Origin of the sequence: Rickettsia endosymbiont of Rhinocyllus conicus, assembly GCF_964026465.1 — a bacterium.
In the GTDB taxonomy this organism is placed as follows: domain Bacteria; phylum Pseudomonadota; class Alphaproteobacteria; order Rickettsiales; family Rickettsiaceae; genus Rickettsia.
In genome coordinates this window covers 1671707-1729377 of record NZ_OZ032155.1, presented here as the reverse complement: position 1 = coordinate 1729377, position 57671 = coordinate 1671707, and the positions used below count along the sequence as shown (strand labels likewise).

Here is a 57671-nt window from a genome sequence, read left to right as displayed (position 1 = left end):
GATAAGCTATCCTCTTTCTTTGCTACTATATAATTACCAAGCCTAAATTGTACTTTTATTCTATTGATTTCTTGCTCGCTAATGCCTATGAATTTTAAAACAGTACCGCCAATTTGAAGGCCTGTTTCATAACTTTCAGGGATAATCGTGGTTGCTCCTAAATCATAGAACTCTCTGGAATTTTTAAGGCTTTTTAGCTTCACGATAACTTGCATATCAGGATAGTTAGCGGTAATTGTTTTAAGCGATATCTTTATAGTTACTTGATTATTCATAGTAAGTATGATAGCAAGAGCCCTATCTGTACCAAGGGCTTTTAGAGTATCTGCCTGTGATACATCACCTTTAAAAACTGGAAAACCGTCTGTTAACCCTTCCTTAACTCTATCTTCGTCTAAATCTAATATTACATAGCTTGTTCCTTCAGCTTCTAAAACCCTTGCGACCATTTTACCGATATTACCAAGCCCCGCAATAATAATATGATTTGTTAAATCTCTTGTACCAAGCTCTATAATTTGCGTTGGGGTCTTGCCGAGACCTTTATCGACTTTTTCAGCAATTTTTCGTCCTAATGCTGCAAGTAGCGGTGTAAGTGCCATAGTAAAGGTAACAACAAGCAATAATATGTTAGCACTACTTTCTTCTAAAACACCACTTTCTTTACCTAAGCTAAATAATATGAAAGCAAATTCTCCGCCCTGCGATAATAAAAGCCCTGAATAAAAAGCAACACCTTTATTAAACCCAAATAAAATACAAAAAGCTGTTATTATTAAGGTTTTGATACCTATTAAAGCAATAGATAAAGTAAGGATAAGAGATAGTTTTTCATACATTTCAAGTGTGTCGATATTCATACCGACAGTCATGAAGAATAGCCCTAAGAACAGACTCTTGAAAGGGTAAATACTTTCTTCAGCTTGTAGTCTAAATTCAGTTTCAGCAACTAATACTCCAGCAACAAAAGCTCCAAGTGCTAGCGATAAGCCGAAAGTTTCAGTAGCCCAAGCAGCAGAAAGCACTATTAACAAAGTCATTGAAATAGGTAGCTCATTAGCACTATTACTTTCGGAAGATATGAATGAAAATATTGGACGAAGTAAAACACGACCCGCAACAAATATAGTAAGTAAAGCAGCAATGGCTTTTAAAAACGCAATACCAAGTGCTGTCGCAAGAGAAGCCTGACTATTACCGCTAAGCAGTGGTACTATTACAAGTAATGGTACTACAGCCAAATCTTGAAGTAGCAGAATTGCTAAAGAAATTCTACCGATTTGTGTTGATTGGCTACGGTTTTCCTCAATGACCTGCATAACAAGGGCTGTAGATGAAAGTGCAAGTCCGCCTCCGGTAATAATAGCAGCACTACTATTGCCGTCTATAAGCACCATCGCACCGGCAATTACTATGGCGGTTGTTAGAACTTGTAAAGTACCAAGCCCAAAAACATACCGTCTCATAGCTTTTAATCGCTCGAAAGATAGCTCAAGCCCTATCGCAAATAATAGAAATACTACACCAAGTTCGCCAAGTAACTTAGTCTGGTCATATGTTACAATTTTTAAACCATGATCACCAATTGCAGCTCCAGCAATTAGATAGCCAAGTACCGGACTTAACTTAAATCGCTTAAGTATAGCCACGATAAAGACTGCAGTACCAAGTAAAATTATAACATTAATAAGTATGTGATCGTTCATTTAAAAATATTTATTTTTTCCAAATTTCTTCAAGTTTAAAATGTGTTCTTGCTTCAGGGTAAAAGATATTAACCAAAATAGTACCTGCATCTATTAGTACCCACTCTGATTTACCAAGCCCCTCTATATTAGTGCTTATACCGGCTTTATTTTTTAACTCTAATGCCACATATTCAGCTATTGCTCCAACATTCTTAGTTGACCTGCCGTTAGCAAATATAATATAATCAGTTATCTTATTTTTACCACTCAAGTCAATTACATCGATATCTTCTGCTTTCTTTTCATTTAGACATTCTAAAATAAATAATTTTAGTTCTTCGCTTTCTTTTTTCATGTTACTGTAATATATTATTTTAGTATTAATTATATTCGCAAGAATCATTATTATCAATAGAACTCTATAGATAATATAGTAATTAATAACGTATATATTATATAGGAATTAATAAAATAATGGCAATATCTGCAGAAGAATTAGAAAAAATACTTAAAAAATCTTTTCCAAATGGTGTAATTAAAATTACCGATTTAGTAGGTGATCAAGACCATTATGCATTAGAATTATCAGATATACAGTTTAAAGGACTTACTTTAATTAATCAACATAAACTAGTAAAAAATGCTCTATCTGAGGTATTAAATAAAAAACTCCATGCAATTACGATAAAAACCATTGCAATTTAATAATCAGTACTAAGAGGATTTTGTGGTGCTACTAGGGGGAATTGAACCCCCGACCTCTTCATTACCAATGAAGTGCTCTACCCCTGAGCTATAGTAGCTTAAGCTTTATAAATCTTTTTAGAAATGTTTATAGAGCTTAGAATTTTATTCCAAACTCTTTTTGCCACATATTTATTATTAAATCAAGAGAAATTTGGAATTTGTTATATTATTCCTCTACTATCCAAAGGCTTTACCACACATATCAACCTCTTTAAAAATATAGAATTCTTCAAAGTGAATAGCAGCATCTTCTGAATTTTTACTGTCCAAGATAGGCTTGTAAAAGATTATTTAGCCAATTTTTCAAATAAAACGAGTATATTTATGTACGGTTTTTGTAAAAGAATAATGCTATCAATGCAAGAATGCAGCTTAAGATGATATAATAAACTGCAGAAGTAACTTGACCTGTTTTTTGTACTAGATACTCAAAAACAAGTGGAGTAGTGCCACCAAATAATAGTTGTAGCGGTGTTATATGAAAGCGAGAGTGCAGTGTTACGTATTTCGGTAGGATAAAATTCTGCCTGCAAAGCTGGCTCAGGACCAATATAGCTAGCAGCAAGCACTGCGAGTATAAATTATGAAATAATTACGCCGGTGAAATTACCTGTTTCAAAATTATTAAGTAAAAATGGAGTTGCTATAATAATCACTACAAGGTTAATTACAAAAATTTTCCTGCGACCTATAACATCGGATAAATAACCGCTAAGTAATGTTATAGCTATCATAATTACATAACATACGCTTGCTAGGCTGTTTACTTCATTTTCAATAAAGTTACGACTGATTTTTAAAAATGACACTAAATAAATTGCATGCAAATAGAATATTATCGAACCTGGAGCATTGATAAAAATCGAAATTAATATATCAAACCAATGCTTAGTAATAACTTTTTTTAGCGGCGAATTCTGTATCTTTTTCTGTTCTTTTAAATTTTTAAAATTTGGCGTTTCATGCGTATGGTTCTTAATATAAAAAGCTGCAAAAAGAATAAAGAAACCAAGTAAAAAAGGTATCCTCCAGCCGAAACTATCAAACTGTTCAGCGTTTAAGATATTCTTGACGATATAAGAAACAAAAGAACCAAGCAGTAAACCAGCACATATGCTAGACATTGAAATACTGCCAGTAAAACCTCGATGCTTTGGATAAGTATGCTCAATAACAAACGAGATAGAACCAGTTAAAGCTCCGCCCATTGACAGCCCTTGTAAGATTCTAACAACAATCATTGAAATAGTGGCAGTGATACCGATAGTATGGTAGGTCGGTAATATTCCAATTAATACAGTTGGGGCAGACATGCAGAATAAAGCACCAGTTAAGGCTGCTTTTCTGCCAAATTTGTCACCAATAACACCGAAAAATATGCCTCCAAGTGGTCTTGCCAAATACCCTATAGCAAAGACTAAAAAAGCCTGCAATAAAGAAGTATTAGCATCATCATTTGGGAAAAACTTAGTTCCGATTATCGGTGCAAAGTAACTGAATAGTACATAATCATACCATTCAAAAGTGTTGGCTATGCCGCTTGAAAATACTATTTTTTTTCGATTCATATTTTTTTGCTCATGGCTTTTTTTTCAGAATATATTATAAATAAAGTTGCTGGAATTATGATTACTGCCCCGTGCAATGTACTTTTGTCTGGAAACTCGTTAAATATGAAATATGCTGCTATTGCCGAAATCACAAGCTCTAAATATCTATAAGGAGCGGTAGCGGTAGCATCTACCATAGAAAAAGCTTTAAGTAGCAAAAATAATATTAAACTCCCGCTACTGCCTAAGATAAATAACAACGCTAATTCAAAAAGAGTTGGAGTAAGCCAGTAGTTAGCTGCAGCAGGTATCGATACCACAGCAGTTACTATTGCTGAGTAAAATAGCATACTAATCATTGACTCTTTTACCACAAATTTTTTGTTTATAATATCAAGCATAGCAAATGAAATAGCTGCTAAAACAAAATAGAGCATTTCGGGGTTAAAATCCTCGGCATGAGGTTTAAGCGTAATTACTAACCCAACGAATCCTACTATTGTCACTACCCATCTTTGCCAAATGATATTTTCATTAAGAAAAAATACGGCAAGTATTAAAGTAAATAGGGGGATAGAAAAACTTATAACAGTCGCAGTAGTAACAGGTGCAATACTTAAGCCGTAAGTCCACGAAGTCATACCAAAAAATAATAATAATCCCCTTAAAATATGAACAAAAGGACGACTTGTTTTTAAGGTATTTTTACCATAATAAGCAACGAAAGGTAATAAAACTATGCTACTGAAGAAAAAACGGAAAAAAGCTACTTCAAAACTGTGCAATCTAGTTCCTAAATATTTAGACATTACATCGTTAGCACTACTACTTACTAAACTAAGTAAGAACCAACCTATACCTATTGAATATGTTTTTAATGCATCATTCATTAATATACTCCAGTAATTTCTATAATTTTATTTAAATTTCTTGACTTTTGATATGAAAGAATCTTATCTTCTAAAAAATATAAATACATAACGATGAAAAGCTTATGTTATAATATAATAATGAATTTTAAGCAATTAAAGGATTGTAACTATGATAAGAATGTCTAAAAGGTTAGGAGTAATTTTGTTTGTATCATGCATAAGCATTAATAGCTTTGCTAAAAGCATGGAAGCTGATGTAAATGCTGTACCGGAATATAATTATGATGATATTCCATATTATGAAAATGAAGGAAGTTTACTCGTTAAAATGCGTCTAAACGGAGTTTTTGCACATGCTAAGCAAAAAAACTTACCCGCTCCTACAGTTCCTCAGCCTCTTCCAATAGGTGAGTTTGTAAAAAATGGTTATGGTGGTGATATATCTACTACTATATTCTTCAACAATTATTTTGCTACTGAATTATCTTTAGGTTTTAATGTTTTACGTACTAAAAATTCAGTGCTTAGTAATGTATCCTATAACTATGGCGTTGGAGCAACACCTGGTAAAAGCAAGCCTCTTTACATGATCCCAGCAACAATTACAGGACAATTTCATATGGCACCTTTCGGTGGCATTAGACCTTATGTAGGGCTAGGTTATCATGGTTCATATATGATCACTCAATCTAGCGGTATTAAGATAAGAAACGGAAATGGTTTTGTAGGACAAATAGGTCTGGATTTCTATGCTAAAGATGATACAGTAATAAATTTAGACATAAAACAATATTATTTAAATCCTAAAATTGTATATAAGCCAAGTTTAGTAGGAAATAAAAATGTTACCTCTAGAACTAAGCTTAATCCTTTAGTAGTTTCTATAGGTATAGGATTTAGTTTTTAGTATAATCGTCATTGCGAGCGACTTATAAGGAGCGTGGCAATCCAGAAAAAATAATAAAAAATGCTAATTTATAGCATTTTTTATACTTCCTTGCTTCGTCAATTACTTTGTAATTTCCTTAGCTCAGACGGAAAAACTGATCCACGCAGCAATGCCGCCACGGGATGACAGAGGATATAATTTACGCAAACATATAAATAAAACATATTAACCTATGTCCTTACAGATTATCCAATTATTATATCTCATAGCTGCTATTTGCTTTATTCTATCGCTCAAGTTTTTGTCATCACAGAAACAAGCACGTTTAGGCAGTACTATAGGTATTTTGGGGATGACAATAGCAGTCGGTGTTACTTTCTTTCTGCCTGATTTTGCCCATAAATTACCTATTATAGCTACTATATTAGTTGGGGGCATAATAGGCGGGGTAATTGCTCTTAAAATTTCTATGACGGCAATGCCGCAATTAGTTGCAGGCTTTCACTCTTTTGTTGGTCTTGCTGCGGTATTTGTATCTTATGCTACTGTACTTGCTCCTGAAAATTTTGCTATAGGTATTGCAGGAAGCTTGCCTATCAGTTCTTTGATAGAGATATCACTAGGTGTATCTATAGGTGCTTTAACTTTTAGCGGTTCAATTATTGCTTTTTTAAAGCTACAAGGCTTAATGAAAAGCAGCCCATTAAAATTTTATGGTCAGCAATATGTATGTTTAGTGACTACAATATTATTAGTCGCATTAATAGTGTTGTTTATTCGCTCAGAAAATATATTTCTATTTAACCTAATAATATTACTATCTTTGCTAATTGGGGTATTGCTTATAATACCGGTAGGCGGTGCTGATATGCCGGTGATAGTATCGATGTTAAATTCCTATTCAGGTTTTGCAGCTGCCGGTATAGGTTTTACCCTTAGTAATAGTTTGTTGATTATTACTGGAGCTTTAGTTGGTAGTAGCGGTGCTATACTTAGCTATATAATGTGTAAGGCAATGAATCGCTCCTTAATCAAAGTTATTTTTGGTGCATTTTTACCAGCTCCTAGTGGTGCTAGTAAAAATATAAATGATGATAAGGTAGCAAAAGCAAGCTGCCCTGAAGATGCAGCAAATTTATTGCGTAATGCATCATCTGTTATAATTGTTCCTGGTTATGGTATGGCAGTAGCTCAGTCTCAGCATATTATAAAAGAAATGGTCGATATATTAGAAGGGTTAGACATTAACGTACGTTTTGCTGTACATCCTGTAGCAGGTAGAATGCCAGGGCATATGAATGTGCTACTTGCTGAAGCTAATATTGATTATGAGAAAGTTTTAGAGCTTGAAGAGATTAATAGAGATTTTGCTACTACCGATATAGTTTTAGTTATTGGAGCAAACGACGTAACTAATCCAGCTGCTAAAAATGATCCAGATAGCCCGATTTATGGTATGCCTGTTTTAGATGTCGAAAAAGCTCGTAGCGTTTTGTTTATTAAACGTTCTATGGCTTCAGGATATGCTGGTATAGAAAATGAGTTATTTTATCACGACAATACCTTTATGTTATTTGGTGATGCTAAGAAAGTAGTTGAAGAAATTGTCAAGTTTCTAAATGAAGACTAGAATGTGTTACATAGATCGAAAAACGTCCTCGTGTCATCTAGTTGCTTGTCCACGAGATGACATAAATGAAGATTGACTTAAATAGCACCATTTGTTATAACCTTTCTTATTAAGCTAAAAAACAAATATCATGAATTCCCAAAAAATATTACCGCTACTTCCAAAAGCTACGGCTATGTGGTTAATTGAAAACACCTCATTAACTTTTAAGCAGATTGCTGATTTTTGTGGTATTCATGAACTTGAAATAAAAGGTATGGCAGATGGTGAAGTAGCACAATCTATTAAAGGGCTTGACCCGATTGCAAATGGTCAGCTAACTCTGGAGGAAATTGATCGTTGTAGCAAAGACCCTAAAAATGTCCTACAAATTTCTCATAGCCCTGCCTATGAATTAATGAAGAATCAGAAAAAACAGCGTGCTAAATATACACCAATTGCAAGACGCCAAGATAAACCTGATGCTATATACTGGTTACTACGTAATTATCCAGATATTCAAGATAATCAAGTAGTTAAGCTTATTGGTACTACTAAAACTACCATCGATGCTATTAGAACCCGCAGCCATTGGAATATGAAATCTATTCATCCACGTGACCCTGTATTACTTGGACTTTGTAGCCAAGTAGAACTAAATAAGGCAGTAGCGATGCTAGAATCCGCATCAAGCCAAAACAAAGAAACTAAAGACTCTTAAGACAAAAAACATCATTGTGAGAAGAAACTGAAAGTTCGACTAATTAATCTCAGGAATTCCACTTTATGAGATTGCCAAGTCGATTCTACGAATCTCCTCGGAATAAGGCATTGTCGCATGGATCGGCTAAAAAATACTAATAATATTAGTATTTTTTATTATTTTTTCTGGATTGCCACGCTCATTTCATTCGCGTAGCTCAGACGATTTGGTATCCACGCAACAATGCCTCGCAATGATGACTCTTGATCCACACGAGAAATGCCATCACACGACATCGAGCGTTTTTTCTAATCATCCACATCGGAAAATGCATCATTATCATTAAGCTCATCATCTAATTCTTGAGAAGATTGGTTATTTTCATCATTAGATTTGAAATTACCTAAATCTTTACTGTTTAAGGTTTTAACTGATTTTAAAGTCTCAACAGGGATAATAACTATTATGTTTTTATTTAATTCATCAAAATATTCTGTAGTTAAAGAATCTTTAAGCACTCCTGAATATTTATTGCTTTTGCTGCTTGCTATGAAATCCTCTAAAGATTTACTTTTATAATAATTTTCAGATGTAAAAATCATTGTTATAAAAAATATCACGGCTGAAATAGCAGCTCCTACTGCAAAACCGGCTAATAATCCCAAAAATCGATCAATGAAACCATTCCTCATAAATGAAATTATTGCTAGGAATTTATAGACGATAAAAATGCATAAGATTAAAGAAATAATATAGGATATAACCCCGCTACTTATATTACTCTTACAACCTCATTATGTACGTATTTGCTTATTATTTGCGAAATATGTGGATATAAGAAATATGTTAACATTATCGAGGTAATAAAACCGAGTATTCTTGTCGAAAAACCTATTATCCCTTGGTATAATCCAAAAAACGAAAAAAGTGTGATAATAGAAAAAATAGTAATATCAAAAAATGTGATCATTATTGTTAACTTCTATTGAATAATTGAATTTAAATCTTATATACTTAATAAATAACTATTATAATACTAGTTTTATTATGAATGATAAGATCTTTTATAACCTATCCGGTAAAACACTAGTTTCAACACCTTATGTAATTACAAAAGGTATCTACCATAAATCCTTGATTTATATGTTATCACATACAGAAGAAGGTGCAATAGGATTAATGTTTAATCGTTTAGTAAATCATATAGATTTAAAATCATTTTTTAAAATAAAAAATGATGAAATAGTAAATCCTGTTATGGTGCCTATATATCTTGGCGGACCTGTAGAGCATGAAAAAGGATTCTTTTTACATTCCACAGATTATAATAAAAACTTATTATTAGATTTTCATAATGATTTAGCAGTAAGCTCTAATTTAGAAATTTCAGAAGATATAGCTTTCGGTAAAGGACCTAAAAACAGCTTATTAATTGTAGGATATACTGGGTGGAAAGCAGGGCAGCTTGAAAAAGAGCTAGAAGAAAATCTATGGCTAGTTATGGATTGTGATAAAGAATTTATTTTTGCTGATAATCCTGAAAATAAATGGCATAATGCATTAAAGCATTTAGGCATTGATGAGGCACATTTCTCTTCCCAAGTAGGAAGTGCTTAAGTCAGTGTTATTGCATGGATAACGAATCGTCATTGCGAGCGATTGAAAAATACTTTTCGATCCATATAACAAAAAAGTTACAGGATCACAGATCATAAGTATAACAACGCATTTTAGAATAAACATAAACAAAAAATGATTTCGATATTTAGCAAATTAAAGCAAGGTTTATCTAAGACCTCAGGTAAAATATCAGCAGGTATTGATAAGATATTTTATAAGAAAAAACTAGATGCAGAAACATTAGAGGAGCTGGAAGAGCTATTAATTTCAACTGACATGGGAAGTTTGGTAGCAGCTAAAATTATCGAAGATTTTAAATCGCTCAAATTCGATAAAGAAGTTGAAACTACCGAAATAAAAGAAACTCTAGCAAATCTTATTGAACAGCAATTATTAGAATCAGAAATTCCTTTCACTTTAAATGAAAATAAACTAAACGTGGTTTTAGTATGTGGTGTTAATGGTGCAGGTAAAACAACCACTATCGGTAAGCTTGCTGCAATGTATGGAATGCAGGGTAAAAAAGTAGCAGTTGCCGCATGTGATACGTTCAGAGCCGCCGCCGTAAATCAGTTAGATAGTTGGGTAACCAGAGCAAAAGCTTTGCTTATTACCGGCGAAGAGGCAGCAGATCCCGCAAGCGTTGCTTACAGAGCAGTAGAAGAGTCAATTAAGCAAAATATCGATATACTTTTTATTGACACAGCAGGCAGACTTCACAATAAAAAGAACTTGATGGATGAGCTTACTAAGATTGTGAAAGTTATCAAGAAAGTAGACGAGGACCTCCCTACTCATAGCGTTTTAGTGATAGATGCTATTACTGGACAAAATACCTATAACCAAGTGGAGCATTTTAACGAGGCTACTAATTTAACCGGTCTTATTGTAACCAAGCTTGACGGTAGTGCTAAAGCTGGCGTGATTGTCGGGATAGTGCAGAAATTTAATTTACCGATATATTTTATTGGTATAGGCGAACAGATAGAAGATTTGAAAATATTTAACCGACACGATTTTGCAAAAAGCTTAGTGGGGTTATGAGTTTAGGTGTCATCTAGTTGCTTGTCCACGGATCCAAAAAATAATAAAAAATACTAATTTTATTAGTGTTTTTAACTGGATCCCGCTACAAGCTCGCGGGGATGACAACTGGAAAACTGATTCACGCAACAAAGCCGCCACGGGATGACAAAAGCTAATCCATGCAGACAATGCCTCCTCGCAATGACGAAAACCTTTACCTATCATTTTTAGGTAAGCCTAAGCAATAATGTTTAAGAAACTTTCCATCGCTACTAATTAAATATACAAAATTAGAGTGTTTTAGTTCATATTTACCGGTTTCTGTATCAAATGTTTTTGGCTCATAAAATACTTTGAATTCATTAGCAACCTGCGTAATATCATCTATTGTACCGGTTAAACCTATAAAATTATTATCTATATTTTCAAGATATTTTTTGAGTACTTCGCTTGTATCATTTATTGTCCCAAATTTGGGAGAAAAACCCCGCACTTGCAGTGCGTCGTTTTAACATATAGAATGTAGAGATGCAGTATTACAAGAAGATAAGCCACACAGTTTACGATTGCACTTATCATATAGTATGGGTGACTAAATATCGATATAATATATTGGTTGGTGATATTGGTAGGAGAGTCAAGGACCTAACCCAAGAGATATGTAAGGATAATGGAGTAGAGATATTAAGAGGGAAGATAGCTTCAAATCACGTACATATCTATGTATCTGTGCCACCTTATCAAAGTATTAGTAAGGTGGTACAGTATCTAAAAGGAAAGAGTTCAAGGAAGATTCAGCAGGAATTTCCAGAATTACGGAAACAGTATTGGGGTAAACACTTATGGGCTGTTGGATATTTTGTCAGAACCACAGGCAATGTGACTGACCAAATGATCAAGGATTATATTGATAAACATGAATCGAGAGATGATAAGTTTGGAAACTTTCAAGTTGAAAACTAGCTATAGCTAAGGCATTGATGCCATAATCTTAAGCCCTGCATTTGCAATGCAGGGTGGTTAACTGGATCTAGAGTAATAAATACTGTCTGCACTACGATATTTTCTTTTTATAAAATCTTTATAATATCCTCTATCTTTTTCAATGCATTCTCATCATCTAACGAGTAAGTAACGCCAAAGTAAATTAGGCTTAGATGTCCTTTTAAATCTTTATCATTAAAAACTTTCCCTTTTTGATCCTTAAGAGCGAATTTGATGGCTTGAGAATTATTTTTATTGCTAACTTTCGTATTAATATAAATCTGAGATGGTTCAAACGAAGAGTAAAATAAATATAGATATATTATGCCAGTGATTACAGCTAAGGCTATGAAGATTTTTATTAGGTACATTTGGTTTTTATGTTTTTTCATACCCTGCCGAAATTAGTTAACGAAAATATATTATTAAAATTTATACATAATTAGAAATAACTACAATTATAAAGCTTATTAGTCTAGTAAATAAAGTAAAAATAATCATACATGCGTATAAATATTGCAATATTTGTTTAGTGTTATTTTTATCACATCAAATCTTTTTAGTTAAGATTTATTAATTAATTTATCTAAATTATTAAGCTAATCTAAAAGTTTAGATTTAATTAGAAAAAACAACTAAGTAATAGGTTAATTATGATCAATCATCCTAAACACCCTAAACATCCTAGATATATTAGAGAGAAACAAATAAGCTCTACAAATAGCTCATCCCAAGAGTCAATTACCAGTAATAAAAATGAAACTCAAACAAAACAAGTAGAAGAAAGCACTAAAACTGTGGTGAAACTAGGCATAGAAAAAGAAATAGAAAATATATTCGAGAGTGAAAATTTTATTAACTTAGTTAATAAATATAGTGATGAATCTATTTTTAGTAAAAATAAGAAAGTCCTAATTATACTAGGACAAGAACAACAAGATCTAAATATTATAGTTAATTTTTTTAAAGATAATAAATTAAGTTTGGAACGTAATACGCACAAAGATTGGTATTTTTCAAAAAAAAATCCTGTAGATAATCCAGAAATTTTAGACAGTTTTAGAGGCTATGTAACATATAAAAGTCCTTATTTAAATAGTGAAGCTTCAACACAAGAACTTACCTTAGATAAATTCTTATTGCCAAAAATTTTGAGTACTGCTCCTACTAAATTTATATTGGCAGTAAAAAATATTGATACAACAAAAAATGCAGAAGAGGGTATAAAAAACATCGCTCAGATATTTAAAAAATTTACTCAATTACTTGGCAATGTTGATATAAATGAAGGGAATGTGGCTATAGTGGTAACTGACAGCAAACCAAGCGATGATAAAGAACGTATTTCTAATATTTTCCATGATGCTATTGAGCTTTGTAATTTTAATGATAAACAAAAATCTTTTATTAATAAAATACAAGACTCTATATATTTATTGCCCCAAGCTAGTGAACAAGCAAAGGATTATAAAGCTTTACCAAGTTTTAAGTCTGGCAATTATATAACTCAAAATGAAAATAATAAAATAACCATCGATGAAAAACTTATTCCATATTTTATAATACAGACCGTTAAGAACAATATAACAAATGAGGTCAGCAAATTTAAAGAATTAGTATATGCAAAATGGGAGAAAGAAAAGAGTTTAGTCTTTAAATTTAAAGTTTCTAATAATACTGATAAGTTACAAAAATTAGTAGAAACCATAAAAAATTATAAAGCTACAGATAATAGTAATAAAACTATAGGAAGTTTTTTAGAAGTTGTTAAGGAATTAAATCAGATTTTAGAAACTCCAAACTCTAAATTGGAAAGCTTCTTAAATTATTTAAAACATTTTTCTGACACTAAATTAAGTGATCAACATGATTTAGACATAATTGATGTTAAAGATTGGTTTAGCACTTTATTTGCTTCTTTTAATAAAATAGATTTAGAAGCAGAATTAATAGAGTCTTTTAAAACTGTATTAAAAAGTGATGAGTTTTCATTCGTTGGTAAGCTAAATGATGCTATTAAAGACTTTTATCAAGATATAAAAAATAGTAAGATTTTAGATATAAATCAAATAAATAACATAGAAAATCTAAAAGCTTTTTTAAAATCTATTAAAGATGCTAAGATTCAAAATTTAAAGGATATTACAGATACATTAACAAACAATATTCATTGTATATCTTTTAAATCTTTAGATATGTCTAAGATCATACTTGATAGTATAAGTAACTTTAAAAAATTAGTAAGTTCGATTAGTGAGCAACAAGCTAAATCTCTTTGGACTTGTATTACAGCATTTAAATCTATTGATGAAAAAAGTTTTACTGAAGTAATATATAGTAAGCTACTACATAGCCAAATAGCACCTATGCAAGAACAGAGTGCTTATAATTCGTTAGGGGAGTTATTAATAGCAACGCATGGATCTATCGCTTTTCATAATAAACAAGATGAATTGTACAAAAATCAATTAGCTGAAATTTATTGTCAGCATGCACAAGTTGTAAGTATACCTTCTGCAATAGATTTATATAAAAAAGCTGCTGCACTAGATTCTGTTAAAGCAAATACAAAACTCGGTAACATATATTTACAGCAAAGAGAATATGCAAAAGCATTAGAATATTTAAGAAAAACTAAATGTATTGATGATGAGGAAAAAGCATTTAATGGATTAATCGATGATATGATGCATAACTCTCAGATAAATAATAGGAATTTAGCAGATGAGTATTTATTGCAGGCAGGATATTATAAAAAACACAGCAGAATAGATGATGCAACAAAAGCTTATCTTATTGCTATAGGTAAAATGGAAGGAATAGTTGAGCCTAAGGATTACTTAAAATTATCTGATATATATAGAAATCTAGCAAATACAGTTTTACCGAATAATAATAATAAAACAGAATATTTTATGCAAGCTACAGGATATAAGGAATTAGCAGAAAAATTTGATATTCCTCAAAATATAGAGCAAGATACATCTGTAGATTTCTCACGCCCTATTTACGATCCTAAGGATGTTTTACTAAGTGGTGACGATTCTGATTATTACTCAGACTCAGGTAATTAAAATATCTTAATATAATTTTTATAGACAAGTAAAAATGAGGTGATAGTATAAAATAAATATATTTAATTACAAATTAGATATGACTCAAGATTATCCAGCTGATGATACAAAAAAAATTGCTGAGCAAATAAAAGATGCTTTAATGGGTATTAGCGACTCGCTTGTACTTGAAAGCACAGAAGTAGAAGAGCTTTTTGAGGAGTTGAGCCAAAATGAAGATTTTGAATATGAGATAGAGCAGATACTTGCTATCTTAAATGAACAAACTATGGATTTAACTCAACTCCAATCACAAATTATTTTATTGATCCGCAAATATTTAGGTAAAACTAAAAATCTAAAGCTTAAAATGCTGAAGATGGATGAAAAACTTATCAGTAAAAATATTTCCGAAGTCAGTAACTATTTAATGCATCAACATTCCAAAATTGTTAGAGATGCTAATAAAAACCTTGCAAACCCGAAAGATAAATTACAAGGCTTAACTAAGCAGGCAAGAATAGACCTAAAGCGTTTGATCAAAAGTTTTGCTGTTTATCAGATTTATATGTTTATGAATCCGAAAAGGATAGCCGGTGAGACAAAATTAATGAACTTTGCCTATAATTTTATTAGAGGTGGAATGAAATTAGCCCAAAAATATGAGGGTGGAAAGCCAAGAGATATCAAATCATATTCCCCTAAACTTATTAAAAAGCTTGAAAGAGCTCGTGCCGGTTTTAAAAAAAGCGGCGGTATTTCAATTTAAATATTGTCTTCTTCTACAAAAGCCTTATAACGCCAGTTTAGGATAAGGAGGTCTGAGGATAAGCAAGTAGTGTTAGAAATTTTTTAGATTTATTGAAATTAAAAGCATTTACGCAAGAAAGTATATGAACTAAGAAATTAATAGGGGAGCGATGTCTTGAATGTTCAAGGTTCATGCTGTTTTTTAGTACATTAAATACTGATTCAATTATTGATCTGCTTTTTAAGAGTATTTTATCTTCTATATCTAATAAATGATTTTTCATATCCTTGCGAATCCCAGTAAATAACCGTAGCCCACGACTAAATAATTTAGCGGACATTTCCTTAGAAATATAAGCCTTGTCTCCAAATAATTTACCCCATAATCCTTTGGTAATTGAGTCTACAGCAGATAAATCACTAGCATTACCCTTTGTTATTTTAATTGCCATAATCTGACCTTTATTATTAATTACAATATGTAATTTAAATCCCATAAACCATCCGTAACTACTCATACCTATTTTAGCAATGCCACTAAACACTTTATTATTATTTGTACGTTTTGCATGACATATCGATAATTTGGTTGAATCAACAAAATATATACCAGTCTCATCTCCTGTAAATAATTGTAACATTATAGTTAAAGGTAATACTAATCTTGGCCACAACTGGATTATCCGACTGTAACTAGGAAGACTAAAATATCCTCTATATTTACATGATAGATGATATAAATAATAATTCTTAAAATCTTTGCATGGAGATATATAAAAATATAATACTATAGTTATATAGTTCTGAAAGCCTTAAACTCCCTGATCTCCTACGCTTCCTAACGCTGGGTATTAATTTGCTTTCTTCCCATTCTTCGTAAACTTTACAATAATTATCTATTAACCCACCAATTAAATACCTGACATAATAGTTGCAAATACTAAAATATAATGTTAGAATGAAATAATGCTAAAAAAAGAAGATTTTAGGACATTATCAACGAGTGCACAAGCAGCTTTAAGAAAAGTTGCATTAAGAGCAATTGATAAAGGAGAAAAACAATCAGATGTATCAAATCTTATAGGAGTAACACGTCAGACTATTAGTAACTGGGTTAACAAAAGAAGAAGAGGTGATAAATATGCAATAACTGGCAAGTCTAGAGGAAGAAAGACAGGAGAGAAAAGAATAATAAATGAAATGCTGGGTAAAAAAATACAAGATTATATAAATCACTCTAGACCAGAAGATCACAATATCAAATCTGCACTATGGTCAAGAAAAGCTATTAATGCCCTGATTAAAAAATGCTGTGGTTTCTTTTTGCCATTAAGTACGATTGGAGAATATTTAAGAAGATGGGGATATACTGCACAAAAACCAAAGAAATTAGCTTATGAGCAACAGCCAAAACAAGTTCAAGTATGGCTAGATGAAGAATATCCCGCAATAGTAAAACAAGCACAAATGGAACAAGCTGAAATACACTGGTGTGATGAAGTGGGTATAAAATCAGAATGTCAGGTGTTACAGAGCTATTCTTTAAAAGGCAAAACACCCGTAGTTATTCATAAATCAAAACGATTTACTATAAATATGATATCAACTGTTACGAACAATGGTAAACTAAGGTTCATGTTATATGAAGATACACTAAAAACAGATATATTTATAGAATTTCTAAGAAGATTAGTGAAATCTGCAAGAAGGAAGATCTTTTTAATATTAGACAATTTAAAAGTACATCATAGTAAAAAAGTATACAGCTGGACAAATAAGCATAAAGATAAAATTTCTTTGTTTTTTTTGCCTCCTTATACTCCACAACATAATCCAGATGAATACTTAAATAATGACTTAAAAAGAAATGTAAATAGAAAACATATACCTCTTACAAAAGATGAGTTAAAATACAATCTTAAATCTTATTTACGTTGCTTACAGAACAATCCTAAACATATACAAAAATTGTTCCAAGCCGATGATGTTAAATATGCCTCTTAAGTCAGGTATTTAATTGGTGGGTTAATATTATACAAAATAGAGTTATGATACATCTTTTCATTGTTGAGTGCATATTTTTTTGATTCAAAATCTATGTAACTCAACACTCCTCTCTTGTAAATACCCTGCTTTATTATCTTTATTCCTTACACTCTTATCCTAAACTGGCGTTTATAGTTTAATAAAATTAATTCAATTATTATGGAGAAAGCACTTTCAACTTAAATCATTCATGCGAACGTAATATTGAAAAATTAATAACTTGGATACATCTTGGTTGCGGCTCTGAAGAAAAACACCATGCTCAAGCTGTAGAAATTAATATAAAACTAATTTTCGCTACTCCTCCACTAGCTACTCAAACTGATAATATCGATGATACCATTTGCTATGCAGAAACTGTAAGACTGATACAAAAGATTTGTCAGGAGAATCGCTTTAATCTTATCGAATATTTAGCAGCCCGAATATATGATATTATTTATCATGATCTTATCAAAACTAAATCAGAAAAAGTTTTTTTAAAGGTAACTGTTACTAAATTAAAATCACCAGTTTCAGGAGTACATGGCGGGGTCTCTTTTTCTTACTCAGGGAAAAATAGTATATGATTTATATTTCTATAGGCAGTAATTCAGGCAACAGATTTTTAAATATTATGAAGAGCTCTAAATTTACTCAAAAGCTATGGTTTTGTACTACTTAGGCAATCTATTATTTTTGAGACGCAAGCTATTCTACCACCTAACGCAGATAGTAGTTGGGATAAGCCATATTTTAACATGGTGGTACAAGGTACTACTGCTTTATTGCCCAATGCATTGCTAACTGTGCTTAAAAAGATTGAACAGCAAATAGGCAGAAAAGACAATTATGATAAATGGTGTCCACGAGTTATTGATCTAGATATTTTACTTTGGGATAATTATTATATAGATTTACCAGATTTAAAAATACCTCATTCCCAATTATTAAATAGACCGTTTCTTATTCATCTTATTGCAAGCTTGAGCATAGAATGCCGTTATATTTGCCCTGATAATAACCTCTATAACGATAAAACTTTTGCAGAAATAGCCCATTTAATCGAAAATCAAGGGGTTATACGCTCACTTATTTTAAATCCTCAATTTGTTGGTATTTTAAATATTACTCCTGATTCTTTTTCTGATGGAGGTTTGAGTTTTCATAAGGAAGATGCCGTTAAGAATTTTGTACATTTAATGGATGCAGGATCTAGTATGATCGATCTTGGTGCTCAGTCAACACGTCCCTCTGCTTTTATGATTAGTGAGGATGAAGAATATACTAGGCTTGATAGTGTTCTTGAAGAGCTAAAAGGAGTTATAGAAAAAACAGAAGCCCTTATTAGTATCGATAGTTTTTCACCTGAAGTGATAAAACGAATTCTAAAAAAATATCCCGTTCATTGTATTAACTTAGTTAAAACTAATTTAGATAATGATACATTACGATTAATTGCAGATTATAATTGTAAAATTGTTATTATGCATTCGCTAACCGTTCCGCCACAAAAACAGCAATGTCTTGATTTTGATAAATCTCCGATTATTAGCTTAAATATATGGGCAGAGCAAGAAATAGTAAAATTAGAAAAATGTGGATTTGATAGAAAAGATATAATTTTTGATCCTGGTATAGGTTTTGGAAAGTCTGTTTACCAAAATTTACATATACTACAAAATATTCAAGAATTTAAAAAATTAGGATGTGAGATATTAGTTGGTCACTCAAGAAAATCTTATATTTCTGCTTTCTATAATTCTATCGCAAAAGAAAGAGATTTAGAAACAATAGCAATATCAAAATATTTAGCTGAAAATGTGGTCAACTATTTACGAGTGCATAATGTTGAAGATCATCAAAGATTTTTCGCAGCAAAGCAAATAGTTAAAACGTCAGTATAGGATAAAATTTTTTAAAGTCTTATCCTAAATTTAATTTGGAGGTTCTTATTATAAAAATTACCGGCATAATGGCATGCGATCCTACCGGAATAATAGGTCTGAAAGGTCAAATGCCTTGGTCTTACCCTAAAGAATTTGAGTATTTTTATCAAATAGTGAAAAATAATATTATAGTCATGGGGCATAAAACCTTTGACTCATTGCCTTCTAAAATCTTGCAAAACTGTATTTGTATTGTCTTTTCAAAAAATATACCTACTCAATTTTTCGATAATGGCGTGTTTTTTGTGAAATCTTTGGATGAGTTTTGGGAAGTGATAAAGCTTTTTAGCGATAAAAAAATTTTTATGGTTGGAGGTGCAGAAATAGCTACTTTTTTTCTAAAACAAAATCTTATCGATGAGTTTCTACTAACAAAGATAAATAAAGACTACGAAGGTGATACTTTTTTCCCTCTTGATCTTTTAGAACGCCAGTTTAGGATAAGAGTGTAAGGAATAAAGATAATAAAGCAGGGTATTTACAAGAGAGGAGTGTTGAGTTACATAGATTTTGAATCAAAAAAATATGCACTCAACAATGAAAAGATGTATCATAACTCTATTTTGTATAATAGATAATTATTGTAAAGTTTACGAAGAATGGGAAGAAAGCAAATTAATACCCAGCGTTAGGAAGCGTAGGAGATCAGGGAGTTTAAGGCTTTCAGAACTATATAACTATAGTATTATATTTTTATATATCTCCATGCAAAGATTTTAAGAATTATTATTTATATCATCTATCATGTAAATATAGAGGATATTTTAGTCTTCCTAGTTACAGTCGGATAATCCAGTTGTGGCCAAGATTAGTATTACCTTTAACTATAATGTTACAATTATTTACAGGAGATGAGACTGGTATATATTTTGTTGATTCAACCAAATTATCGATATGTCATGCAAAACGTACAAATAATAATAAAGTGTTTAGTGGCATTGCTAAAATAGGTATGAGTAGTTACGGATGGTTTATGGGATTTAAATTACATATTGTAATTAATAATAAAGGTCAGATTATGGCAATTAAAATAACAAAGGGTAATGCTAGTGATTTATCTGCTGTAGACTCAATTACCAAAGGATTATGGGGTAAATTATTTGGAGACAAGGCTTATATTTCTAAGGAAATGTCCGCTAAATTATTTAGTCGTGGGCTACGGTTATTTACTGGGATTCGCAAGGATATGAAAAATCATTTATTAGATATAGAAGATAAAATACTCTTAAAAAGCAGATCAATAATTGAATCAGTATTTAATGTACTAAAAAACAGCATGAACCTTGAACATTCAAGACATCGCTCCCCTATTAATTTCTTAGTTCATATACTTTCTTGCGTAAATGCTTTTAATTTCAATAAATCTAAAAAATTTCTAACACTACTTGCTTATCCTCAGACCTCCTTATCCTAAACTGGCGTTTAGAGGGTTGGGATTCAATGATGATCGATAAAACAAACGATTATAAAATTTACAAATTTACTAAACATTAATAATAAAAGGAAGTAACGTGAAATTTTTAGAACAGCTCAATACAGATCTTAAACAATATAATCTTTTAAATCACCCATTTTATCAATTATGGAATATGGGAAAACTTAGTCATTCTACTTTACAAACTTATGCAAAAGAATATTATCATCATGTTGCAGCTTTTCCACGCTATATAAGTGCAATACATTCTAAATGTAGTGATATAGAAACTAGACAGATATTACTTGGTAATCTTATAGAAGAAGAACAAGGAGACGAAAATCATCCGGAATTATGGAAACGTTTTGCTGAAGGGTTAGGTTGTTCAAGAAGCAGTTTTACTTTAGAACCTGAACTAAACTCAACCAAAAAACTTGTTCAAGGTTATTTTAAATTAACAGAAAAATCTTTTGCTGAAGGTCTTGGTGCTCTTTATGCTTATGAGCGTCAAACTCCGGAAGTATCTGACTCCAAAATTCAAGGATTAAAAAAATTCTATGGAATTTCAGATTACAAAACATTACAATTTTTCACTGTTCATAGCGAAATTGATCAATGGCATACTCAAGAATGTGCAAACTTGATTGAGAATTTAGACGCAAAGGAACAAAAATTAACATATCAAGGAGCAATAGAAGGAGCAAAATTGCTATGGCAATTTCTTGATGGCATGAATATTGTATCTAAATAATTTAATTTTAAATGAAAAATATTTTCTTACATTCTTTAATAGTTGAGAATTATCGTAATTTCAAAAATCTCGAGCTAAAAACCGATAACATTCCAATAACTATTATTGGTGAAAATGGCAGTGGTAAAACTAATATCTTAGAAGCAATATCGCTTTTCTATCCAGGTAGAGGTTTAAGATCAGCAAGGCTTGCTGATATATGTAGAGAGTCAGAAGATCATTGCTCTGTTAGGGCTTTATTGCAAAGTAAGCTTGGGCTTGCAGAGTTTAGCACACAAATCAAACGCATATCCAATAGAAGAACAACCGAATATAATAATTCTAAGATCGCCAATAATGAGTTAAGTAAATTTACCAGTATGGTATGGCTTACTCCTCAAATGGAAGGGATTTTTACAAGTGGTACTAGTGATAGAAGAAAATTTTTTGACCGAATAGTTTATAATTTTGATCCAAAACATGCAGAATTAGTTAGTAAATATGAACATTATATGCAGGAGCGGAATAAAATTCTAGCTGAAGATATGTGGGATAATAATTGGCTTAAAACTATTGAAGAAAAAATGGCTGACACTTCAATCTACATTGCTAATAATCGTCTCAAAACTTTAGAGTTTATGCAGCAAGCAATTGATGAACTTGAAAACGAATTCCCAAAAGCTGAGTTATCAATTGATGGCATGGTAGAGCAGAAAATATTAAACGGCGAAGAAGATGTTGTTGGTTTTATTGCAGCAGAGCTTCATAAAACAAGAGATAAAGACAAATTACTTGGTCGCACCAGCTTTGGAGTCCATAAAAGTGATTTTTTGGTTAAGCATAAATATAAGAATATCTTGGCAAAATTTTGCTCTACTGGTGAGCAGAAAGCTATTTTAATTGCAATAATACTTGCCGAGATGAATTATGCTATAAAGTTAACTAAAACAGCTCCTATTTTGCTTTTAGATGAGGTATTTGTTCATTTAGATGATAGAAGACGAAACTATTTAACCGAATTTTTTATAAGCATCAATCTACAATTATGGGTCACAGCCACCGATTTAAAAGGAATAGAAGAGTTTGGAAATAAATCTCAGTTGATTAAATTATAGGCGTTGCCAGCATAGGTTAGTTTTACTCCTGTCACCCCGTGAATAAATCACAGGGTCTAGTTAAAAAATACTAATATTATTAGTATTTTTTATTGTTCTTCTGGATTCCGTGGTTAAGCAACTAGATGACTACCTTAGGGCGTTTTTCGATCCACGCTGGCAATGCCTACACGGGATGACCAAAGTGGAACTGATCTACCCAAGGAATGCCTCCTCGCAATGACGCAAAATACTGTTATGGAATTAGGACACTAATTGAAACTCAAATTTCAAGAGTTAAGCGATGTATCGGTTTATCTCTATTAACTAAAAAAATATCATCACAAAAACGTGAACAATTGTTATTACCATCGCTCAATACTTAATTTATACCGTTATTAACTTGACGGTGCCGAAATTAGGCTATATATGGAACAGAAAGGCAACAAATGCATATGAAATCACGAGAAGAGTTTCTAATCATGAGAAAAACATCTTGCTAAATACAGAATATAAGCAAAAATATGAAGAACAACAAAAGTTAAAAAATTTAACAGAAGCATACATTTAGATTTTAAATATCTGTAAGATTAAATCTTCGGGCTGTTGAAAAAGTCTACAATGATTTAAATATATTACAAAATATAAACTCTTAGTTTACGCTAAAATGCGTTTATTTAGTAAAATTTTAAGTTATTACATAGAAAGGATTAGGTATAAAGCACTTTTTCAACAGTCCGTCTTAACTTCTACAGACCGATATTTTAGTTTTTTCTTAAGGACCATTAGATGAAAATAATTCTTATTATTCAAAATCCTACATTTAATTTATTTGAAAGTTTTTATAATGAAATTAAACAGGATAAATTCTTTGATGTACAATTTATACTTATCCCATGTGAAAATAAAAACTATGTATTCAATAATATCGAAGAGCTAGCTAATTATTTTGACGAAAGAAACATACCGTATGTAATGGGATATAACTCATGTTCAAAAGAGTATATAGATATTGAATCTTTTTCTCCTGATCTTGTTATATATCAAATTTTATACGATGACTATAGGAAATCCGAATTATTTCATTCTACTCATGTTGCTCAGTACGCTCGCATTGCACATATTTCTTATGGTCTTAACATGATAAAACATACGGGTCTCTACAAGGGATTGTTAGAAAAAAATCCTTTTACAAAAGTAATGTGGAAAATTTTTGTAGAAAATCAATATATAGAAAAAGAAATCAATCAAAAAATGCCTGAAAAGGCAAAAGCTATAGGATACTTAAAATGTGAAAAATATTTACACAATTATGAAGATTTCCCAAAACGTTGGAGTCTTTCGAGAGAAAAATCTTTCAGAATAGTCTGGAAACCTAGATGGACAGGAACATCAGAGAGTTCTAATTTTTTAAAATATCTTGATTACTTTATTACTCTTGTTAAAACTGATAGTAATATTGACTTTGTATTTTATAGTCATCCATTGTTAGAATGGCAATTGGTCGAAAATACAAAAATTATGAAGCGTCATTCTTATAATATGCTTATTAAGGAATTATTGTGTTTAAAAAATTTTAGGATTGAAGATAGTGGAGATTTCTTAGATACTATAATGACTGCAGATTTGTACATAGGTGATTTTAGCTCTACTATGGCAGAGTTCTTTTTGACAGGAAGACCTATCATCTATACTCCTGTTAAAAGTTCTTTAAATGAAATTGGAAAAATGATGCAGCAAGGTATGTATACTGCGAATAATAAAGAAGAATTACATGGTTATATTATGAATATAAAAAATAAAAATGATCCTTTATCTTCCATTAGAAAGGATATTAAAAATATTGTAAGTTTGCCAGTTCAAAATAACCAATTTGCTCGCTATTTAGTAGATTATTTAAAAGGTAATCCTCCCCAAAAACAATCGATGGCACCGTCAAGTTAATAAAGGTATAAATTAAGTATTGAGCGAACGTAAGGGATGATATATAGAATAGCAGTAATAATTTATCTCTCAATTTTACCGTTGTACAAAGATTACTGGGTAATTATTCAGCTCCAAATTGTCATTTTACAGTGATGTTATTTTTGAGGGGTAGTCTTACTCCTATAACCCCGTGATTTATTCACGGGGTCCAGTTAAAAAATACTAATAAAATTAGTATTTTTTATTATTTTCTGGATACCGCAGGTACAAGCAACTAGATAACACCGAGTAGAGTAAATTATATAGCAACTTCAGCAAAACGTTATTAATTAATATCATGATGATCTTGCATATTGGTGTCTTCACCCATAGGTGGTACAAATTCAGCAACATCTGAAGTAGTTTGATTAGTTTCGCTTATTTCCAAACTTAGTGAGCTATTAAGTTCTCCTAATTGTTTAGTCAAGAATTCCAATTCTTTGTCAATATAATTACCCGAATCTGGTTTATTTAGTTTTAATAATACTCGCCGAGTAAAGTCTTGTATGAAACTTTCTCTTTTTGTTAATAAGTCATCTGTATTTATTTCACTAAACTGCCGTTCAATAATTTGACTATTAAACTGTGTAAATGCTTGTAAAAATATTTGTATATTTTGATGTTTAGCATTAGCCTCAGCATTATTAAAACATTCATTTGCCTCAATTTCTTGATGTAATTTAACTAATGAACAACCCTTATAAAAGTTATATAAGAAGATATTGTCAGCTTCCTTAGCATATTTTAAAGCTTCATCAAAAAAAGCTATAGATTCCTTATGATCATTTGTTTCTTCTGAATAATATAAAGCAAGACCTTTACAGTAATTAGCCTCGCCTGTTTTATTTAAATTGTCTAAAGCTTCTGCTTTTTCCCAATAAGCGTCTTGTAAACTGATCTTCTTTGGAGTTAAATATCCCTTGTCAGAAGTAATAAATTCGTCAAAATTTACAATAGCTTCTTCGTTTTTACCCATCCTTTTTAAAAGTTGTGCTTTATAATGATAAGTTTCAGTGACAATTCTATCGTTATCGCTCATATTTCTTTCATGAGTCATCAATTCATCATAAACTGCTATTGCTTTATCAAACTGTCCTGCTTCTTTTAAAATATTTGCTTTTTCCCAGTAAGCTACACATGAAAACTTATTATATTTTATGGCTTCATCAAGATTTTGCAAAGCTTCATCAATTGCTTTCAATTTTTCTAATAATAGAGCTTTATAACAATAAGCTTTTGCAAGAGATTTATTATAATAATCAAGTTGATTTTCAAACATCACTGTTGTACTTTCTGAAATTTGAAAATTATCTTTTTGTTTTATGGCTTTATTATAGAATGCCATTGCTTTATCATATTGCTCTTCAATTTCAAAAACATTTCCTATAGCTAAAAATGGTTCAACATCAAAATTAAGATCAAAATGTGTTTTTCCACTCTCATACTTTACGTTTCCACATTCGAAAGCTTTCTTATAGGCAAACATTGCTGTTTGATAATCACCCTCATTAAATAATTTATGACCGGCTTGAAGATAGTGTTGTTCCTTAATTGCAACTTCTTTAAATGTCATTGCTAAAGTAAAGGGGACCACTAAATTGCACGAAAAAGGGACCAGAGAATTTGGTGTAACCTAATAAGGTTATAATGTGCAATATTCACTAGATAATTAATTAAAATAAATATCTAGTGATACAATGATAAGAATAAATATGTACACAACAATTATCACCCTTTATAAGCAAGGCAACAGTCAAAGAAATATTGCCAAACTAACAAGGATAGACCGTAAAACAGTAAGAAAAATAATAAATCGTTACGTAGAGTCTGGTACAGAATATCCTGCACCCTATGAACGATCTTCAGCACTGGATTCTTGGCACGAACAAATAATTGAGTTATTAGAAAAGAATCTAAGTTACATAAGAATTTTTGAAGAGTTAAAAATTCAAGGTTATACAAAAAGTTATGGTTCGCTAACCCGTTATATCAAAAAATATAAGATTCAGAATAACAGTTGCATTCGTTTTCATACTTTAGCAGGAGAGGAAGCACAAGTAGATTTTGGTGACATAGGCTTACAGTATAATGCCCAAGGGCGTAGAGTTAAAGCATATGTGTTTAATATGCGTTTAAGCTATAGTCGCCTTGATTATTATGAAGTAGTGTTTGATCAAAGTTGTAAAACATGGATACAATGTCATATCAATGCATTTAATTATTTTGCTGGTAGTCCAAAAGTAATAAAACTTGATAATCTTAAAGCTGGGGTGGTAGATAGCAATTTCTATGAGCCTGTATATCAGAAGGAATACAAACGTTTAGCTGATCATTATGGGATTTTACTTTCTCCTTGTCGTATATATCAACCTCAAGAAAAAGGCAAAGTAGAATCAGGCATAAAGTATGTCAAAAATAATTTTTTTGCTGGACGTAAATTTCATAGATATGAAGAATTAATACACGATCTTGCAAACTGGTTAAATAAAGCAAATAACCGAATACATGGTACTACTAAAAAAATTCCTCAGGAACTATTTGAGCAAGAAGAAAGTAATAATTTAATGCCCTTACCATTAGAAACGTTTGATTTATCATCGTGGCATAATCGAAAAGTAGCAAAAGATTGTCATATCACCATAGATAATAATTATTATTCCGTACCAGCAAAATATATATACAGTGAAGTATTGGTACAATTATCACCAAACCTTGTTCAAATATTTTCTATACAAAATGATTTAATAGCAAGGCACGTTAGAGTAGATGGCAAAGGAATATTTACCACTAATCCGTCTCATTATGCCAAATATAAACGTCTATGCCCAGGTTTTATAGAATATAGCGAACATTATCAACAACAAATGCAGCAGATAGGCAATAATTGCAGTTTATTATTAGAGTTATTACAACAAACACGAGTAAATGATTGGCAACGTTGTGCCAGAGGTATTATTTCTTTACGTAAGGTTTACAATGATGAGTTAATAGATAAAGCCTGTCATAGAGCATTACATTACGGTATAAGTTCTTACTCTAAAATTAAGAATATCTTAAATAGTAATGCAGTAAACTTACCATTGCCAGAGTTTGGAGGTCAGAATGCAGAACTTGCTTAATGACCTACGTAGTTTTAGATTATCAGGTATAGTCAATAGCTTAAATGAAAGGATTATTTATGCTCAAAATAATAAACTAGGATTTAAAGAATTTCTCTCACTATTATGTGAAGATGAAAAATCTCACCGTAAGGATAATAATTACCGTCGTCGTAAAAATGCTGCTAAATTACCGGTAACTAAAAATTTAGAAGACTTTGATTTTCAGTTCCAACCAAGTATTGATACCAAAGTAATAAGTGATTTATCTACTTGTGATTATATTAATACTAAGGGCAATGTCATATTCATAGGTAATTCTGGAACTGGCAAAACTCATCTTGCTATTGGATTAGCATTAAAAGCTTTAACACGAGAATACTCTGTATATTTTACTACGGTATCGGATATGCTTTATAATTTACATATTGCAAGAGCAGATAATAGCTATCACAAAAAAGTTAAATTACTCTTATCATTTGACTTATTAATTCTTGATGAGTTAGGTTTTAAGCAATTACCAAAACATTCAGTAGATGATTTTTTTAATATTATTGCTAAACGATATGAAAATAAATCTACCATTATCACCACAAACAAGGATTTTGAAAGATGGAATGAAATATTTGCTGATGAGTTATTAACTCATGCAATTATTGATCGAGTAGTACATCATGCACATATACTAAACATCACAGGTAAAAGTTATCGTATTAATAACTATAAATCTGGAGGTAATATGACATAAAAAATTTTAAATAAAGTGGTCCCTTTTTTACGTAATTTAGTGGTCCCTTTTTATTTGACAATGACACCATCTACAGTACCACGTAACTCATTAGTCTTAATTCTACTACGTGAATAGGTGGTTATACCCTCTATAAATAGATTATCTGCAAAATTGTATAATCCGTATACAGAACCCATATTAGTTTCGACTTTTGTAACATTACCAGATTTTGAATCTTTATAACGTAATTTCGTATCGATTCTAGTATAAGCAGCACCAAGGACTATATTATCATTTATAACAGTATCAACACCGACTGATCCACCCTCAGATTTAGCTGTATAACCACTAAATCCGTCGCTTAGAGCTTTCTTGTACTGCTTTTCCGTAATATGGACTTATCCATACACCGTAAACATTACCGGTATTATAATCATCACCTCCGACTGCTGCACCACATTTACGTGAATCAGCTTCTTCCGAATCAGGGCTAGTGCCGTCTGCGTTTTTAACAGCTTCCATTCTCTTATTGATTTCTTGATTACCAATGCTCGCATTATCTTTAGCAGCATTAAAGCCATCATTAGCATTAGAACGACTTATTCCACTATTTGAACTTCCGCCATTACCACTACCACCTGCACCTACTTGGTTATCTCTGCTGCTACCGATAGCAGATATATCCGAAGCAGAACCATTATTATTTGAAGGTTGGTAAGTGCTTCCGCTTGCATTGTTAGCAGGAACAACACCAACTGCACCATTTGTTGCTGAACCATTATATTAACCCACCAATTAAATACCTGACATAATAGTTGCAAATACTAAAATATAATGTTAGAATGAAATAATGCTAAAAAAAGAAGATTTTAGGACATTATCAACGAGTGCACAAGCAGCTTTAAGAAAAGTTGCATTAAGAGCAATTGATAAAGGAGAAAAACAATCAGATGTATCAAATCTTATAGGAGTAACACGTCAGACTATTAGTAACTGGGTTAACAAAAGAAGAAGAGGTGATAAATATGCAATAACTGGCAAGTCTAGAGGAAGAAAGACAGGAGAGAAAAGAATAATAAATGAAATGCTGGGTAAAAAAATACAAGATTATATAAATCACTCTAGACCAGAAGATCACAATATCAAATCTGCACTATGGTCAAGAAAAGCTATTAATGCCCTGATTAAAAAATGCTGTGGTTTCTTTTTGCCATTAAGTACGATTGGAGAATATTTAAGAAGATGGGGATATACTGCACAAAAACCAAAGAAATTAGCTTATGAGCAACAGCCAAAACAAGTTCAAGTATGGCTAGATGAAGAATATCCCGCAATAGTAAAACAAGCACAAATGGAACAAGCTGAAATACACTGGTGTGATGAAGTGGGTATAAAATCAGAATGTCAGGTGTTACAGAGCTATTCTTTAAAAGGCAAAACACCCGTAGTTATTCATAAATCAAAACGATTTACTATAAATATGATATCAACTGTTACGAACAATGGTAAACTAAGGTTCATGTTATATGAAGATACACTAAAAACAGATATATTTATAGAATTTCTAAGAAGATTAGTGAAATCTGCAAGAAGGAAGATCTTTTTAATATTAGACAATTTAAAAGTACATCATAGTAAAAAAGTATACAGCTGGACAAATAAGCATAAAGATAAAATTTCTTTGTTTTTTTTGCCTCCTTATACTCCACAACATAATCCAGATGAATACTTAAATAATGACTTAAAAAGAAATGTAAATAGAAAACATATACCTCTTACAAAAGATGAGTTAAAATACAATCTTAAATCTTATTTACGTTGCTTACAGAACAATCCTAAACATATACAAAAATTGTTCCAAGCCGATGATGTTAAATATGCCTCTTAAGTCAGGTATTTAATTGGTGGGTTAATAATTCCTGTACTTCTTTTTTTAAAGAAACTAAATTTGTTTGATTATCACAATAAATTTCAAAGCACCAAATATCTTTAGGTTGTGATTCTAAAGTTTTTGACTTTACTTCATAAACAGAAATGGCACTTACTTTTTCTGTAAAAAATTCTTCAAATATATTTATATCCTTATACTGAATATTAAATGAAATTTTAAAAATATCTTTTGATTGAGGTGGCCCAATTTGTCTAGACTAAAAATTAAGATTTATGAGATATAAATTGTATTATAATTTTACTCAATAATTTTTGTAGAATACACCTGTTCTGGAGTGAGATATTCTAATGACTGGTGCATTCTTTTTCTATTATAAAAATTTATGTAATCAGTTATAGCATTTTTTGCCTCCTTGACAGTATTTAAAACCATCAAATATATTTTTTCTTGTTTTAATGAACGCCAAAATCTTTCTATAAATACATTATCTAGGGCTCTGCCTTTACCATCCATACTGATTTTGATTTCACGTTTAATTAGTTTATCTGTAAAATCTTTTGATGTAAATTGAGAACCTTGATCTGTATTAAAGATTTCAGGCTGACCATATTTTATTATTGCTTCTTCAAGTGCATCAATACAAAAGTCACTTTCTAAACTAATAGACACCTTCCAGCTCACAATATAACGACTAAACCAATCAATAATTGCTACCAAATATACAAATCCTTGTGCCATTCTAATATAAGTGATATCTGTACTCCATACCTGATTTACTTTAATAATTTCAACTCCTTTTAAAAGATATGGATATATTTTATGAGCTTGATTGCGCTTACTTAAGTTCATTTTAGGATAGATAGCTTCAATAGCCATTATTCTATAATAACGACTTACTGCCTTGCGACCAATTGTGATGCCCAATGGTACAAGGTGCTCAGACATTCTTCTTGCTCCAAAGTAAGGATGCTGTGTGTATATTTCATCAATCACTTGCATTATTTTTAAGTCTTTTTGGGTTAAGCCTTGTGGCTTGTAATAATAGCTAGATTTGTTAATAAACAGTAGAGTACATTGCCTAGCGATACTTAGATTACTACACTCTTTATCTACCATATTTTTTCTAATTGCCAAGTCCAAACAATGTAGATTTTTTTTTCAACCAGTCACGTTCAACAGTTAACTGGCCTATTTGTTCATACAATTGTTTTATTAAATCCTGATGATCTGGATCCTTAGATTGTGGCTTAATTTGAAAACCACTAATTAAATTTTCTATACCTCTTTTCTTCCATGCTTGTATTTGTGTCGGATGAACTCCATATTTGCTACTAATTTGAGCTATTGTCATTTCAGCTTTTATTGTTTCTAAAACTATCTTTGTTTTTTCTGCTGCACTATATTGTTTTGCTTTTTTGGACATATAATTTCTCTTTTGTATCTGAAAATTATATCTCATTCTAGCATTTTAGTAGTCCAGTTTTTGGGTACCATTATAGATTGACTATCAGATTTAAACATGATCTACTTATGTGATAAAATTTTAATAAGGCTTATATGATAAGAAACATAATTATTACTATTTCTGCAATATTATTGTTAACCTCAAAAGGCTTTGCAGATGATACTATATCTAATGCTTCAAAAAAAGATACCAAAACAGATATTACAACACAAAAAATTCTAGATGAATTTTATGCCTATGCTGGCACTATTAAACCAGAAATACGTGAAGAAATACAAAAATATAGGGTAGAAATAGTTAACATTAATAAAAAGAAACGTGAACTATATGACAAGCTTTCTAAAGAAGCACAAAATTTTTTAGCAAAAGAACAAGAATATAAACAAAGATTATCTTCCTCCAGCATGGCTACCGAAGATAATAAAGATAATAATACTGCAAAAGATAATAAAGATGCTGATAAGAAATAATTAGTTATTTGCAGCACGTTTTAATCTATCGTTGATAGCAACACCTATATTTATTGAAGGTATGGGAGCAACCGCTATATATTCTATATTATGAGCAGCAGCATAATCGTCTAATAATCTCAAATATGCATAAAGATTGGCTGCTGCTTCTGTAAGGTCGCCTTTACTGCTTAAGTTTAATGAATATTCCCCTTTAAGATTGCTATCATCGAAATTTAACCCAATTTCTTTATCATTTAAGTTTGTAGCATTTAATCTAATCGGCACTATTGGGGAATAATGTTTCTCAAGCATTCCTGGAGCTTTAATATTAATATTTTTTGATGCTTTACCAATTTTAATATCAAGTGCTGCTTCTAACACTTCAGCAGTGATAAACCCCTCTCTAAGAATAGTAAGTATATCAGTTGTAGTATCGACGATAGTTGATTCTAATCCATATTTAGATTGATAATGTTTGTCTGTTAGAATAAAAATTTCTTCATTATCATTAAAATGCTTTGTAACATGATCTAGCCTAGTCGGGCTTATATAATTTGAAGGGTTGGCACTTGGAGCAGCTATTGACTTTCCGGATTGTTTAATAAGTTCCAATGCTAATGGGTGGGATGGTATACGAATTGCTATAGTTTTAAGTCCTGCCGTAACTGCCGTTGCAATATTTGCATTTTCTTTTAACGGAACAACTATAGATAACGGACCAGACCAAAATTTTTCTGCTATTTTTCCGGCTATATAATTAAACTCTCCTATTTCTTTTGCTTGCTCTATAGATGAGACATGCACAATAAGCGGGTTGATAGCAGGACGATTTTTAAATTGAAAGATTTTTAAACATGCTTCTTGATTAGTAGCATCCGCTCCTATTCCATATACTGTTTCGGTCGGAAAAACTACGACTTTACCGGAGGTTATAAATTGAACTGCTTGTTTTATCATAAGCGGTTAAATTTAGCGATCTTATGAAATAATTTGCAAACATCTTGTAATATTAACAACCGATTTTTGGCAATTTTTTGGTCACTATCATTAACAAGTACATTATCAAAAAAGCTAGTAATCAGAGTTAATAGAGTCTGCAATAGATTTAATGCCTTATCATAATCCTTATCGACAATTTGTAGTGAAAGCTTTTGAGTTACTTCAAATAACTCCTTTTCAGGTTGAGTACTAAATAGATTAGGCTCAACAGCTCCATCAATATTTTGGCTTCCAAGTATGTTACTTGCTCGTTTATAAGCATTTAATAATTGCTTCCCGTCTTCTTTTTCTAAAAACTCTTTCAACGCATCAAGCTTAAATTTTATATTTGCTAAATTTAAATCAAGAACAGCATTAATTAGCGAAATATCATATTCATTTTTAAAATAAAATTTCGCTCTTTCCTCAAAAAACGATATTATTAAATCCTTATCTTTATCAGATGAATATAATTTCAAAGAAAAATCAATTAAACTATTTAAATTCAGCTCTAATTTATTCTCAATTATTATTCTTATTATGCCTAATACCTGACGTCTTAACGCATATGGATCACCGGAACCTGTCGGGGCTTCACCAGCTATCATTAAACCTACTAAACTATCTAATTTATCCGCAATCGCAAGCAAAGCAGCATTACCAACCGGTACGCTATCACTCAAACCTTGCGGCTTATAATGATCTCTGATTGCTACGGCTATTTCTTCATTTAGGTTTTCATGTTTTGCATAATAATAACCCATAATACCTTGCAGCTCGGGGAATTCTCCAACCATTTCAGAAACAAGATCACTTTTACAAAGTTTAGCTGCGGTAATTAAATATTTATTATTCGGATCGATATATTTACAAATATTAGTAATACGCTCTACTTTTTCCTTTAAACTACCAAGCTTTGTGTGAAATGTTACAGCTGCAAGCTTTTCTGAATTTGCTTCTAAAGTTTTAGCTATATCTTGCTTGTAGAAATATAAGGCATCGGACAGCCTTGCCGATAATACTTTCTCGTTACCTTGTACGACTAGCTTGCTATTGGCAAAATTGCCGTTACTAACGAAAAGGAAATATGGGGCAAAATTTTCTGATCTGTCAAATAAACAGAAATATTTCTGGTGAGTACGCATTGAAGAAATTAGCACTTCTTTGGGCAACTCTAAAAACTTTTGCGGTATTGCTCCGCATAATACTACCGGAAATTCGCTAAGCCCTGCTACTTCTTCAATTAATCTTAAATCTTCTTTTATGTTTAAATTATGAGTATTTGCTTGCTCTAATAAACCGTTTTTAATTATTTCTTCTCGTTTTAATCTTTCTAAAATTACATAATTTTCTGTGAGTTTAGTTTTATAATCCTCAAAATCAGTTACTTCGAGTTTTTTATTATCAGTAAGGCGATGCCCAAAAGTGATGTTATTAGCGGCTAAATACCCAAATTGCAGAGGTAATATTTCGCCATCAAATATGCATAAAATATTTCGTAGCGGTCTAATCCATTTTATATTGTAATTCCCCCAAAACATAGATTTTGCCCAGCTATATTTATTAATAGCTTCTACAATAATTTCAGGTAAAATTTCTTTTATTTGTCTTTCTGCTACTTTTTTAATGTAGAAATAATATAATTGATTATTAATTAACTTAGTTGAAAGCTCTAATTTGCTAACATTATGAGCTTTACAAAAGCCATTAATTGCAGCTTCCGGTGCTTCTGTACTCGGTCCTTTAATCTCTATTTCTTTTGGTAACATTACTTTCGGCAAATGTGTAGCATACAGCGTTATCCTGCGAGGTCCTGAAAATACTTGTAACCTTGCAAATATTTCGTTCTCTTCAAAAATTTTGGTGAAAATGCTTAAATATCCCTCTTCTGCATCTTTTTGCATAAAAGCCGGTATTTCTTCGCTAAATAGCTCTAATAATAATTCACTCACCGCTCATCTCCAACCATTTCATACAACAAATTTTAGCTAAATGACGCACTCTTAAAACATATGAAGCACGCTCGGTTACGCTAATTATTCCACGTGAATTCAATAAGTTAAAATAATGGCTTGCATTAAGACAATAATCATAAGCAGGTAACGGCAAGTTTGCTTCTACTAGCCACTCGCATTGTTCTTCACTATCTTTAAAATGACGCAATAACATTTCGCTATCGGCAAACTCTAGATTAAACTTTGAAAATTGCCGCTCAGCTTCAAAATCAACTTCACCATACTTTAAAGCTTTTTCGCCTGTTTGACCATTCCAATCAAGTTCTTTTACCTCATCGATGCCTTGAATATATAAAGCAAGACGCTCTAAACCGTAAGTAATTTCACCGGCAACGGGTTTACATTCAATACCGCCAATTTGCTGCATATAAGTGAACTGCGACACTTCCATACCGTCACACCATACTTCCCATCCAAGCCCTGCCGCTCCTAGCGTCGGTGATTTCCAATCATCTTCGACAAATCTAATATCATGAGCTTTTAAATCTATGCCTAAACATTCTAAGCTTTTAAGGTATAATTCCTGAATATTGTCGGGTGAGGGCTTTAAGATAACTTGAAACTGGTAATAATGCTGCATTCTGTTAGGATGCATGCCATACCTGCTGTCCCCAGGTCTTCTTGACGGCTGTACGTAAGCGACAGACCAAGGCTTTGGACCAAGACAACGAAGCACTGTTGCAGGGTGAAACGTACCAGCTCCAACATGGGCATCGTAAGGTTGCAAAATCGCACATCCATAATCCTGCCAATAATTCTGCAAGGTTAGTATAATTTGCTGAAACGATAGTTTTTTCATAAGGCATTGTTATCGGGAAAGAAAATTTTGATCAATTAAAAGGATCGAATATTTTAATGTTAAACATATTATAATGCTTGGTATTTCTAGTAACTAATATCATATTATGTTGTTTTGCTTGTGCTGCTATTAAAGTATCGATTGGATTAGTACCGTCTATACTTATTAATTCTTCACATATTTCTCTGTCAATATCAAGAATTCTTTTATCATAATCTATTATTATTCCTTCTAACCATTTTTCTAATTTTAGACTTGCTACTTTATCTTTTTTTGCTAATTTTGATATACCTTTTCTTATTTCACCTATAGTTATACAGCTTATATGTAATTGACTAGTGTGAATACTTAAAAACCACTGTACTACCTTACTATCAGGATTCTTTTTATATAATTCCGATATAGCGTTAGTATCTATTAAATATTTCATAACTCGAAATCTCTTGCCTTTCCTTGCACTCTTTGGAGATCTAATTTATTAAAATCAGGAGCACTCAATAAATACTCGCTAAAACTAAGTTTTTGTTTAGTAAGTTGTTTATAGTCTTTTATACTAATAACTACAACTGCTTCTTCTCCCCTTTTTGTAATGCATTGAGGTGTACCTTGCATTGCTGTGTCGATAATATTACTCAGCTTATTTTTTGCCTCGTGTAATTGCCATTTATTCATATTTAAGCTCCAATATGTCTAGATTAGCTAGATTGTTATATAGATATTATAACATAGATTATTTGTTTATGTAAATAGGTTTATAGGGCTTATGTGATATCGTCATTGTGAAAGAGTAGGGCAACCCAAAAATTTTGGGTCACCAAATTGATGCTATGACAGGAAGTGAATAAAAATTATTACATAGCAGTAATGCGTTGCTCTTCTGATTCTAATAATTTTTCTAATTCTTTTCTGTTATATTTTTTCTCTTTGAGATTTACTGCATTATCAAAAATATGTTGTACCGCTTTTTCTTCTAACGCAGGTCCTTTAAGCTGCTCAACAGCTCTAGGGTTATTTTTATAAAAATCAAACAACATATTTTCTTGACCAGGAAAGCTACGTGCTTGCTGCATAATAATTCTGCGAAGATCATCAGGCTCTACTTGTAAATTTTTATCTTTTGCATATTCTGCAAGCATTAACCCAATTCTAACACGACGTAATGCTAATTTATCATAGTATTCTTTTACTTGTTCTGGTGATTTATCTTTGAATACAGAATCATCTTGCTCGCTTTTGTCAGTTTCAGACTTTAAGATATTTTTTTCTTGATCTAATAAAGATTCAGGCACGTCAAAATCTAACAATTTTTCTAGTTGATCAAATAAATTCATTTTCATAATAGTAGAAATAGCTTCTTCCGATTCATTTTCTATTTTTTTGGTAAAGTGAGTGCGTAGCTCTTCAAGGCTATTGCTTTGGAATTTTTTAGCAAACTCATCATCAATGACTGTAGGTTCTGCAGTATGAACAGCTTTAACCTGGACTACAAAACGAGCATCCTTACCAGCTAAATCTTTAGCATGATAATTTTCAGGGAAAGTTACATTAACTTCTACTTCACTACCAGCTTTAGAACCTATTAATTGCTTTTCAAAACCAGGAATAAGTGCATTGCTACCAATAACTACTTTAAAATCTGTAAGTTTGCCACCCTCAAAAGCTTCATCTTTAACATAACCAACTGCATCCATGGTAATTTGATCCCCATCTTTAGCTTTTGCTTTACTTTCTTTGGTATAACTTTTCATCATTTCCGCAAGCTTTTTGAGTTGTTCTTCAACATCATCAGGACTTACTTCTAATTTCGGACGATTTATAGATATTTTCTTTAAATCTGGAATATCAATTTTAGGCAATAATTCCATTTTTATTGTAAATTCTAAAGGCTTATTAGGTTCGTTTTGTAAATCATCAATCTTTGGTCTGCCGATAATATTTAAATTATGCTCCTTAATAACATGATTTACTGAATCATTAATTCTTTTTTCTATTATATCATTTCTGACAGAAGCACCATATTTTTTCTCAACAATTGCAATAGGTACTTTACCAGCTCTAAAACCTGCTATTTTGACCTTTTTTGTTAAGTCGACCAGCTCTTTTTGAATATCATTATCTATTTCACTTAAAGGAGTTGAAATTTTAATATGAAAATCTAGCCCTTCATTTTTTAATATGGTAGTTGCCATTTGTAATAATCCGTTATTTATAAATAATTCAGCATATTAGTTTGCTAATCAAAATAAACTATAGAGCCAAAATATGCAATAGTTTTTGTAAACCGAACATAAGTAGGTTAAGAAACTAGAATTACTAAACTATTACATCTCAATAATTTATAAAACTTGAATAAGTTTAAGATTTTACAATTTAAACTTGCATTTTTATCTGATATAATTCTAAAGATTTTTTTAATGATTTAATAAATATGCAAGAAAAAACCAAAGTCTTTAACGTGTTAAAAGCTCTATATAGTTCCCAAGATACTTTACCGAAGCTAATAGAGGATGAGCAGATTAAAGCCCTATCTTTAGATGAGTATTATATAAAATTACAGATATTACTTAGCGAAGATAATGACTCAGCTAAAGCAGCATTACATGATAAAGTTACCGGCGAAAAGAAACCGGTAGAAATAGAAGATATTTTTAAAGCTATAGATGTAGAAAATAGGATAAGAGAGCTACTTGAAAAGAATTATCGAGTTAGAGAAGAAATAATTAATGATATAATTAAGCCACTAATTGAGGAAGAAAATAAGCTGAATCTACTTTATAGAAATATATCTAATAAAAGTGAATCGGAAATAAAAAATATAGCCGAATCAATAAACAGAATACAAGCAGATGTCGGTAAAGTGCTGTTACTAGGTGGGGCAGGGCTACGTTAATGCACTACCTATCTTATAAATGGGGCAAAGATAATTTATGGAATGATAAATTTGATTATGTCTTTAGAATTAAGTTAAAGGAATTGTTAAATGAAAATTGGAGTAGAGAATACGAAGCTAAGGAGCTACGTCAAAACAAACTAGCCTGTTTCATTCATTATTGCTTGAATTTAGAAAATATAGAACCGCACGAAATAATCAATATAAGCAACAAAGATAGAGTATTATTATTGCTTGACGGTTACGATGAAGTAGCATTTTTATCCCAAGATAATCGTGATTACCGAGATATTATGGAGGCAGTATTTCAGTATAAAAACGTAATAATGAGCTCTAGACCTAATGCAATCACAGAAAATATTAACAATAAGTTTGAACGCAAGGTAGAAAATACAGGATGGGATAGCGAAGGGATAGAGAAATATGTAAGTAAAAGCTTTAAACATGATCAAGAGCTTAGGACGCAATTGAAAAGTTTTTTAGCCGTTAACAATCAAATAAAAGAAATATGCGAAGTACCGATCAATACGGCATTAATATGTTTAATGTGGAATGATCCAGAAGTAAGGGATAAGTTTCGGGTAGATGGTAATAAAGATTTTAATATAAGTCGTTTATACGGCGGGATAATAGACTGGCTTAATAATAGGTATCTAGCAAAAACCCAGCATAAATATAAGAGTAAAACAGAAGCTAATAATCATTTAAAAAACATAATGAGTTTTTAGAACAAATAGCTTATGAATCACTTAGCACAACAGGGAAGTTAGTAGAAAATAAACGAGTAGAAAACAACAAAGACACATTAGACATAGACGAAGTTATAGAACAAGGATTATTAAGAAGAGAGGGACAAAATTATCAATTTATTCACTTAACCTTTCAAGAATTTTTAGCCGCCCGTTATCTAAAAAATCAGTTATTAGATAATCATACTAAAAGCAAAATAGCAAGTTTTATAGGTGAGCATAGAAACGAACCAAAATATCTAATGACTTTAAAGTTTTTAGCCGGAATAGCAAATAATGATGATAGTAAAGAATTAATAGAAATATTTTGGGAAGCTGCAACTTGCAACGTTAACGGAATATTAGAGCTAGGGATTGAAAAGAAAATTGCATTACTAATGCATTTATTAGCTCAAAGCAAAATCAAGGACGAATTTAACAATAGAATACCATATTTAAAACAAATCCAAAATTTAATAGATGATATTGTATTAAAGGATATTACAATCTGGGAACAGCATATAATAGATAGCGGTTATTTATCCGAATCGATTGTTCAGGTGGTGAATGAGAAGTTACAAAGCAAAGAAGCTACATTTCAAGAATTAAAAACATCTGCAGAAATAATAGCGGCTCTATCAAATAGAACTGAGTGGGGTAACAAAACTAAAGTTTATGAAAGATTGATAAATTCTTTGGTAATTGAAAATATACAATTACAGGAATTAGTATTGCAGAAATTAGCAGAAATATTAGATGGGACTATAGATGAGACTGTAATACGAAAAAGCTTGAGCAAAATACTACCATTAAATACATGGGCATTAAATGAATATGTAAATATAATATTAGCTGAAATAATAATTATTGTCCCTGATCTAAGTGAGGAAATATTAAAAAACTGAATGATAATTATTTAGTTCTAGAGAGTTTAATTGAAATAATAAAATCAATACCTAAACTAGAACCACAAATAATCAAAATCTTTCAAAAATTGCTTAGAAATTACAATGAGGATTTTGTAACCGGTTTAAACTTAACCCGAATAGTAGAGGCGATACCTAGTTTAGTAGAGGAAGCAATAAGAACTTTCAAATTCTTAATCAATAATTCTAGTTTTAGTAAGTATGACAAATTTGAATATACCCATAGCTTAGAGTCAGGAAATTTATTTAATAGCCCTAATAACGGTATTATATATGATATTATAATGGTACCCAAAAACTGGACTACTAAAATGCTAGAATGAGATATAATTTTCAGATACAAAAGAGAAATTATATGTCCAAAAAAGCAAAACAATATAGTGCAGCAGAAAAAACAAAGATAGTTTTAGAAACAATAAAAGCTGAAATGACAATAGCTCAAATTAGTAGCAAATATGGAGTTCATCCGACACAAATACAAGCATGGAAGAAAAGAGGTATAGAAAATTTAATTAGTAGTTTTCAAATTAAGCCACAATCTAAGGATCCAGATCATCAGGATTTAATAAAACAATTGTATGAACAAATAGGCCAGTTAACTGTTGAACGTGACTGGTTGAAAAAAAAATCTACATTGTTTGGACTTGGCAATTAGAAAAAATATGGTAGATAAAGAGTGTAGTAATCTAAGTATCGCTAGGCAATGTACTCTACTGTTTATTAACAAATCTAGCTATTATTACAAGCCACAAGGCTTAACCCAAAAAGACTTAAAAATAATGCAAGTGATTGATGAAATATACACACAGCATCCTTACTTTGGAGCAAGAAGAATGTCTGAGCACCTTGTACCATTGGGCATCACAATTGGTCGCAAGGCAGTAAGTCGTTATTATAGAATAATGGCTATTGAAGCTATCTATCCTAAAATGAACTTAAGTAAGCGCAATCAAGCTCATAAAATATATCCATATCTTTTAAAAGGAGTTGAAATTATTAAAGTAAATCAGGTATGGAGTACAGATATCACTTATATTAGAATGGCACAAGGATTTGTATATTTGGTAGCAATTATTGATTGGTTTAGTCGTTATATTGTGAGCTGGAAGGTGTCTATTAGTTTAGAAAGTGACTTTTGTATTGATGCACTTGAAGAAGCAATAATAAAATATGGTCAGCCTGAAATCTTTAATACAGATCAAGGTTCTCAATTTACATCAAAAGATTTTACAGATAAACTAATTAAACGTGAAATCAAAATCAGTATGGATGGTAAAGGCAGAGCCCTAGATAATGTATTTATAGAAAGATTTTGGCGTTCATTAAAACAAGAAAAAATATATTTGATGGTTTTAAATACTGTCAAGGAGGCAAAAAATGCTATAACTGATTACATAAATTTTTATAATAGAAAAAGAATGCACCAGTCATTAGAATATCTCACTCCAGAACAGGTGTATTCTACAAAAATTATTGAGTAAAATTATAATACAATTTATATCTCATAAATCTTAATTTTTAGTCTAGACAAATTGGGCCACCTCAGTACACAAAACATTTGATATATTAAAAGAACTAATAAACGATCATAGAAATGAAATAAAATCTGCAGCTGCTTGGAGTTTAGCTGAATTAATAAATACGACACCTGATATAACACCAAAAATATTTGATATGCTAAAAAATTTATTAGAAAATTCTGAAATTCGAGTAAAATCTGCAGCCGCTTGGAGCTTAGTTGAATTAACGAACACAATACCAGATATAACGCCAAAGGTATTTGATACACTAAAAAAACTGTTAAATAATTATAATGATTATATCCAATTTACAGTTGTTGAAAGTTTAGCAAGATTAGTAAATACGACCCCAATTTTAGCACAAAAAGTATTTACAATATTAAGAAAGTTAATTACAAATCCTTACACTAATAAATATGTTAGGTCTAAAGCTGTTAGCAGTTTAGCTTCCATAGTACAAATAAAACCTAATTTGGCACAGAAAATATTTGATATATTATTGGAAGAAGTAGTTCATAAAAACAATGTTACACCTGAAGTTATAACAAGCTTAGGTTGGATAGTACAAGCAAATCCTAATTTAGCACAAGATGGATTAGAACTATTGAAGCTACTAATCCATAAAATTAGCGATTTCAACAATTATATTAATTTTACAATTTTAAGAAGTTTAGGTTGGATGGTGCAAGAAAATCCTAATATAGGACAAGAAGCATCTAAAATATTAATAAAACTAAGTAATAACCCTGATGTTGATGTTAAATCTGAAGCAATTTTAATTCTAATTGAGATTAAAAAAGTAAAACATACAAAAAAATTATTTACAGATTTAAGCGAAGTAATAAGTGATTCCAAAAATGATAGATATGTCAAACATATAGCTGCTCAGGGTTTAGCTAAAATATCAAACGAAATGTCGTTTATTAAAGTAGGCTATAGAAACTTTGCAGAATTACTTAAAATAACGATTTTAACTGAAAACCAAAAACTTTACAAAAATTCATATCCAGTATTTAAAACTACCCTACATAAAATAACTGACCATATCACTCAGGAATACGCAAAAAGAAAAAATCCTAAAGTGATAGAGTGGTTTAATGGATGTTTTAAGGAATTTCCGAATATAGCTGAAACACGAGTATTTTTAAAGGAAATATGTAAAACTATATTAAAGAGTGGGGTTATAAATCAGCTAGAAAGTCAGTTTATTTTAAACTGTGTAAAAAACTACCATTTTACTTTTACAGTAGCAGTTAATAAAGATCACAAAAAAATAGCAGGCAAGATAATCTTTGAAGATAGACGCTATGAAATATTTCAAAATGATAACTTAGAGGAGTTTGCTACCATGTTACTTGCCGCAACTGATGATCCGTTAGCAGAGCAGTATAAAACGCATAAGCCGTTATTTTTAAATAAAGGATTAGGACTTAAGATAGCGGCGAGTGATATTATGGACGTCAATAGTATAACAAACGAAGAAGCAAAACTTTCCACCGAAGCACCACTTTTATCTTATGTAAGAGATATTAAGGATAATGCCATAATATTATTAGAAAAAAGAAACGTTTTTGGAAACCATCTAATATATAAGTTTAATAATAATAATTTTGAGAAAGTAGCAGCTATTTATCCCGCTGAAATTGATGAAGAAACAATAAAACAAATATTTAAAGAAATAGAATCCAAAAAATTTATTCAGTGCTTTGTTAAGAGTGCTGAATATTTTAACTTCAATGAATGGCAGCTAGTAAATGAAGAGGGCAGAGACTTGTTTAAAGATATAATGGAAATAATCCAAAATGAGAAAGTAGAGTTAGAAACCTCTAATTTTAAATTGTTAGGTACTGAAGTAAATATCCGATTAAATGCACATGAGAATATATTAAAAGATGGCGGAATTATAAATAAAGCAGAAATTAATAGGGAAGTTGAAAGATTAAAAGAAGAGAATCCTAAATTATACAATTATTGTAATGCACTTTTTTGGAATACAAAAAATATTTTAAAAGCTTGCGGTATTGCAGAAACTGAGTTTTTTAAAAATAATATTAAAAAAACTATAGGAGAAAGAATAATATTGTTTGGAATAAAATTTTTCAATCCAGTAATTAAAGATTTACCTTTTGTTGGAGCTATAGCAGACTTTATAACTGATACAATAGAAGATATAATTTGTGTTTGGTTAGAAAAAAGACAAGATAGAAAGCTTAAGAATGAAATAATTAGTATAAATGATATTCTTCGCCATAAAATCGGAATGCAGGATGTAGAGGATTATTTTAAGAAAGTAGCTATCACTATAACCCACGCACGTAAAAACGAAATAATAAATCCTAAAGAAATATCTCAACCTAATTCCCTCGTTCAAAAGTTTCAAGCCTGTGTACAAGAAGCAGGAAATATGATTTATGATAAGACAAGAAATATTCTACTCCCTGAAATTATAGAGAGTTGCGATAAAGATAATAAAGCCGTGCAGTTAGCGTTAAAAGATTCTATTGCGTTTATTAACTATTTATATACAAACTATGATGATATATTAAATGACGATTTTGATTTATATGAACAATGTAAAAAGATTGTCAAAAACGGCACGCTAGATGCATTATTTACTCAAACTAACAAAAATTTTAACATTAACTAGCCTTGTTGCATCCAATGGTGTGCTATACTTTTCATAATATTTATTTTTCTAAATCTTCTTTAGACAATTTTGTAATTTTTATAACAGACTCTAAAGAAAACCCTTCTTTCATCATTTCCTTTGCCATCATAACTTTTTCTTCTTGCATTTTCTTTAGCATAATAGCTTTTTCTTCTTCTCTACCTTGTTGCATCCAATGATGAGCTATACTTTTCATAACGTTTTCTCTTTTTTTAGGATTTAATTTTGATTTAAGTAGTTTTTCTACTTCTATTATATCATCTTGTTTAATTCTGGTCAAAGTGTAGCATAAAATTAGTTCTATATGCTCAATACCAATATCTATTTTAGCAAATTTAGGCAAAAGATCAGCTACTTCTTCCCACCTTTTTAATAAATCACGTTCATGAATATGCTTCATAAAAAATTGCAAAATCCCAGACCATGCTTTTTCTTTCAATTTTTCGTCCGGAATATCATGTACATTGATTAATTGATAATCACCGCTCCATGTAGATTTTACAAGTTCACTATTCTCAAATAATTCCCATAGATTTCGTGGAGCATTATATTTTTGTACACCGTTATAAAATATTAATGGATATATGAAAGGAAATTTTTTGCTTTTTGTTGATTTTTTATGATATTCGGCAATTTTAAACATATACCGAAATAACCTCAAAGCCATATTATGATTAGGCGAGCTTTGATGCTCTAAGAGCAGATATAAGTAACCTTTTCTATCTCCAAACTTAGCAGAAAATCAATCACTTTCATCTGAGAGATGAAAGTTTGTCTATAGCGACTAGAAGTCGAGAATCAAGCTAAAGCTTATTCCAGTCTTATATTAGTAGTCATTGCTGGTTCATGAGCATCAGTATGTCTATTAATATATTCATTAATCATGTCATCAGTCACATTGCCACTAGTCGAACTAAAGTATCCTCTTGCCCATAAATGTCTACCCCAATACTTTTTTCTTAATATTGGAAATTCTTCTTGTATCTTTTTTGACGATCTTCCTTTAGCTTTTTGCACAAATTCACTTACTTTAATATGAGGTGGTATATTGGCAAATATATGTATATGATCGCTTGATATTACTCCATTTTCTATTTTAATATTGAGCTCTTCTGCAACTACTGCAATAATTTCTCTCACTCGCTTTTTGATATCATAGGTTAACACCTTGTATCGATATTTTGTAATCCACACTATATGATAGCGATGATAGTAAACTGTGTGTGATTTGTTGCTGTATTGAGTCATGGTGCTTATGATGCTAACGCATCATGGCGCACATGGCAAGCTAAAGCTTTTCCATCTGGAAGATGGAGGTTTTAACCACCAAAGGGACTATAAAATATCTACTATAGATTTTTTGAGTCTTTTATCTACAAAACTGTCTTTTTCCATTTTTAGGTTTTCAAGAGAAATTAGATTCTGTATATAAGGGGGTAAATGCATCTAAAAAAACTCTTTAGAAACTAAAGGGTTTTCAAACGCACTTCTTATAATTTCGTCGTGTTTAGGCTTTTTAGACACTTATAATTGCTGACTATTAATATATAGTGAATTAACTTGGACTCGGGATAGTTAATTTAAAAGTGAGACTGCGGAACGTATACTTAATACGTGAGCACAGGCGAAACTTGCAAAATTGACTGTCCCCAGTTCAAGTTAAAAAACTATAAACGCACTATATACATTTTCTACTAACAATACAACAATAATATTGCCTTTTTAATTAAAAGTTATATTAAATATCTAATAGGCTTTGTAGTTGGTCTTTGACTTTTGGTAGTTTGGCAAGATCACTTCCACCAGCTTGGGCAATGGAAGGCTGCCCGCCGCCACCGCTACCACCTAAGAATAACGAAAGTTCTTTTGCAATGAACCCTGCATTAAATCTATCTGTTATAGCCTTACTTATTGCAACAGTAATAGATAGTTTAGAGCTATTATTTCCAACATATACCACTACTAAATCTTCTGCTTTTTTAGCTAAATTCTCAGCAGCTTGACGTAAAATTTTATTGTCTAAATTTTCTACATGACGATAAATTAACTTAATTTCCTTGATCTTTTCGGCTTGTTTTTCAATCTGCTCGACGCTTAAATCTAAACTAGCTAAATAAGTTTTTTCTAACTCCTTTTCAAGCTCTTTATTACGTTCTAAAATATTGTTAACTTTACTGACAAGCTCATTTTTGTTAGTCTTTAGGCTATTTTCTATATTTTTAAGTAACCCCTCTTTTTCTCTAATTAGCTTAATTACAAATTCACCGCAAACTGCTTCGATTCTACGAATACCTGCTGCAATAGCTGATTCGCTGGTAATTTTAAAGCAACCAATATCACCGGTATGTCTAACATGCGTACCGCCACATAGCTCGAGCGAAGTTTCGCCCATCTTAACTACTCTAACTTCAGAATCGTATTTCTCGCCAAATAATGCCATAGCTCCTTGTTTTACAGCATCTTCGGTAGACATAAGCGTAGTATCTACTTCATGATTACCTCTAATAATCTCATTTACCTTATCTTCAATTAAAATAATTTCTTCAGGAGTTAAAGCTTTAGGGTGGCTAATATCAAATCTCAAATAAGAAGTAGCAACGAGTGATCCTTTTTGCGTAACATGCTTGCCAAGTACCTGATGCAACACCGCATGAAGTAGATGCGTTGTCGAGTGGTGAATTCTTAAATTCTGTCTATATTTAACATCAATACTAAAATTAGCATTTTCATTCGTAGTAACCTTACCTTTTTTCAATATACATTTATGAACTATGATAGAACCTAGATATTTTAGAGTATCGACTACTTCTATTTCACAATTTTGGGTTTTAATTACTCCGATATCGCCCATCTGCCCACCTGACTCACCATAAAAAGGCGTTTGGTTGGCTATTAAGAGAAATTGCGTATCTATTTCGCTAATATCGTTTACTAAAGCATTATCTTTAATTAAAGCAACTATTTTTCCATCAGCTTCGTTAAGATTATAGCCTAAAAACTCTGTACTGCCATATTTTGCTTTAATATCAAACCATAGCTGATCGGTTTTAGATTCACCTGATCCAAGCCAAGATTTTCTAGCACGCTCTTTTTGCTCAAGCATTTGCTGCTCGAATCCTTGATGATCAACAGCAATATTACGATTTTTTAAAATATCTTCGGTTAAATCAAGAGGAAATCCATATGTGTCATATAACTTAAACGCTACTTCACCTGATAATCTACCACCTGCATTGAGGTTTTCCGTTTCTTCGGAAAGTAATTTTAAACCCCGCTCTAAAGTAGTTTTAAATCTAATTTCTTCCTGCTCCAATATACTGCTTATAAAGCTTTCTGCTCGTTTAAGCTCAGGGTATGTATTACCCATTAAATCAACAAGTTTCGGCAGTAACTTATACATTAGCGGCTCTTTTGACCCGAGTATATGAGCATGACGCATAGCTCTTCTCATAATGCGGCGTAGCACGTAACCACGTCCCTCATTTGACGGCACTACCCCATCAGCTATCAAAAAGCTACAAGCTCTTAAGTGATCAGCAATAACACGGTATGAGAATTTTGCTTCTGCCTCTACTTTCACCTTTAATATATTCTCTGTGAAACTAATTATTTCTTGGAATAAATCTATATCATAATTATTATTAACATGCTGTAGCACTGCTGTCATACGCTCAAGACCCATTCCAGTATCAATCGACTTCTTCGGCAAATCTATTCTGGTATCTTTATCAATCTGTTCATATTGCATAAATACCATATTCCAAATTTCGATAAAGCGGTCACCATCTTCATCTTTAGTGCCAGGTAAACCACCATATATTTGCTCACCATGATCATAAAATATTTCTGAGCACGGACCGCATGGACCTAGATCACCCATTGACCAAAAATTATCATTTGTTTTAATTCTAATTATGCGGTCATCCGAAAACCCTGCTATTTTCTTCCAGTAAGAAGCTGCTTCGTCATCAGTGTGATAAACTGTTGCATAAAGCTTATCCTTAGGCAATTCAAACTCTTTAGTTAATAAATTCCAAGCATAATATATAGCCTGCTCTTTAAAATAATCACCGAAAGAAAAATTACCGAGCATCTCAAAAAACGTATGATGCCTTGCGGTATAGCCAACATTTTCAAGGTCATTATGTTTTCCGCCTGCCCGTAGCGATTTTTGACTGGTTACTGCTTTGTCGTACGGTCTTTTTTCTTGCCCAGTAAAGACATTTTTAAACTGTACCATACCAGAATTAACAAACATAAGGCTCGGATCGTTATGAGGAATGAGCGGACTGCTACTTACATGCGTATGATTATTTGCTTTAAAGTAAGATATGAATTTACTTCTAATTTCTTCGGTGGTAAATTTAGACATATATATTATGATAAGTATAAAAATTAATTATATATAATGAATTATAATCAAAATAAACTTAATTTATAAAAAATATTCATGAAAAATATTTTTGACTTATTTAAACTGAAAAAAAATATTGTAGTTTTATTAGGCAATAAAGGCATTTTTCTTAGTGCTTTTCTTGGCGATAAAATATTAGATAAATTATTTATTCCTTATAAGGAAGAAGAGCAAATTGATTTAAGCTTATATAAGAATTTTTTTAATAAATTTTCCAAAAGCGATATTTACTTTTTACTTGATAACACTGAATGCAAGATGCGTCATGATCAGTTGCCAGTATTGCAATCTATAGTCAAGATAGATCCTATTGAACAATTTATTGCAGGGTATTTTGAAAAAGAAGATATTATAGCTCATTGTGTTTATGAGGTTACTTCTCAACCAAGCGAGATTTGGTCGCTTTTAATTATGTCATCTCCTTTAAGCGATATAGTTTCATGCGTAATAGAAAATAGATTGTTTAATTTTAAAGGAATGTATTTTTTAACGCTAGAACTACAAGTTATTATCAATAAAATAGTTCAAAATGTAGAAAATAATAAATTTGCAAATTATTTTCAAATTTGTGCTTTTGCAACACAAGCTAGCGGTATAAAGTTCATTATCAAACATAAAAATAATATAATCACCATTAGAAATTTTGAATATCCATTTGATAAGACAGCTAGCTATGTTCAAGGTATTATAGAACAGGAAATTAATGACTGCTTTATATTATTTAAAAACTATATCAATAATCTCAATAAAGAAGTTTGCATTATTCTTATAGTAGATGAAGAATTAAAATCTTTATTAGAGCCTATAAGCTTTGAAGATTATCGTGTAATCCTTGTTCCAGTTGATAACATATTAAACGAACCAAATTTAGAGAATACTCGACTTATAGATACAAATATCAGTAAATTACTTATCAAACATAAAAACTTTCCTGCTTCTAATAGTTATCTAAAATCAATAAAAAAGCTAACTATTATAAGAAGCTTAACATTTAAATTATCTGCTGCATTACTTGCAATACTAATAATTACTGCTGGTGTTATGAAATATCGTACAGATATAAATTATAAAGACACTAACTTTATTAATGAAAAATATTATGCCACAAATCAAGAATATGATAATATAAAATATAAATATCCATATATTAAAAATACTACTAGCCTTGCTGACTTATACGTAATAGACAAATTACTGGAAGCACCAGTACCATTACCATTTGAACTACTTGAAAAACTTATTATTACCCTTAATCCATCTTTTAAAGTAAAAGAAATAAAATGGGAATTAACAAATATAGATAATATTTTACTGGTTTCAAAAAGACACTTATTAATTAAACTATTGCTTAATTATAATACTCAAGGTATCTCGGTAGATGAGTCAATCAAAATGCTTAATGATCATATGACAAGCGTAAAAAATAAATTACCTCATTTGTATATAGATTACGTTATATATAAGGATAAAATAATTGATATATCAAATAGAGTAGAAATCCCTTTATTTGTTAGTATCATTGACGAAAAAACTTAAATTATTTAAGGTAAAGAGATGTTTCAAAAATATATTGTGTATTTAAAGAATCTTATATTCTTTCAATTTATTATATATTTTTTCTTTATTTCATTAACTGTTTGGGTAATAAAAAGTTTACAGCAAGAATATGCACAATCAATTCTTGATAAACAATTAGCTCAAGAAAGTTTAACTGAAGAAGTATTAAAGCTTTATTCCGTGCAAAATTCTAAAGAAGAAATTTTAGAATCCTATAAGAAATATGTCGATTTAAGTTTACCAAATAAAGTAACCTGCTTAAATTATCAAGAATTAATTCCTAAAATAAAAGGTTTGAGCAATAAATATAATCTACTAGAACCTATAGATATATCAATAAACTCAGTCTTTTTTAAAAATAATATTCCGGCAAACGAAAATGAAAATATTCGTGTAAATAATTATAGTATAAATATAAAATATGCAGCTGTGGATTTTATAACTTTCCTAAAAATATTTCATGAAATCTATTCTTATATGCCGCCTAACACGCTTATATCATTTGTAAGAGTACGAAATGAAGAAGTATTAACACCTAAAAATATTTACAAACTTTCAGTAGCTCACCCTCCTAACCTTATTTATGCCAAATTAATATTATATATACGAGAATTATCTTCAACATGAATAATATAGATACTACTTTATTTAAAAAAGACATTATTAATAATTTTATTAATAACCTTACCGAAATTACCTGCTCAACTCTTGCAAATATGCTTGCTATAGATTATGCGGTAAGACTTAATTCAAAACCTGAAGCTAAAAAATATATAAATGTATGTATTTCAAGGCTTAAAAATCACTTAAGGCTACGTGTTATTAATGATGATAGTTTTTCTCTAGCTCTAAAATTATTTGTAATTCTGATTACTCCAGAAGATGAGAATAATCAAAATATTTCTGAACAATCACAGGATATCGTAGCAGAAAATCTAGTAGAAATGTATTTTGGAGCTGAAAAAATAAGTAGCGAAGAAAAATTAAAAATAAAAAACGTGTTTAAAGTTCTTTTAAAAGAAAAGAATTTCGACGAAATAATTAATTATGCACAATCGCACGTAAAATTATTCCGTACGTCTTTAAGATATGGCATAAATAAGTATAAGACTCCCAACGAAATAAGTGTTTATATACAACAAGAATTTAGTAAAGTATTAGAAATATCTTCAGAACTTACAAGAAGAAGTAATCTATTTAAACAAACTACCGGGAAAATTGCCGGTGCTGCTTGTGCCCTTTTAGTCGGAGCGATTAGCGTTGCAACAGCAGGAGCAGCTTTTTCTATTGTAGTTTTGCCTGTTTCAATTTTTGCCGTGAAATATGCCCCTAAAATTGGTGAAAAAATTGGAGAACTAATTTTAAATAACGATAAAGCGATAAAACTGGAGCAGAATAATATTAATCAGATTATAGCGAAAATATCCAATAATAATGAAAATTTATTATCTCAAGAAAAAAGACAAAATATTCAAAAAAGCATAATAACAACACCAACTAAATTAAACGTCAAATTAGATAAGAAACTAGGACATGAAAAACATAGATAAAATAAAATAAATTAATCAGTTAAATATAATATTTCAAAACGTTTCTTATCAGCAAGCGACTGAGCTTTAGGAGCTTCCGGATACTCCAGTAATAATGGCAAAAACAAGCTGCCTCCAATCACAATACGACTATTTTCGTTTTTAGGACGCAATCCCCATATATTTTGATAGGTCATAGCCATTAAGGTACTTTCTTTATTATGAACGTTGGGATAATTACCTATATATAAAAATACATGTCCTTCAATATGTATTATAGTAAAAAAAGGTTTTCCATTTTTAATTAGATAAGATAATCTTTCTAACGGAGTGGCAGCACTCATATCAACTGCATAAAAATTTTCCTTAATAAATTCTGCCTGAGCACCTGAGTTTCTAGGTAGCCATATACCAAAAGGTGTAAAAAGATTTTTTAATTCTGCAGAACAATCATTATAAAAATACATATTTCCCCAACCATAAGGTCTACCTATTAAACTACTCATAAGGTTTGCCATATTATGCTGAGTAAAGCTTAAAGGCATAACTTCAACATTTTCATTAGGTACTGATACATGTTTAATAATAGCTCGATTATTTTCTACTACTGGTATCATTAATTTTTTATTTGAGGTATCTTTACTATCTACTATAGGAAATACCGATCCTATATAAGCAGTAAATAAAGACCTGCCATTTAAATCTATAATATTTGTATTTGTTTGAGTAATCGCACCAAGCTTTAATTTAGCTGCTTTTTGCCAATTATCTATAAACCTGCTTGATGCTTTAGCGATGCCCCTACTTTCTACCCAAGTTAAAAACGATGAAGGGGCTATTACTAAAGACCAATTTTTATCCATAGTAGTTCCAACTACATATAGAGGTGTTCCTGCCCAAATAGCAGTTTCTTGAAGATTGTCGAAAGGATATCCTTGTCCAGCAATTTTATTGCTGTAAAAATGTACATCATTTGTTGGCAATGCTCTAGCATGTAAATTATCAATAGCTATAGCTCTATTATTAGGGTTATAATCTAAATTAGCGAATTGAGCTATATTCATATTATAAGTAATTTGATCAGCCCAAGCAGGTGAGTAAGGACGATAATTTTCAGCATAACCTATATCATTTTCTGCTTTTTTACCTCTATTGCTATATTTACTCACTATTTCTTCTTGTATAGATACTATATCTTCCGGAGAAGTTTTATGCAGAACTAAATTAACAAAATTTTGATCCCACGGAGATAATTTACCATATTTATACTCATAAAATAATTTAAAATGTCTCTGCTGCGTATCTACAGCTAATAATGGAGTATTATAATTAGGATCATTAGGATTTAACCAAGTAGAAACGTTTTGGTCGTATTTCTCTAAAGGGAATAACGTTAAAACTTCTTTGCCTTGAGACAAATTTTTATTATTAATTGAATTACAGCTCATTAATAAGCAAGAGGCTACTATTGATAAAATAATATATTTTTGCATTAAGATTAACCAATAAATAAAAGCTAAATAATAATTATCAGATTTATTAATGCAAGTAATATTTGAAAGCTACTTTTAATCATCTTTAAAGCATAATTATTATTTAATCTTTTTTAAAACTCATCTAAGATATATTTTTACTTGAGAATATAAAATATTCACCTTATTATCCTGTTAATATTAATATAATAGTTTTAAATGAAAAAAGTAGTAATATCAGGCATGGTAGGCAATGCCTTAGAGTGGTATGATTATGCATTATATGCCCAATTTGCTTATATTATAGGTCAGCATTTTTTCCCTGATTCTGAAATGCGTGATACTCTAACTTTTGCAGTATTTGCTGCAGGTTTTATAGTACGTCCTTTAGGAGGTATCATTTTTGGTAATATCGGTGATAGATTCGGTAGACGTATTGCTTTAGTAGTCGGCATTATAACTATGGCAGTGCCAACTGCTGGAATAGGTTTACTCCCAGGATATAAAACTATTGGGATTGCTGCACCTATTATTCTAACTATTATAAGACTAATTCAAGGATTTTCCTTAGGCGGTGAATTTAGCGGCTGTATTTCTTATATAGTTGAGCATGCTTCATTTGAGCAAAGAGGGCTTGCGGGTAGTGCCTCATTCGTTAGTATGTGCGGGGGCATGCTACTTGGGCTTATAACCGCTGCTGGTTTTTCGTATTTTATGCCGGCTGATATGTTATTTGAATGGGGATGGAGAATACCTTTTATTGCTGGATTATTCATTAGTTCGGTAGGTTTATATATTAGGAAGAATCTATCAGAAAGCCCTATATATAAGAAAGCTAAAGAGAGCGGTAGGCTAGCACGTTTTCCTCTACGGGAAACCTTAACAAAATACCCAAAAGAGCTAATCGTAGCACTTGGACTTTATATTACTGTAACTGCACCTTTTTATACTTCGACGGTTTTTATCGGCAATTTTATGCAAACTCTTGGATATACTAACCAACAAAGCGTTATTGTAAGTAGCGTAATATTAGTTGTTATGATGGTAGTGTTTCCAATATCGGCTTATATTTCAGATAGAGTAGGGCGTCGTCCTGTACTAATATGCGGTATTATTTTACTAATTCTATTAGTTTATCCTATTTTCATTTGCCTTGGATCAATGAATTTTGCTTTAGAAATCATCTCACAAATATTATTTGCCGGAATTATTGCTGTTTATATGGGACCTATACCGACAGTGCTAGTAGAAATATTCCCAACTAGCGTAAGGTTTACCGGTGTTGCACTTTCATATAACCTTGCTGCTGCTATATTTGGCGGTACTGCTCCGATGGCAGCAATGTTATTAATGAAAATGACCGGCGACAATTACGCAATCTCATATTATTTAATTGCACTTGCTTTAGTATCCTCTATAATCCTGAGATTTTATAAAGAGACATATAAAAAGAATTTGGTGAATTAATATGAGTGAGGTTTTTGAAGTACCTGGCGGTGAAGAGAAAGTATTATTACATACTTGTTGTGGTCCTTGCGTTGGTCCTTTAATGGAAAAAATGATGAGTAGCGGTATTAATTTTACGCTATTTTTTTATAACCCTAATATTCATCCTAAGCAAGAATATGAATTGCGTAAGAATGAAAATATACGTTTTGCCGAAAAGCATAATATCGAATTTATTGATGCTGACTATGATCCGCAAAACTGGTTTAAACGTGCTAAAGGCTTAGAGTTTGAGCCAGAAAGAGGCAAACGCTGCTCTATGTGCTTTGATATGCGTTTTGAGCGTACGGCTTTATACGCTCATGAAAATGGGTTTAAAGTCATTAGTAGCTCGCTTGGTATTTCCAGATGGAAAGACATGAACCAGATTAATGAATCGGGAGTTAAAGCATCATCACATTATGAGGGTATAACTTACTGGACTTATAATTGGCGTAAAGACGGTGGAGCAAGTCGTATGTATGAAATTGCTAAAGAGGAGCATTTTTATAAGCAAGAATTTTGCGGCTGCACACCATCGCTTCGTGATACTAATAAATGGCGAGTAGCTAACGGTCGCCCGAAGATCGAGATTGGTAAAGAGTATTATTAGGTGTCATTACGAAGATGGTTTGTTCCTTGGCATCCCACAGATCGGCTTTGTTGCACGACTCGAAAAACGTCCATGTTGTCATACCGTGGCTTGACCACGGGGTAACAAGGGGAAATGATCCACGCAGGCAAACCACTACGGTATGACAAAGGAAACCGATTGACTTTTTTGTTTGAAGTAGTTAAAGCTATTTTGGGGTGTCGAAACCTTTTGTAGTATGGTGGATGCATCAGCCATAAAATGGTGCAATCCTTGTTGTTTGTATTTTTTATTATTTCTGGATCCCATGATCAAATCTATAATACCGGACTATCGGACAGTTTTTATTCTATGTCATTCTTGCGGAAGCGGGAATCCAGCATAAAGCGAGATACTTAAGCTTTTAATTTTAAAAGCTTGCTGCTTTTATGTTTATTTTTCTAGATTCCTGCTTCTGCGGGAACGACATATAAGGTCACCTATACCTGAATAAAATATAACATTTTTTTAAAACTAACTATCTGGCACTATAGACTTGGTTACGGGATGACGAGTAGATAATTATATATAGTAAGAGGTGAAACTGTCCCAAAATTCAGGTGTATTGCCTATATCAGAAACATGCACATTATCTTCTATATTTTGACTCGTACCAGCAAAATATTCGCAAATATTTTTTGCTAAAGGAGCTATTACCTCTAACGCATAATTAAAACCATATACAACTGTATTATAAAAACTATTACTACTTTTTACAGGTAATGTGTCTTCTATCATCATAAAAATGTCTATACTTTCTAATAAATCTTCTATCATCATTAGTGGCTCTATACTTGTACTTGTAAAATTTTGTTCTTTATTTTTCATAAAAATTCCTTTAATATAAGTTAATTAATTATTAGTAAAGGCATTATACATAGTTTCAATGTTCATGTCAATATATATTATTAACAAATTAATAACTATTTAATAATCTGCTTTTATGAAATAAAGACCGCAAGCAGGGGCGGTAGGACCGGCAGCTTTTCTATCTGCTGCCTCTAAAACTTGCTGCATTTGTTCAGCTTGCCAAATATTTTTACCGACTAATACTAGGCTACCGACTATATTACGCACCATGTGATGTAAAAAAGAGGGGGCAGAAAAATATAATTTTATTTCCTCATTTTCCTTTATAATATCAAGATTTGTTAAGGTTTTGATGGGAGATTTTGATTGACAAGAGCTAGCTCTAAATGAAGTAAAGTTATGTTTACCTAAAAGATATAAGCTACTTTTTTGCATAGCTGAAATATCTAACGGCACACTAATCCACCAAACACGATCAAAATCAATTACTGATGGGTAGGGTCTATTAAGAATTCTATATACATAATGACGTGCTATTGCGGAAAAACGTGCATGGAAATTATTGTCTACCAATTCACAATTACACACTCCTACTATATATGGTCTTGTAAAATAATTAATGGCTCTGATAATTTTATAAGGTTCAAAATATTTTGAGAGATCAAAGTGTGCTATTTGACCTATTGCATGAACTCCAGCATCAGTTCTACCTGATCCGAATAATGTTACTTGCTCACCAGAAAATTTATAGATCGCTTCTTCTAATATCTGCTGTACCGACATTACTCCCGATTGTCTTTGCCAACCCGCAAGATTCGTGCCTAGATATTCAACACTAATTTTATATCGATACATAGTTTTACAATTATCATGCGGTGGTGAGATCTACTCGTTGCATGGCTTCTATGTCATTCCCACAAAGTATTGCCCGCATGGATCAATTTC

56 protein-coding genes, 1 tRNA gene and 4 pseudogenes (1 of these 61 cut by a window edge) are annotated in these 57671 nt (G+C 31.2%); 34 read left to right on the top strand and 27 right to left on the bottom strand.

All coding sequences use genetic code 11. The annotated features are described in order from the left end of the window. Together AAGD54_RS09310 and rsfS are read right to left on the bottom strand one after the other, a co-directional pair. Positions 1-1706: the 5' portion of a monovalent cation:proton antiporter-2 (CPA2) family protein gene (locus AAGD54_RS09310; protein ID WP_341794670.1), read on the bottom strand. 22 nt of this gene lie to the left of the window's left edge; 1706 of the gene's 1728 nt are visible here — the first part of the coding sequence; the start codon lies at positions 1704-1706; its stop codon lies beyond the left edge, outside the window. Between the two features lie 10 nt (positions 1707-1716). Further along, positions 1717-2043, bottom strand: a complete 327-nt coding sequence (gene rsfS / locus AAGD54_RS09305; RefSeq protein ID WP_341788586.1) for a ribosome silencing factor — start codon at positions 2041-2043, stop codon at positions 1717-1719. Positions 2044-2162: 119 nt separating this feature from the next. On the opposite strand from rsfS, the gene AAGD54_RS09300 reads away from it, so the two are divergent. Further along, the gene (locus tag AAGD54_RS09300) at positions 2163-2393 is read left to right on the top strand and encodes a BolA/IbaG family iron-sulfur metabolism protein (protein ID WP_016948072.1); all 231 of its coding nucleotides are present in this window, start codon (positions 2163-2165) and stop codon (positions 2391-2393) included. Positions 2394-2416: 23 nt separating this feature from the next. Here AAGD54_RS09300 and AAGD54_RS09295 read toward each other — a convergent pair. The 3 genes and pseudogenes from AAGD54_RS09295 to AAGD54_RS09285 form a co-directional block, all read right to left on the bottom strand. Then, positions 2417-2491: transfer RNA gene (locus AAGD54_RS09295), tRNA-Thr, on the bottom strand. A gap of 266 nt (positions 2492-2757) precedes the next feature. After that, positions 2758-4003: pseudogene (locus tag AAGD54_RS09290) on the bottom strand (MFS transporter). Continuing rightward, positions 4000-4875 carry a DMT family transporter gene (locus AAGD54_RS09285; RefSeq protein ID WP_341794669.1) on the bottom strand — a complete coding sequence of 292 codons (876 nt, stop codon included), beginning with the start codon at positions 4873-4875 and terminating at the stop codon, positions 4000-4002. Before AAGD54_RS09285 ends, AAGD54_RS09290 begins: the two are co-directional and overlap by 4 nt. Positions 4876-5026: 151 nt before the next feature. On the opposite strand from AAGD54_RS09285, the gene AAGD54_RS09280 reads away from it, so the two are divergent. The 3 genes from AAGD54_RS09280 to AAGD54_RS09270 all read left to right on the top strand — a co-directional run bounded on the left by AAGD54_RS09280 (position 5027) and on the right by AAGD54_RS09270 (position 8076). Further along, complete coding sequence (locus AAGD54_RS09280) at positions 5027-5764, top strand: OmpW family outer membrane protein (RefSeq protein WP_341788583.1); 738 nt, start codon at positions 5027-5029, stop codon at positions 5762-5764. Positions 5765-5978: 214 nt separating this feature from the next. Next, the gene (locus AAGD54_RS09275; RefSeq protein ID WP_341788582.1) at positions 5979-7376 is read left to right on the top strand and encodes an NAD(P)(+) transhydrogenase (Re/Si-specific) subunit beta; all 1398 of its coding nucleotides are present in this window, start codon (positions 5979-5981) and stop codon (positions 7374-7376) included. A gap of 130 nt (positions 7377-7506) precedes the next feature. Next, positions 7507-8076: a cell cycle transcriptional regulator TrcR gene (locus AAGD54_RS09270; RefSeq protein ID WP_341788581.1), complete on the top strand. Its 570-nt coding sequence runs from the start codon at positions 7507-7509 to the stop codon at positions 8074-8076. 290 nt (positions 8077-8366) lie between these two features. Here the strand turns inward: AAGD54_RS09270 and AAGD54_RS09265 are convergent. Next, positions 8367-9028: pseudogene (locus AAGD54_RS09265) on the bottom strand (CvpA family protein). Between the two features lie 77 nt (positions 9029-9105). Here AAGD54_RS09265 and AAGD54_RS09260 point away from each other — a divergent pair. Both AAGD54_RS09260 and ftsY read left to right on the top strand, forming a co-directional pair. After that, complete coding sequence (locus AAGD54_RS09260) at positions 9106-9675, top strand: YqgE/AlgH family protein (RefSeq protein ID WP_011476723.1); 570 nt, start codon at positions 9106-9108, stop codon at positions 9673-9675. Between the two features lie 135 nt (positions 9676-9810). Then, positions 9811-10722: a signal recognition particle-docking protein FtsY gene (gene ftsY, locus AAGD54_RS09255; protein ID WP_341794668.1), complete on the top strand. Its 912-nt coding sequence runs from the start codon at positions 9811-9813 to the stop codon at positions 10720-10722. Between the two features lie 196 nt (positions 10723-10918). On the opposite strand, the pseudogene AAGD54_RS09250 reads toward ftsY, so the two are convergent. Further along, positions 10919-11164: pseudogene (locus AAGD54_RS09250) on the bottom strand (SCO family protein); the annotation flags it as partial. Positions 11165-11232: 68 nt separating this feature from the next. Here AAGD54_RS09250 and tnpA (AAGD54_RS09245) point away from each other — a divergent pair. After that, positions 11233-11667, top strand: coding sequence for an IS200/IS605 family transposase (gene tnpA, locus AAGD54_RS09245; protein WP_341794258.1), 435 nt, complete (start codon positions 11233-11235; stop codon positions 11665-11667). Between the two features lie 110 nt (positions 11668-11777). On the opposite strand, the pseudogene AAGD54_RS09240 reads toward tnpA (AAGD54_RS09245), so the two are convergent. Then, a pseudogene (locus AAGD54_RS09240) lies at positions 11778-12080 on the bottom strand (photosynthetic protein synthase II); the annotation flags it as partial. Positions 12081-12341: 261 nt separating this feature from the next. Between AAGD54_RS09240 and AAGD54_RS09235 the strand changes: the two are divergent. Together AAGD54_RS09235 and AAGD54_RS09230 are read left to right on the top strand one after the other, a co-directional pair. Continuing rightward, positions 12342-14762, top strand: coding sequence for a hypothetical protein (locus tag AAGD54_RS09235; RefSeq protein WP_341794667.1), 2421 nt, complete (start codon positions 12342-12344; stop codon positions 14760-14762). 79 nt (positions 14763-14841) lie between these two features. Continuing rightward, complete coding sequence (locus AAGD54_RS09230; RefSeq protein WP_016948083.1) at positions 14842-15510, top strand: DUF5394 family protein; 669 nt, start codon at positions 14842-14844, stop codon at positions 15508-15510. Between the two features lie 37 nt (positions 15511-15547). Here the strand turns inward: AAGD54_RS09230 and AAGD54_RS09225 are convergent, their stop codons facing one another. After that, complete coding sequence (locus tag AAGD54_RS09225) at positions 15548-16264, bottom strand: IS982 family transposase (RefSeq protein ID WP_341795139.1); 717 nt, start codon at positions 16262-16264, stop codon at positions 15548-15550. A 193-nt stretch (positions 16265-16457) separates the two neighbouring features. On the opposite strand from AAGD54_RS09225, the gene AAGD54_RS09220 reads away from it, so the two are divergent. The 8 genes from AAGD54_RS09220 (at position 16458) to AAGD54_RS09185 (ending at position 24647) form a co-directional block, all read left to right on the top strand. After that, positions 16458-17495: an IS630 family transposase gene (locus AAGD54_RS09220; RefSeq protein WP_341794233.1), complete on the top strand. Its 1038-nt coding sequence runs from the start codon at positions 16458-16460 to the stop codon at positions 17493-17495. 245 nt (positions 17496-17740) lie between these two features. Beyond that, positions 17741-18106: a dihydroneopterin aldolase gene (locus AAGD54_RS09215; protein WP_341789247.1), complete on the top strand. Its 366-nt coding sequence runs from the start codon at positions 17741-17743 to the stop codon at positions 18104-18106. A 102-nt stretch (positions 18107-18208) separates the two neighbouring features. After that, on the top strand, positions 18209-19423 hold the full coding sequence (folP, locus tag AAGD54_RS09210; protein ID WP_341795218.1) for a dihydropteroate synthase: 1215 nt from the start codon (positions 18209-18211) through the stop codon (positions 19421-19423). Positions 19424-19491: 68 nt separating this feature from the next. Continuing rightward, entirely contained in the window at positions 19492-19917 is a 426-nt protein-coding gene (locus AAGD54_RS09205) for a dihydrofolate reductase (protein WP_341794666.1), read from the top strand. 221 nt (positions 19918-20138) lie between these two features. Beyond that, complete coding sequence (locus AAGD54_RS09200) at positions 20139-20879, top strand: IS982 family transposase (protein WP_341795150.1); 741 nt, start codon at positions 20139-20141, stop codon at positions 20877-20879. A 97-nt stretch (positions 20880-20976) separates the two neighbouring features. After that, a complete protein-coding gene (locus AAGD54_RS09195) occupies positions 20977-21630 on the top strand; it encodes a CADD family putative folate metabolism protein (protein ID WP_341794665.1) in 654 nt (217 codons plus the stop codon). Positions 21631-21641: 11 nt separating this feature from the next. Continuing rightward, the gene (gene recF / locus AAGD54_RS09190) at positions 21642-22724 is read left to right on the top strand and encodes a DNA replication/repair protein RecF (protein ID WP_341788573.1); all 1083 of its coding nucleotides are present in this window, start codon (positions 21642-21644) and stop codon (positions 22722-22724) included. A 768-nt stretch (positions 22725-23492) separates the two neighbouring features. Beyond that, positions 23493-24647 (top strand): hypothetical protein, encoded by a 1155-nt coding sequence (locus AAGD54_RS09185; RefSeq protein ID WP_341794664.1) that lies wholly within the window; start codon positions 23493-23495, stop codon positions 24645-24647. Between the two features lie 307 nt (positions 24648-24954). On the opposite strand, the gene AAGD54_RS09180 is transcribed toward AAGD54_RS09185, so the two are convergent. Then, on the bottom strand, positions 24955-26241 hold the full coding sequence (locus AAGD54_RS09180) for a hypothetical protein (protein ID WP_341794663.1): 1287 nt from the start codon (positions 26239-26241) through the stop codon (positions 24955-24957). A gap of 139 nt (positions 26242-26380) precedes the next feature. Between AAGD54_RS09180 and istA the strand changes: the two genes are divergently transcribed. Together istA and istB are read left to right on the top strand one after the other, a co-directional pair. After that, a complete protein-coding gene (gene istA, locus AAGD54_RS09175) occupies positions 26381-27787 on the top strand; it encodes an IS21 family transposase (protein WP_341794291.1) in 1407 nt (468 codons plus the stop codon). Next, complete coding sequence (gene istB / locus AAGD54_RS09170) at positions 27771-28514, top strand: IS21-like element helper ATPase IstB (protein WP_341794290.1); 744 nt, start codon at positions 27771-27773, stop codon at positions 28512-28514. Before istA ends, istB begins: the two co-directional genes overlap by 17 nt. A gap of 50 nt (positions 28515-28564) precedes the next feature. Here istB and AAGD54_RS09165 read toward each other — a convergent pair whose 3' ends face one another. Then, positions 28565-28888 (bottom strand): autotransporter outer membrane beta-barrel domain-containing protein, encoded by a 324-nt coding sequence (locus tag AAGD54_RS09165; protein WP_341795217.1) that lies wholly within the window; start codon positions 28886-28888, stop codon positions 28565-28567. Beyond that, positions 28845-29018 (bottom strand): hypothetical protein, encoded by a 174-nt coding sequence (locus tag AAGD54_RS09160; protein WP_341794662.1) that lies wholly within the window; start codon positions 29016-29018, stop codon positions 28845-28847. Before AAGD54_RS09160 ends, AAGD54_RS09165 begins: the two co-directional genes overlap by 44 nt. A gap of 25 nt (positions 29019-29043) precedes the next feature. Here AAGD54_RS09160 and AAGD54_RS09155 point away from each other — a divergent pair, with 25 nt between their 5' ends. Together AAGD54_RS09155 and AAGD54_RS09150 are read left to right on the top strand one after the other, a co-directional pair. Further along, positions 29044-29214 (top strand): hypothetical protein, encoded by a 171-nt coding sequence (locus AAGD54_RS09155; protein WP_341788723.1) that lies wholly within the window; start codon positions 29044-29046, stop codon positions 29212-29214. Between the two features lie 132 nt (positions 29215-29346). After that, positions 29347-30384, top strand: coding sequence for an IS630 family transposase (locus AAGD54_RS09150; protein WP_341794233.1), 1038 nt, complete (start codon positions 29347-29349; stop codon positions 30382-30384). A gap of 300 nt (positions 30385-30684) precedes the next feature. On the opposite strand, the gene AAGD54_RS09145 is transcribed toward AAGD54_RS09150, so the two are convergent. Continuing rightward, on the bottom strand, positions 30685-31503 hold the full coding sequence (locus tag AAGD54_RS09145; RefSeq protein ID WP_341794310.1) for an IS3 family transposase: 819 nt from the start codon (positions 31501-31503) through the stop codon (positions 30685-30687). A gap of 7 nt (positions 31504-31510) precedes the next feature. Further along, positions 31511-31810, bottom strand: a complete 300-nt coding sequence (locus AAGD54_RS09140) for a transposase (protein ID WP_341794311.1) — start codon at positions 31808-31810, stop codon at positions 31511-31513. Positions 31811-31944: 134 nt separating this feature from the next. On the opposite strand from AAGD54_RS09140, the gene AAGD54_RS09135 reads away from it, so the two are divergent. Beyond that, positions 31945-32322, top strand: a complete 378-nt coding sequence (locus AAGD54_RS09135) for a hypothetical protein (RefSeq protein WP_341794661.1) — start codon at positions 31945-31947, stop codon at positions 32320-32322. On the opposite strand, the gene AAGD54_RS09130 is transcribed toward AAGD54_RS09135, so the two are convergent. From AAGD54_RS09130 to tig, 6 genes are all read right to left on the bottom strand, one after another. Then, positions 32323-33261 carry an L-threonylcarbamoyladenylate synthase gene (locus AAGD54_RS09130; RefSeq protein WP_341788534.1) on the bottom strand — a complete coding sequence of 313 codons (939 nt, stop codon included), beginning with the start codon at positions 33259-33261 and terminating at the stop codon, positions 32323-32325. Then, on the bottom strand, positions 33258-35234 hold the full coding sequence (glyS, locus tag AAGD54_RS09125) for a glycine--tRNA ligase subunit beta (protein ID WP_341794660.1): 1977 nt from the start codon (positions 35232-35234) through the stop codon (positions 33258-33260). Before glyS ends, AAGD54_RS09130 begins: the two co-directional genes overlap by 4 nt. Continuing rightward, positions 35227-36096 (bottom strand): glycine--tRNA ligase subunit alpha, encoded by an 870-nt coding sequence (locus tag AAGD54_RS09120; RefSeq protein WP_341794659.1) that lies wholly within the window; start codon positions 36094-36096, stop codon positions 35227-35229. Before AAGD54_RS09120 ends, glyS begins: the two co-directional genes overlap by 8 nt. Before the next feature lie 31 nt (positions 36097-36127). Next, positions 36128-36526, bottom strand: coding sequence for a type II toxin-antitoxin system VapC family toxin (locus tag AAGD54_RS09115; protein ID WP_341794658.1), 399 nt, complete (start codon positions 36524-36526; stop codon positions 36128-36130). Further along, entirely contained in the window at positions 36523-36768 is a 246-nt protein-coding gene (locus AAGD54_RS09110; protein ID WP_341788538.1) for a type II toxin-antitoxin system Phd/YefM family antitoxin, read from the bottom strand. The genes AAGD54_RS09115 and AAGD54_RS09110 overlap by 4 nt, the downstream gene beginning before the upstream one ends. 179 nt (positions 36769-36947) lie before the next feature. Then, positions 36948-38285: a trigger factor gene (gene tig, locus AAGD54_RS09105; protein WP_011478013.1), complete on the bottom strand. Its 1338-nt coding sequence runs from the start codon at positions 38283-38285 to the stop codon at positions 36948-36950. 239 nt (positions 38286-38524) lie between these two features. On the opposite strand from tig, the gene AAGD54_RS09100 reads away from it, so the two are divergent. The 7 genes from AAGD54_RS09100 (at position 38525) to AAGD54_RS09070 (ending at position 44807) form a co-directional block, all read left to right on the top strand. Next, positions 38525-38986, top strand: coding sequence for a hypothetical protein (locus AAGD54_RS09100; RefSeq protein WP_341794657.1), 462 nt, complete (start codon positions 38525-38527; stop codon positions 38984-38986). Beyond that, a complete protein-coding gene (locus tag AAGD54_RS09095) occupies positions 38986-39714 on the top strand; it encodes an NACHT domain-containing protein (protein ID WP_341794656.1) in 729 nt (242 codons plus the stop codon). The genes AAGD54_RS09100 and AAGD54_RS09095 overlap by 1 nt, the downstream gene beginning before the upstream one ends. A 263-nt stretch (positions 39715-39977) precedes the next feature. Further along, positions 39978-40619 carry a hypothetical protein gene (locus AAGD54_RS09090; RefSeq protein WP_341794655.1) on the top strand — a complete coding sequence of 214 codons (642 nt, stop codon included), beginning with the start codon at positions 39978-39980 and terminating at the stop codon, positions 40617-40619. An 89-nt stretch (positions 40620-40708) separates the two neighbouring features. Beyond that, the gene (locus tag AAGD54_RS09085; RefSeq protein WP_341794654.1) at positions 40709-40963 is read left to right on the top strand and encodes a hypothetical protein; all 255 of its coding nucleotides are present in this window, start codon (positions 40709-40711) and stop codon (positions 40961-40963) included. 32 nt (positions 40964-40995) lie between these two features. Beyond that, on the top strand, positions 40996-41295 hold the full coding sequence (locus AAGD54_RS09080) for a transposase (protein ID WP_341794552.1): 300 nt from the start codon (positions 40996-40998) through the stop codon (positions 41293-41295). Between the two features lie 7 nt (positions 41296-41302). Then, positions 41303-42121 carry an IS3 family transposase gene (locus AAGD54_RS09075; RefSeq protein WP_341794310.1) on the top strand — a complete coding sequence of 273 codons (819 nt, stop codon included), beginning with the start codon at positions 41303-41305 and terminating at the stop codon, positions 42119-42121. An 82-nt stretch (positions 42122-42203) separates the two neighbouring features. Then, the gene (locus AAGD54_RS09070; protein WP_341795216.1) at positions 42204-44807 is read left to right on the top strand and encodes a HEAT repeat domain-containing protein; all 2604 of its coding nucleotides are present in this window, start codon (positions 42204-42206) and stop codon (positions 44805-44807) included. A gap of 40 nt (positions 44808-44847) precedes the next feature. On the opposite strand, the gene AAGD54_RS09065 is transcribed toward AAGD54_RS09070, so the two are convergent. The 4 genes from AAGD54_RS09065 to alaS all read right to left on the bottom strand — a co-directional run bounded on the left by AAGD54_RS09065 (position 44848) and on the right by alaS (position 49200). Further along, positions 44848-45531, bottom strand: coding sequence for an Rpn family recombination-promoting nuclease/putative transposase (locus tag AAGD54_RS09065; protein ID WP_341795215.1), 684 nt, complete (start codon positions 45529-45531; stop codon positions 44848-44850). Positions 45532-45638: 107 nt separating this feature from the next. Beyond that, positions 45639-46076, bottom strand: coding sequence for an IS200/IS605 family transposase (gene tnpA, locus AAGD54_RS09060; protein ID WP_341794341.1), 438 nt, complete (start codon positions 46074-46076; stop codon positions 45639-45641). Between the two features lie 87 nt (positions 46077-46163). Then, complete coding sequence (locus AAGD54_RS09055; RefSeq protein ID WP_341795214.1) at positions 46164-46223, bottom strand: hypothetical protein; 60 nt, start codon at positions 46221-46223, stop codon at positions 46164-46166. 343 nt (positions 46224-46566) lie between these two features. Then, positions 46567-49200, bottom strand: a complete 2634-nt coding sequence (alaS, locus tag AAGD54_RS09050; RefSeq protein WP_341794653.1) for an alanine--tRNA ligase — start codon at positions 49198-49200, stop codon at positions 46567-46569. A gap of 78 nt (positions 49201-49278) precedes the next feature. On the opposite strand from alaS, the gene AAGD54_RS09045 reads away from it, so the two are divergent. From AAGD54_RS09045 to AAGD54_RS09035, 3 genes are read left to right on the top strand one after another with little or no spacing between them, the layout of a single operon-like run. Beyond that, complete coding sequence (locus tag AAGD54_RS09045; protein ID WP_341794652.1) at positions 49279-50778, top strand: hypothetical protein; 1500 nt, start codon at positions 49279-49281, stop codon at positions 50776-50778. Between the two features lie 18 nt (positions 50779-50796). Continuing rightward, positions 50797-51426, top strand: a complete 630-nt coding sequence (locus AAGD54_RS09040) for a hypothetical protein (RefSeq protein ID WP_341788546.1) — start codon at positions 50797-50799, stop codon at positions 51424-51426. Continuing rightward, positions 51423-52349 carry an RP853 family protein gene (locus AAGD54_RS09035; protein WP_410526049.1) on the top strand — a complete coding sequence of 309 codons (927 nt, stop codon included), beginning with the start codon at positions 51423-51425 and terminating at the stop codon, positions 52347-52349. The genes AAGD54_RS09040 and AAGD54_RS09035 overlap by 4 nt, the downstream gene beginning before the upstream one ends. 11 nt (positions 52350-52360) lie before the next feature. On the opposite strand, the gene AAGD54_RS09030 is transcribed toward AAGD54_RS09035, so the two are convergent. Then, complete coding sequence (locus AAGD54_RS09030; RefSeq protein ID WP_341794651.1) at positions 52361-53821, bottom strand: SH3 domain-containing protein; 1461 nt, start codon at positions 53819-53821, stop codon at positions 52361-52363. 198 nt (positions 53822-54019) lie between these two features. Here AAGD54_RS09030 and AAGD54_RS09025 point away from each other — a divergent pair, with 198 nt between their 5' ends. Continuing rightward, entirely contained in the window at positions 54020-55267 is a 1248-nt protein-coding gene (locus tag AAGD54_RS09025; RefSeq protein WP_341794650.1) for a metabolite/H+ symporter, read from the top strand. 1 nt (position 55268) lies between these two features. Continuing rightward, complete coding sequence (locus tag AAGD54_RS09020; RefSeq protein ID WP_341794649.1) at positions 55269-55898, top strand: epoxyqueuosine reductase QueH; 630 nt, start codon at positions 55269-55271, stop codon at positions 55896-55898. 540 nt (positions 55899-56438) lie between these two features. Here the strand turns inward: AAGD54_RS09020 and AAGD54_RS09015 are convergent. Further along, positions 56439-56744, bottom strand: a complete 306-nt coding sequence (locus AAGD54_RS09015) for a hypothetical protein (RefSeq protein WP_341794648.1) — start codon at positions 56742-56744, stop codon at positions 56439-56441. A 99-nt stretch (positions 56745-56843) separates the two neighbouring features. Beyond that, positions 56844-57581, bottom strand: coding sequence for a tRNA pseudouridine(38-40) synthase TruA (truA, locus tag AAGD54_RS09010; RefSeq protein ID WP_341794647.1), 738 nt, complete (start codon positions 57579-57581; stop codon positions 56844-56846). Between the last annotated feature and the right edge of the window lie 90 nt (positions 57582-57671).

Coding starts and splice junctions, on each gene's coding strand:
- AAGD54_RS09045 (WP_341794652.1), top strand. CDS start 49,279: ATGAAAAATATTTTTGACTTATTTAAACTGAAAAAAAATATTGTAGTT.
- AAGD54_RS09160 (WP_341794662.1), bottom strand. CDS start 29,018: ATGGAAGCTGTTAAAAACGCAGACGGCACTAGCCCTGATTCGGAAGAA.
- AAGD54_RS09135 (WP_341794661.1), top strand. CDS start 31,945: ATGATAAGAAACATAATTATTACTATTTCTGCAATATTATTGTTAACC.
- AAGD54_RS09040 (WP_341788546.1), top strand. CDS start 50,797: ATGTTTCAAAAATATATTGTGTATTTAAAGAATCTTATATTCTTTCAA.
- AAGD54_RS09025 (WP_341794650.1), top strand. CDS start 54,020: ATGAAAAAAGTAGTAATATCAGGCATGGTAGGCAATGCCTTAGAGTGG.
- AAGD54_RS09180 (WP_341794663.1), bottom strand. CDS start 26,241: ATGACATTTAAAGAAGTTGCAATTAAGGAACAACACTATCTTCAAGCC.
- AAGD54_RS09075 (WP_341794310.1), top strand. CDS start 41,303: ATGGTAGATAAAGAGTGTAGTAATCTAAGTATCGCTAGGCAATGTACT.
- AAGD54_RS09020 (WP_341794649.1), top strand. CDS start 55,269: ATGAGTGAGGTTTTTGAAGTACCTGGCGGTGAAGAGAAAGTATTATTA.
- AAGD54_RS09185 (WP_341794664.1), top strand. CDS start 23,493: ATGAAAATAATTCTTATTATTCAAAATCCTACATTTAATTTATTTGAA.
- istB (WP_341794290.1), top strand. CDS start 27,771: ATGCAGAACTTGCTTAATGACCTACGTAGTTTTAGATTATCAGGTATA.
- AAGD54_RS09140 (WP_341794311.1), bottom strand. CDS start 31,810: ATGTCCAAAAAAGCAAAACAATATAGTGCAGCAGAAAAAACAAAGATA.
- AAGD54_RS09260 (WP_011476723.1), top strand. CDS start 9,106: ATGAATGATAAGATCTTTTATAACCTATCCGGTAAAACACTAGTTTCA.
- AAGD54_RS09080 (WP_341794552.1), top strand. CDS start 40,996: ATGTCCAAAAAAGCAAAACAATATAGTGCAGCAGAAAAAACAAAGATA.
- AAGD54_RS09120 (WP_341794659.1), bottom strand. CDS start 36,096: ATGAAAAAACTATCGTTTCAGCAAATTATACTAACCTTGCAGAATTAT.
- AAGD54_RS09270 (WP_341788581.1), top strand. CDS start 7,507: ATGAATTCCCAAAAAATATTACCGCTACTTCCAAAAGCTACGGCTATG.
- AAGD54_RS09155 (WP_341788723.1), top strand. CDS start 29,044: ATGCTCGCATTATCTTTAGCAGCATTAAAGCCATCATTAGCATTAGAA.
- tnpA (WP_341794258.1), top strand. CDS start 11,233: ATGCAGTATTACAAGAAGATAAGCCACACAGTTTACGATTGCACTTAT.
- AAGD54_RS09300 (WP_016948072.1), top strand. CDS start 2,163: ATGGCAATATCTGCAGAAGAATTAGAAAAAATACTTAAAAAATCTTTT.
- AAGD54_RS09130 (WP_341788534.1), bottom strand. CDS start 33,261: ATGATAAAACAAGCAGTTCAATTTATAACCTCCGGTAAAGTCGTAGTT.
- AAGD54_RS09090 (WP_341794655.1), top strand. CDS start 39,978: ATGACTTTAAAGTTTTTAGCCGGAATAGCAAATAATGATGATAGTAAA.
- AAGD54_RS09205 (WP_341794666.1), top strand. CDS start 19,492: ATGGCATGCGATCCTACCGGAATAATAGGTCTGAAAGGTCAAATGCCT.
- AAGD54_RS09100 (WP_341794657.1), top strand. CDS start 38,525: ATGCAAGAAAAAACCAAAGTCTTTAACGTGTTAAAAGCTCTATATAGT.
- AAGD54_RS09095 (WP_341794656.1), top strand. CDS start 38,986: ATGCACTACCTATCTTATAAATGGGGCAAAGATAATTTATGGAATGAT.
- ftsY (WP_341794668.1), top strand. CDS start 9,811: ATGATTTCGATATTTAGCAAATTAAAGCAAGGTTTATCTAAGACCTCA.
- AAGD54_RS09110 (WP_341788538.1), bottom strand. CDS start 36,768: ATGAATAAATGGCAATTACACGAGGCAAAAAATAAGCTGAGTAATATT.
- AAGD54_RS09015 (WP_341794648.1), bottom strand. CDS start 56,744: ATGAAAAATAAAGAACAAAATTTTACAAGTACAAGTATAGAGCCACTA.
- AAGD54_RS09145 (WP_341794310.1), bottom strand. CDS start 31,503: ATGGTAGATAAAGAGTGTAGTAATCTAAGTATCGCTAGGCAATGTACT.
- tnpA (WP_341794341.1), bottom strand. CDS start 46,076: ATGACTCAATACAGCAACAAATCACACACAGTTTACTATCATCGCTAT.
- tig (WP_011478013.1), bottom strand. CDS start 38,285: ATGGCAACTACCATATTAAAAAATGAAGGGCTAGATTTTCATATTAAA.
- AAGD54_RS09230 (WP_016948083.1), top strand. CDS start 14,842: ATGACTCAAGATTATCCAGCTGATGATACAAAAAAAATTGCTGAGCAA.
- AAGD54_RS09035 (WP_410526049.1), top strand. CDS start 51,423: ATGAATAATATAGATACTACTTTATTTAAAAAAGACATTATTAATAAT.
- rsfS (WP_341788586.1), bottom strand. CDS start 2,043: ATGAAAAAAGAAAGCGAAGAACTAAAATTATTTATTTTAGAATGTCTA.
- AAGD54_RS09280 (WP_341788583.1), top strand. CDS start 5,027: ATGATAAGAATGTCTAAAAGGTTAGGAGTAATTTTGTTTGTATCATGC.
- AAGD54_RS09235 (WP_341794667.1), top strand. CDS start 12,342: ATGATCAATCATCCTAAACACCCTAAACATCCTAGATATATTAGAGAG.
- AAGD54_RS09220 (WP_341794233.1), top strand. CDS start 16,458: ATGCTAAAAAAAGAAGATTTTAGGACATTATCAACGAGTGCACAAGCA.
- alaS (WP_341794653.1), bottom strand. CDS start 49,200: ATGTCTAAATTTACCACCGAAGAAATTAGAAGTAAATTCATATCTTAC.
- AAGD54_RS09285 (WP_341794669.1), bottom strand. CDS start 4,875: ATGAATGATGCATTAAAAACATATTCAATAGGTATAGGTTGGTTCTTA.
- AAGD54_RS09150 (WP_341794233.1), top strand. CDS start 29,347: ATGCTAAAAAAAGAAGATTTTAGGACATTATCAACGAGTGCACAAGCA.
- recF (WP_341788573.1), top strand. CDS start 21,642: ATGAAAAATATTTTCTTACATTCTTTAATAGTTGAGAATTATCGTAAT.
- AAGD54_RS09275 (WP_341788582.1), top strand. CDS start 5,979: ATGTCCTTACAGATTATCCAATTATTATATCTCATAGCTGCTATTTGC.
- istA (WP_341794291.1), top strand. CDS start 26,381: ATGTACACAACAATTATCACCCTTTATAAGCAAGGCAACAGTCAAAGA.
- AAGD54_RS09115 (WP_341794658.1), bottom strand. CDS start 36,526: ATGAAATATTTAATAGATACTAACGCTATATCGGAATTATATAAAAAG.
- AAGD54_RS09030 (WP_341794651.1), bottom strand. CDS start 53,821: ATGCAAAAATATATTATTTTATCAATAGTAGCCTCTTGCTTATTAATG.
- truA (WP_341794647.1), bottom strand. CDS start 57,581: ATGTATCGATATAAAATTAGTGTTGAATATCTAGGCACGAATCTTGCG.